Raw genomic sequence first — 57,172 nt, 5'->3', positions numbered from 1 at the left:
CAGCACACCGATGAGGGTGTTGTTCAGGCCCAGCTCCCGCATGGTCGTGAACTGGGCGATGATGATGCCCTCCACGGGCACCAGCATGGCCAGGATGAAGACGACGGTGGCCGCCTTGCGGCCCCGGTAGCGCAGGCGCGCGAGGGCGTAGCCGGCGAGGGTTGCGCCCACGCAGTTGGTCACCACGTTGGCGGCGGCCACCTTCAGGGAGTTGAGCGCGTAGTCCCAGACGGGGATGGTGTCGGCGACCCGCTCGTAGTTGTGGAAGGTCGGGCTGCTCGGCAGGAACTCGGGCGGCGAGCTGAAGATGTTCTCGTGCGGCCCCTTCAGGGATGTGGACAGCTGCCACAGGAAGGGACCGATCATCAACGCAAGTACGGCGAGCAGGAGTCCGTAGCGCAGGACGATCTCCCACACCGGCATCCGGCGGCCGTTCTCGTCGGTGATCCGCCCGCGCTTGCGGGCGCCCGCCTTCCGGACCTTCACCCGGCCCTTCTTCTCCGCCTTCTCCGCCTGCTCGGTCTCGCGCGTGTCCGTCACGGTGCTCACGCGTCCTCCTTCCGGTCCGCGCGCAGCACGAGCAGCATCAGCGCGACGGTGACGACGAAGACGACGACCGAGATGGCCGACGCGTACCCGACGCGGCCGGTCAGGCCGGTGCCGACGCGCTGCACCAGCATCACGAGCGTGGTGTCCTCGCCCGCGGGTCCGCCGTTGGGTCCGGCCATCAGATAGACCTCGGAGAACACCTTGAAGGCGGCGACCGAGGACAGCGCGGCGACCAGGACCATGGTGGAGCGCACGGCGGGCACCGTGACGGTGAAGAAGCGGCGTACGGAGCCCGCGCCGTCCACCGACGCCGCCTCGTGCAGCTCGCGCGGCACGTTGGCGAGCGCGGCCAGGTAAATGATCATGTAGTAGCCGAGGCCCTTCCAGACCGTGACGGTCATGGCACTCAGCAGAAGCAGCCACTGGTCGCTGAGGAAGCCGACCGAGCCGACCCCCACCGCCTCCAGTACCGCGTTGACCAGGCCCCGTTCATCCAGCATCCACACCCAGATCAGGCCCACCACCACGATGGACGCGACCACCGGCGTGTAGAAGGCGGACCGGAAGAAGGTGATGCCGGGGATGTGCTTCTGGACGAGCATCGCGAGCAGCAGCGGCAGCAGCACGAGCGCGGGGACGACCCCCACGATGTACAGCGTCGAGTTGCGGAGCCCGATCCAGAACATGTCGTCGTGCAGCAGCTCGCGGAAGTTGTCCAGGCCGACGTACTCCCCCGGCATCAGGGTCCGCTTGTCGGTGAAGGAGTTGATGAGCGTGCTGACGAACGGATAGAGGATGAAGATGCCGACGATCAGCAGCCCGGGGGCCGCGAACAGCCATGGGCTGGACGGCAGTTGCCGCCTGATGCGCTTGCGTGGACCGTCGGCGGCGCTACGGGGAGCGGTGGCGGCACTGGAGGTTTTCATGGTGGTGGTCCCGTGTCGTCTTCTCAGCTCTGCTGGAGCAGCCGGTCGCAGTTCTTGACAGCGTTGTCAAGCGCTTCCTTCGGACTCTCCTTGCCCTGCAGGGCCTTGCCCACGCTGTTGCGCAGCTCGATCTTCATCTGCTCGCTGAACAGCACGGGCGTGTAATTCACCGCGGTCTTGATGGACTTGGCGGCGGCGATGCGCACGCGCGTGTCGTCCGTCCCGTCCTCCTTGGTGAAGTACGGGTCGTCGAGCGAGCCCTCCGTGCTGGGGAAGATCGCGACCTTCTTGGCGAAGGACATCTGGTGCTGGGCGTCGGTCACGTAGTGGGCGAAGGCCACGGCCGCGGGCGTCTGCTTGGTCCGGGCGTTCACCATCACCCCCATCACGTACATGTTGTCCTTGCCGGTGTTCGTGATCTGCGGGGTGATCCCGATGTTCTTGTAGAGGGAGGGAGCCTCCTTCTTGAACTTGCCGAGGTCCAGGGCGCTTCCGGGGTTCATGGCGACGGCCTCGGTGAGGAACTTCTTGCCCGTCGACTCGGGGGTCGCGTTCAGCGCCTGCCCGTCGAGCGCCTTGGCGTCGTACAACTCCTTGTACTTCTTCAGGAGTTCGACACCCTTGGCGCCGTTGAAGGTGAACTTGGTCCCCTCCTTGTCCATCAGGGGAACGCCGTAGCGGCCGAAGTCCTCGATGGTGGGGATGTTGGCGAGCGTGGCGGTCTTGCCCTTGCTCTTCTTCGACAACTGCAGCGCGTCGTCGAAGAGTTCGTCGTACGTCTTCGGGGGCTTGTCCGCGTCGAGCCCCGCGTCCTTGAAGATCCGCTTGTTGTAGAAGAGCGGGCCGGTGTTCAGGTACCAGGGGAAGGCGTACGTGCCCTCCGTGCCCGGTATCTGGTGGCTCTTCCACGCCCCCGGCAGGTACTCCTTCTCGTACTTGCCCGCGGCCTTGTCGAGGTCCAGGGCGAGTCCGGCCTTGGCGAGCGGGGCCACCAGGTCGGGCGAGACGTTCACGACGTCGGGGAGGGTGCCCGCCGCGGCGTCGGCGCTGATCTTGTCGGCGTAGCCCTCACCGGGCTGGTCGACCCAGTGCACCTTCGTGCCCGGGTACTTCTTCTCGAAGCCGTCGACGACGCCCTCGAAGTACGGCTTGAAGTTCGCCTTCAGGTTCCAGGTCTGGAAGGTGATCTCACCCTCGATCTTGCCCGAAGCGTCCGTCGAACCGCCGCCGTCACCTCCGCCTCCGCAGGCGCTCAGCGGCAGGAGCACGGCGATGGCGGCGGCAGCGGCGGCTGCCCTTCTGGGGATGCGGGGGTGTTGGGAGATGCGCACGGTGAAACGGCTCCTTTGCTCGGCCCAGCGTGAGGCTGACCTTGCATGGAGCCCCGGTAAAAAGTCAATGGATTCGTTGAATAATCCTTGCCGGATCCCGCTCAGGCCCATCAACTATGCAGGTCAGAGAGGTGTGTTCAACTCCTTGCGGGGATCGACTAATGCGCTTTAGAGTGTGCTGGCTCAAGCGCATTAGTTGGAGCGCCACAGGAAAGGGGCAACACCGGTGCAAGGCAAGCGGTCCCCGGCACGCCGGCCGACCATGAAGGACATCGCGCGCCGCGCCGGAGTCTCCGAGAGCGCCGTGTCCTTCGCGCTCAACGACCGGCCGGGCGTCTCCGACATCACCCGCGACCGCGTGCGCAGGGTCGCCGAGCAGCTGGGCTGGCACCCGAGCACGGCGGCGCGCGCGCTGTCCGGTGAGGGCGCGGCGACGGTGGGGCTCGTGGTGGCGAGGCCCGCCGGGACGCTGGGCGTCGACTCGTTCTTCCTCCAGCTGATCTCGGGCATCCAGGAGGTCCTGGCGGAGCGTCAGCTGGGCCTGCTCTTCCAGGTGGCCGAGGACGTGACCGCCGAGTGCGCCGTCTACCAGCGGTGGTGGGCCGAGCGCCGGGTGGACGGCGTCCTGGTCGTGGACCCGCGCACGGACGACCCCCGTCCCGCGCTCCTCGACGAGCTGGGGCTGCCCGCCGTGGTCACGGGCGGGGTGCCGGACCCGGACGCGCACCACCCCGGCCTCTCCACCGTCTGGGCGGACGACGCGGGCGCGATGGCGGCGATCGTGGACCACCTCTACGCCCTCGGCCACCGCCGCATCGTGCACATCGCGGGCCTGCCCGGACTCGCCCACACCGAGCGGCGCATCCGCACGCTGCGCGCCGAGGCCGAGCGGCGCGGCCTGTCCGAGGTGCGCTCGGTGACCACGGACTATTCGGACGCGGAGGGCGCGGCGGTGACCCGGCGCATGCTCTCCGCCGCGTCACCGCCGACGGCTCTCGTCTACGACAACGACGTGATGGCGGTCGCCGGGGTCGCCGCCGCGGCTTCGCTGGGATTCGGCGTGCCGGGAGACGTATCGGTGATCGCCTGGGAGGACTCGGCGCTGTGCCGGATGGTGCACCCGTGGCTGACGGCGCTGTCGCGCGACACGATGTCCTTCGGCCGGACGGCGGCGCGCGAACTCCTGTCGCTCCTGGACGACGGCCCCGCGGGCACGGTCCAAGTACCGCTGCCCACGCTCATCGAGCGCGAGAGCACGGGGCGGGTGGCCGGGGGCTGAGCGGCCCCGACCGGCCCGGAGGCAGGTCTGGTCGTACCCGGCCGTTACGGTGCCGGTATGGCAGACGTATACGAACTCATCGTCGCGCTGGACCTGCGTGACGATCTCTCCGAGGGTGAGGTCGCCGAGCTGCGATGGCATCTCGGCCTCGGCCCCCGGCCGGTGACGCTGACGGTGGTGCGCGAGTTCCCTGTCGTGGTGGAGGACGACTCGGGAGAGCTCGTCACGGAGGACGACCCCGTGCCGCTCCTGGGCTGCCATGACACGGCCCTCAAGGTGGACGGAGTGCTCACCTCCGTGCTGCTCCCGCGCGAGGGCGGCTGGGCGCTGACGGCCCGGCAGGAGATCCACCCGGACGATTTCGACCGCGTGGGGGAACTGCTCGCCTGGCTCGCGACCAAGACCGCGGGCCACCACGAGCGGTTCGACGGGGCCGTCCGCGTCGGCTGGATCAGGTTCTACGAGGTGGACCAGCCCACACCTCTGGTGGTGCGCGACAGCGGGGTCGACTGGCCTTCGTAGGCGCCGGTCAGGCCTTGTCGTACCAGGAGAAGGCCGCGATCCGCCAGCCGTCCGGGGTGCGGACGAACTGGATGGTCTTGGTGCCGCCGCCCTCGAAGGGCTCACCGTCCAAAGTCCCGGATTTGCGGTACTCACCGAACCGCGAGGCGATGTCGCCCTCGATCTCGGTCCGTTCGGAGATCTCCCACTCGGAGAACTCCGTCAACCGGCCCTCGGAAAGCAGCCGTTGGCGGGGCTCGATGAACTCGTCCACCGTATAGACCGTGAACTGCGGCCCGGTCAGGACGATCACCCCGCCGGGGATGACGAGCCGCCGGATACGGCCCACGTCGGCGGTCTTGCCGCCCACGTTGTCGAAGGCGCCGAAGAACTCGGCGGTGACGGCGTCGATTTCGTTCTTGGACATGGCCGCGACGTTAACACCGCTGCTGACGGTACGACTTCGAAGGGGGCCGCGCTCGTGGTCCCGAGCCCGGCCCCCGCGAAAAGACTCCTACACCCGCGATCGGTACAGGCCGAACTCCGCCAGACGCACCACCCCGCGCGACCCCGTCACCCGCACCCGCCACTCCCGTGCTCGAAGCGGGGTGGCCAGCGTCAGGACACGACTCGCTCCCACCGTGTCCACTTCCGTCACGAGGGACCACCCGGACCCGCCGGACACCCGCGCCTCGATCACCGCGTGCTCCAGCTGCTGGCCGCTCCGGATGTCCTCGCCGAGCCGGATACGGTCGACCTCGCGAGTCTTGCCCAGGTCGACCGTGAGAGTCCCGCGAGAGGGCGCGGGGCAGGCCCACGCCGTGTCCGGGTCGCCGTCGACCGCGTACGACGGGCGGCGGCCGTCGCCGCGGGCCCGCGCACCCCGCGCCAGGTCCTCGGGCAGTTCCCGCCCGATCCGCTCCCGGAACTCCCGCAGCCGCGCGACGTCCGCCGCCGGGAGAAGTCCCTGCTTGTCCGGCGGGATGTTCAGGAGCAGCACGGAGTTCCGGCCCACCGAGCGGAACCAGATGTCCGTCAACTGCTCGACGGACTTGGGCTGTTCGTCCTCGTGGTAGAACCAGCCGGGCCTGATCGATACGTCGCACTCCGCCGGCCACCACTGCACGTACTGGGCAACGGACCTCGCCTCGGCAAGCGCATCGCGGCTGCCCTGGTCGGGCGCGTCGTACTTCAGGGCGTAGTCGATGCTGCCGTTCCCCGAGTCCTTGACGGGGACGACGCTCCACTCGTCCTCGCGCGCGAGCCCGCCCTCGTTGCCGACCCACCGGACGTCGGGACCGCGCACGGCGACCGTCGCGTCCGGCGCCAGCGCGCGGATGACCGCGTACCAGCTGTCCCAGTCGTACGTCTCCACCTTCTCCGGCGGGATGCGCCCCTGGGCCCCGTCGAACCACACCTCGTCGACGGGCCCGTACTCGGTGAGCACCTCGTAGAGCTGGTTGAGCATGTGGGCGCCGTAGTCGGTCGCGTCGAGCGTGAACGACCGCGCGGCTGCGGCATCCGCCCGGTCGTCGCCCTCCACCGGCGTGGGGACGGTCCGCGGCGAGCGCGCGCTGCCGTTGGCGTAGACGCCGTGCAGGTACTGGTTCTCGTCGGCGGGCGAGATGTAGACGCCCACCTTGATGCCGTGGCGGCGCAGCGAGTCGGCGAACGAGCGCAGTACGTCGCCCTTGCCGCCCTGCCAACTGCTGCTGATCACGCTGTGCTTGGTGTAGCGCGAGGGGTAGAGCACGAAGCCGTCGTGGTGCTTGACGGTGAGGATGGCGAGCTTGAAGCCGCCGTCGCGCAGGGCTCGCGCCCACTGGTCGGTGTCGAGTCCTGACGGCTGGAAAACGTCGGGGTCCTCGTCTCCCGTTCCCCATTCGAGGCCGGTGAAGGTGTTGACGCCGAAGTGCAGGAACGCGGTCCGCTCAAGGCGCTGCCAGGCGATCTGCCGTTCTGTGGGCCGTACTTGCCTGGCCTTGGCGACGACCTGGTCCGCCGAGTCCTCGGGGCCGATCGGGATGCGGTAGGGCGGTTCCGAGGCGGCGGAGGCGGCCGTGCCCGCGGGGGCGGGTGCCGCGAGCGCGAGGGAACTGCTCGACGCGGCGACCGCCGTGGTGACGGCGGCGGTCACGAAGAGGCGTCTGCTGACAGTCATGGGTGTGCGGGTCTCCCTGTCGGATCTCGGGGGCGGATCTCTGGGGGCGGATCTCGGGGCGATGGAATCAGCGGGGCCGTGCGGCCAGTCAGACGGTGGTCAACGTCCAGCTCGCCGGGGGCTTTTGATCCGCCGGGTACTGCTGGAGGCGCCCGTCTTCGGTGACGTACACGCACATCTGGGTGATCGCGTTCGTCAGCCGGTAGCCGTCATCCGCTTTCAGCAGCTGCCACCGCTGCAGGGTGTTCGCCGCGTCGCATGCTTCCTGCGTGACCGAACTGCCGGGCTCCAGCGGCACGTTGAGCGTGATCTTTCCGCTCCGGGTCTCCAGGCAGGTGCCGTCCTTCGCCGACTTCAGCGTGACGTAGCCGTCGGCGGTGCGCTTGATCTCGTACGCGGCGGGCTTCGCCTGCCCCTTGGTGTCCCGCAGGGTGTACGTCCCGTCGGCGACCGGCGACTTCGTGAGGTCCCGCCAACCCGGCGCGTGTCCGACCGAATCGGCGCGCGCGGTGAAGTCGGCGTACGTCGGGTCCGGCCGCGCGGACCCCCAGGTGACCTGGGCGACATGGCTGAGCGGCATCGCCATGGAGGCCGCGACCTCGTTCTCGGTCTCGCCCTTGCCGTTGTCCGGCCACAGGCTGATCTTCGCGCCGGTGATGCCGTCCCGCGACGCGAGCGTCTCGCCCTCGAACTGCCGCGGGTCCCACGCCTTGTCGTACAGCGCCTTGGTGTCGGTGTGGAAGCCGCCGCGTACGAGGTAGAGGGAGTAGGCGGCGTTCTGCAACGGGTAGCCCCGCGCGATGAGTTCGCTGGGCTTGGTCTGCACGTCGAGCCAGTGCTCCACGCTCGTCCCCGCCGCGACCGGCACCGTGTTCGCGCCGGTCAGGCCGTCGTTCCAGATGCGCAGCTGCTTGCCCTTGCCCGTCGCGTACGCGTGCACGCGGTTGATGAAGTCGACGAAGGCGTCCTGCGGGGTGGCCTTCTCGCCGTACTTCTTCTGCGCGTATTCGAGGATGTGGGGGTACTTGGCGAAGTCGGAGCCGAGCATGTACTCGTCGGCGCCCATGTGCCAGGACTTCGCGGGAAAGACTTCGGCGTACTCGTCGATGAGGCTCGTGTAGTACGCGAAGGCCTCGTCCTTGGTGACGTCGAGGCGGGAGGGCTGCGGCTTGCCGTCGGAGTCGGTGAGCTGGAGGTCGGTGCGCTTCTCCAGCCAGGGGTCCATGTGGCCGGGCGAGTTGATCTCCGGGATGATCGTGACGTGGTACTTCTCGCCGAGTGCGACCAGGCGGCGTATCTCGCTCTTGGTGTAGTAGCCCCAGCTGTTGGCCCCGGGGTGCTTGTCGCTCTTCACCTTGAGTTCGAGGAGCAGCTGGTTCTGCTTGTTGTACGCCATGTCGCGTACGAGGTTCTCCAGCCAGGGCGTCGAGACGTGGATGTAGCAGGCGCAGACACCGACCCCGCGCTCCTTGTACCCGGGCACGTCGACCGTGCGTCCGGCCGGGACGCGGTCGCCCCGGGCGAGGAGCTGGAGCAGGGTGCGGCTGCCGTAGAAGGCGCCCGTTTCGGTCGCGCCGGTGATCTCCAGGCGTTTGCCCGCGCGGAGGTCGTATCCCTCGGCGCCGAGTGTCCTGCGCGCGGGGGCGACGTCGATCACGATGTCGCCGTCGCGCGGGGAGCCGCCGGTGACCGGCACCCGGCCCTCGCCCGCGGCGCGCAGATCGTCGGCGAGGGTGCGGGCGACCTCGCGGGCCGCCTTGCCGTGCGCGACGAGCCGGGCGCCGGGGCCGAAGGCGTAGCTGCCCTTGGCCGGTGTCCAGTCGGCGAGCGCGGGGACGGTGCGGGGCGGGTCCGCGGCGGGCTGCGGGGCCCCGGCGGCCCGAGCGGCCGGGACCGGCGCCGCGAGCAGCAGCAGGGCCACCGCGGCGCCGCTCAGCCGACGGAGTCGCCCTGGCCGCGCACGGGGCGCGAGCATCATGCGCATGTCAGTCATGACATCCGATGATTCAAGCGCCCCATGTGGGTGTCAATGTATTGTCCGCGACGGGGACTTGGACATTTGCACTGTCCTGTATCGACCCATCGGATGAATCTCAGCGTATGAAGCTCCGACGATGCATCTCAGCCCGGCCAGGTGCCCGTCAACCGGCGGGTGGCGACAGCGCCCCCGCGGTCGACGGCCGCCTTGACCACGGCGAAGATCGCGCCCTGCAGGGTGGCCGCCAGCAGGATCTCGCCCCAGCTGCGGTCCTCGTCGGTGGCGTCGGGCGCGTCCTCGTCGTGCCCGGCCACCTTCCACGCCTGCTTGAACAACCCGCCGGCGGCGACACCGGCGAGTGCGCCGAGTGCCATGCCGACCGGCTTGTACGCGATCTTCGACGCCTTCACAGCGCGCTCCCGTGCTTCCGCTTGCGCCGCACCAGGACGTACACGGCCGCCAGCGCCGCGCCTGAGGCGATGAAGGCGGTACGGCGGTTGCGGACCTGCTCGGGTGCCTTGTCCTGCCACACCTCCGTGGCCTGCCCCGCCGCGGCCTTCACCTGCCCGGTGGCAGCCGCCGCCTTGTCCTTGACCTGGTCGGGCACCTTGTCCTGGAGCACATGGGCGGCCTCGGTGGCCTTGGCCACCGCCTGCCCGCTCAGCTCCGCGGCCTTCGTGGCCGTCTGGCCCTTGATCGCGACGGCCTTCTCCTGCGCGCGCGCCTTGACGTCGGCCTTGGCCGCCAGCGCCTCGACCGTCTCGCCCAGGTCCTGGCGGGTCTGCTCGACCTTGGCCCGCAGCTCCCCGGAACCGGCAGTGTGCTTGTCGTGGGACTCGGTCATCGCTGTGCACTCTCCTTGATCTCTGCGACATCGGCCTTCACGCCGCCGATGGCCTGTTCGGGGATCGGCGGAGCGGCCCGGCCGACTTCCTTCTTGCCGGTCATCGCCAGGACCGCGGCGATCAGACCGAGGACGGCGGTGACGATCAGCGCCGCGGCCCACACCGGGAGCGGCACCGCAAGGGCCGCGATCGCGGTGGCGACGAGGGCCTGCAGGGTCAGGAAGCCGACGAGACCGGCCCCTCCGAACAACCCGCTGCCCTTGCCGTAGCGCCTGGTCTTCTCCTTCATCTCGGCTTGCGCCAGCCGCATCTCGCCGCGCACCAGCTCCGTCAGCTGCTGTGACGCGCGCTGTACGAGGTCGCCCACCGGCTCACTGCCGGTGGCACTCTGTCCGCTGCCGGCACGGCCGGTGGTGTGCGCATCTGTCTGGGCCATCGTCATCAACCTCCTGTCTGTTCGCGGCCGGGTACCCCGATCTCCGCGATCGGCACATGGCAGGGGGCCGCGATCACTCCGGACGGCGTCACTCCTCCATGCGCCGGTGGTCCTCCTCGTCCCACGCGCGCGTGTCGCGGGGCGGTACGTAGGGCTCCTCCTCGGGGGGAAGACCACCGGCGATGGCCCGCTGCCGGGACAGCTCCGCGTCGAACTCCAGGCCGAGCAGGATCGCGATGTTGCTGAGCCACAGCCACACGAGGAAAATGATCACTCCGGCCAGCGCGCCGTAGGTCTTGTTGTAGGAGCCGAAGTTGCTCACGTAGAAGGCGAATCCGCCCGAGGCGACCAGCCAGACCACCAGGGCGATCACGCTGCCGGGGCTGACCCACCGGAAACCGCGGCCCTTCACGTTCGGTGTCGCCCAGAACAGCAGCGCGACCATGAAGGTCACCAGGGCGACGAGTACCGGCCACTTCGCGATCGACCACACGGTCAGCGCCGCGTCACCGAACCCGAGCGCCGAACCCACGGTGTGGGCGAGGCCGCCGGTGAACACCACGATGAGCGCACTGACGACCGCAAGGATCAGCAGCACCACCGTCACGCCCACCCGCACGGGAAGCACCTTCCACACGGGCCGCCCCTCGGGCATGTCGTACACGGCGTTGGCGGTGCGGATGAACGCCCCCACGTACCCGGAGGACGCCCAGACCGCCAGGACGATGCCGACCACCGCCATGAGGGAGCCGAAGCCGCCCTGGCCGCGCAACTGCTCCACGGCGTCGCTGATGATGTCCCTCGCCGACCCCGGCGCGAGCTTCTCGAGGTTCTCCAGGAGCCAGTCGATGGCCGACTCCCCCACGACTCCGAGGAGGGAGACAAGCACCAAGATGGTCGGGAACAGCGAGAGGACCCCGTAGTAGGTCAGCGCCGCGGCCCGGTCGGCCAGCTCGTCGTCCTGGAACTCGCGCACCACGCCGGTGACGACCGCGCGCCAGGACCGCTTCGACAACTGTGTGGGTTCGACCAGTGCGCGATCCGCGCTGTTCTCGGCATCCGATGTTCCGCTCATACGTTCCGGAGTAACCCGCATTCGCCCGGCCATGCACGCGGCCCGTTGCGGGACCCGCACACGCCGCGTGCCCCCTGCCGGGGTCAGAAGTCCTGAAACCGGCAGGGGGCACGCGGCGAAGCGGAGGGATCAGTCGATACCGGGGAGGATGTGCGGCTCCGCGAGGTCGTCCTCGTAGCCGGCGAGACGGATCGGGGCCGCTTTGGCCCACGAGTCCAGGTTGCTGAGCTTGCGTGGCCTGCCGGCCCGCTCGCCGCCGCGTTTCGCCGGTCGCTTTTCCTGCTTCGTCAGATCAGGTGTCACCGCGCACTCCTCTGTGTCGCGTAACGGAAGGACAAGGGCAGTCCGGTCGCGGTGGCGCCGTCATTCGGGCGGGATCGCGGCCACGGTTGCAAGCCTGTCCCAGGGCGGCAGAGGGGTGCTTGTGGTCCCCTGGAGGCCGTCCGTTGGCATCAGATTAACCAAATGAGCGGGCTCGCGCTCTATAGGTTCGGCCGAAGAGGTGGATTTAAGACACTTCGTGACGGTGTGGGGGTGGCCTTCGGGCCGGGAACTTCCCAAAGTGTTGACCCCATAGGCCTTTCCGTATCTCCATGGGACCGTACGTGGATGACTTCTGCGCAGGCCCGGGAGGGCGCGGTGGCACTGGTGACCGGTGCATCGCGGGGCATCGGGCTCGCCGTCGCGCGGGCCCTCGCGGCGTCCGGACATCGCCTTGTGGTGACCGCCCGCGAACCGGACGCCCTGAAGGCGGCGGTGGCCGCACTGCGCGCCGAGGGGGCACAGGCCGTCGGATGCGCGGGCGGCGTGGCCGATTCCGGTCGGGTGGAGGCCTGCGTGGCCCTCGCGATGCGCGAGTTCGGACGGCTCGACGTCCTGGTGAACAACGCCGCGACGAACGCCCCTTACGGCCCGCTGATGGACGTCGATCTCACCCGGTGGCGCAACGCCTTCACCGTGAACGTCGAGGCCGCGCTGCACCTGACGCAGCTCGCCTGGCGCGCCTGGATGGGCGAGCGGGGAGGCGCGGTGGTGAACATCTGCACCGAGGGCGCGTCCCATGTGGGCCCGAACGTGGGTGCGTACGGCACAAGCAAGGCGGCGCTCCTGCACCTGACGGCCCAACTCGCGGGCGAACTGGCGCCCTCGGTACGGGTCAACTCCGTGTCGCCCGGGCTCATCCGCACCGAGATGGCCCGCTTCGTGTGGGACGGCGCCGAGGAACAGCTCGCGGCGAGCCTGCCGCTGGGCCGCGTCGGCGAGCCGGAGGACGTGGCGCGGGCCGTGACATGGCTGGTCTCCGATGCGGCCGAATGGGTGACCGGCGCGGATGTCCTGGTGGACGGCGGGACCAGAGTGCGGGCAGCCGCCGGTACGACCGCCCCGTACGCCGTGCACGAGCGGCTGCGCGCGGCGGCGACGGGCGAGGCCTGACACGGCGGACGGCCGGTCACGGTCAGCGACGGGAAACGGCCCGACGCTGACCGCCTGCTACCACTTGCCGGGTGCGTAGTCCTTGAGGAAGACGCCGAACACGTCTTCGCCCGCCTCGCCGCGCACGACCGGGTCGTAGACCCGCGCGGCGCCGTCGATCAGGTCCAGCGGGGCGTGGAAGCCCTCGTCGGCCAGGCGCAGCTTGTCGTAGTGCGGGCGCTCGTCGGTGATCCAGCCGGTGTCGATCGACGTCATGAGGATGCCGTCGGTCTGGAACATCTCCTGGGCGCTGGTCCGCGTCACCATGTTCATCGCGGCCTTCGCGGCGTTCGTGTTCGGGTGTCCCGCGCCCTTGTAGCCGCGGCCGAAGACGCCCTCCATCGCCGAGACGTTGACGACGTAGGAGCGGCCGCTCGACGCCTTCTTCGCGGCGTCGGACATCGCCGGGCGCAGCGCGCTGATCAGGATGAACGGCGAGGTGTAGTTGCACAGCTGGGTCTCGAGGAGCTCCACCGGGGAGATCTGCTCGATGGTCTGCACCCAGGTGTTGCTCTCGACGACGTCCGGGACCAGGCCGCCCGCGTCGATGGCGGTGCCGTCCAGGTGCCGGGCGACGCTGGCATTGCCCGCGACGAGGGCGAGGTCGGCGACCTGCTGCGCGTCCAGGCCACTGGTGCCCACGGGCAGCGCGGCCAGGCCGTCGACCGCTCCGGAGTTGAAGGCGCCGATGACGGAGTGGGCGGGCAGCTCCCCCGCGGGCAGCGGCGCGCCCTCGCCGTCGACCAGGGCGGCGTACGCGGAGGGCAGGCGGCGCACGGTCTGCGTGGCGTTGTTGATCAGGACGTCGAGCGGTCCGGCGGCGGCGACCCGCTCGGCGAGCGCGACGGCCTGGGCCGGGTCGCGCAGGTCGATGCCGACGACCTCCAGACGGTGCAGCCACTCCGCCGAGTCGTCCATCGCCTTGAAGCGGCGGATGGCGTCCTTGGGGAACCGCGTCGTGATGGTGGTGTGGGCGCCGTCACGCAGGAGGCGCAGCGCGATGTACATGCCGATCTTGGCACGGCCGCCGGTGAGCAGGGCGCGCTTGCCGGTGAGGTCGGTGCGGGCGTCGCGCTTGGACCGGTTCAGGCGGGCGCAGTCCTGACACAGCTGGTGGTAGAAGTAGTCGACTTCCACGAACCGGGTCTTGCAGGTGTAGCAGGAGCGCGGGCGCTGGAGTATCCCCGCGATCCGGCCCTCCTCGGTCTGCGAGGAGGGCAGCAGGCCCTCGGTCTCGTCGTCGATCCGCTCGGCGGAGCCGGTGGCGGTGGCCTCGGTGACGGCCTTGTCGTGCGCGGTCTTGGCGGCCCGGCGATCCTGGCGGCGGCGCTGCTTCACGGTCCGGTAGATCCCGGCCGTGGCGCGGCGCACCGTGATCGCGTCGGGGTGGTCGACGTCCAGCTTGTCGAGCTCGTCGAGCACGCTGAGACAGACGGCGAGCCGGTCGGGGTCGATGCCGGGGCCGAAATCGACGGCCTCTCGGTCCGGACCGGCAGCCCCCGGGCTGTCCTCTGTCACCGTCATCGCCGCTGTCCTCGCGTCACTCATGCCGCGGCTCGTCTGAGTGACCGCGGAAGCTCCAAAGAAGAGAACTTTACGTAGCGACCGGCCCCACTATCAAACTCGGGCGCTCTACGCACGCTTCGACGAGCCCCGCGAGCTCCTCCCGCACACTGCGCGCGAGAACATCCAGGTCGGGCACGGCGGCCGCGTCCGCGACCAGACCGAAGTGCACCCGGCCCCGGTAGGTCGACACCGCGACGGCAAGCGCCTGCCCCCGGGCAAGGGGCGCGAAGGGGTACACCGCGGCGAGCGGGCAGCCGCCGAGTTTCAGGCCCAGGCTGGGCAGCGGGACGCTGGTGACCAGGATGTCGAAGAGCAGCCGGGCGGCCTGTGCGACGACGGGACCGCCGATGCGGTGGCCGAGCGGCGGCACGTGATCGGCGAGCAGGGCGACCGCGCCGGCGCCGCGGTGGGGTCCCGCGTCCTTGTTGCGGTCCATGGCGGCCCGCACCGTCCGCAGCCGTGCGACCGGGTCCGGCTCTCCAACGGGCAGCCGCACCAGATATCCGGAGAGCCGGTTGCCCTGCGGCTGTGCGCCGCGCGGCCTGCGCCGGGAGACCGGGACCAGGGCGCGCGGCTCCACGCCCTCGCTGCCGTCACCGCGCTCGTCGAGCCAGCGGCGCAGGGCTCCGGCGACCACGGCGATCAGTACGTCGTTGACGGTGCCGCCCACGGTCTTGCGCACGCGGTGCACGTCGTCCAGGTCGAGCAGCACGCCCGCGGTGCGCCGGGTGCCGGTGGCCTCGGACGTGAGGGCGGCCGACGACCGAACGCCCAGGGTCGCGCGGGCCACGGACGAGCCGATGTCCAGGGCCTGCCCCACGTCGGTGACGGTGTCGCGGACCAGACCCGGCAGCTTGCGCGGGTCCGGCAGCCACGACCAGCGGGAGGCCTCGGGCGCCGCGGGCTCCGGGCGCGCGGCGGGCAGGTCCACGGGGTCCATGACCGCGGCGGCGAGCATCAGGGCGCGAAGTCCGTCCGCGAGGGCGTGGTGGAACTTGAAGAGCACGGCGAAGGTGGTCCCGTCGTCCCCCGGCAGCACGTGCGCCTCCCACGGCGGCCTGCCTCGCTCCAGGGGCCGCTGCATGAGCGCGCCCGCCACGGCGTGGAAGTCCCCGGTGGGCTCGGCGAGCCGGACGTGGTCCAGCGGGTCGAAGGCGGGCGCGGGCGCCCGGACGGCCGCGCCGACCGGCAGCAGGATCGACCGGATCCGCAGCCGCAGTCCTGGCACGCCGGCCGCGCGGGAGGCGAGAAGCCCGGCCGCGCGCTCGGCCGCGTCCGGCGAGTCGGCGTCGAAGACGCCGAGCGCCCCCAGGTGCATGGGGTGCTCCGCGGACTCGATGTTCCAGAAGGCCAGGTCGAGAGGTGCGAGCAGGTCGGAGGGCTCAGCAGTCAGAGTGTTCAACGGGCTGCTCTCGCGTCGAGGACGATGCGGGGGATGGCATGAAAGTGCAGTCAATCGCCGTTGCCTGACTACGGTCAAGTACGATCAAGCTACGCACAGTTAACAACAGATTAAGGCCCGCCTCTCTGAGAGAGGCGGGCCTTGTGGTGCACAAGTGACGTATGTCCTACGTCACTTCAGTACGTCATTTCGATACGACACGTCAGTACGTCACTTCAGAGCGGGCGGCGCCGCGCTCGTCGACGTACCCCAGTCCGAGGGCTTGTCGCCCACCGTGAAGGAGAGCTCGCGGGTGTCGCGGATGTCGTCCGTCGTCAGGTACGTCTTCGCGTAGTCGGCGCCGTCCGCGCGCGCCGACTGGATGTACCGGTCGGTGTCCGAGGTGCCCGGCGCCTTCACCGTGAGGCGGCCCTTCGGGTAGTAGCGGCGGTCGAGGGTGAGGTCGACTCGCTCGAAGACGGGCGTCGACAGACCCCACGTGTCCGTACCGGGCTGGACCGGGAAGACGCCGATCGATGACAGTACGTTCCAGGCGGACATGGTGCCCAGGTCGTCGTTTCCTGTCATGCCGGTCGGGGTGTCCGTGAAGAGGGTGAGCGCGGCGTGCACCACGTCGGTGGTCTTCCACGGCTGACCCGTCGACAGGTAGGTGTACGGGGCGATGAGGTCCGGCTCGTTCTGCGGGTTGTACTTGTCCGCGTTGTAGTAGTCGTAGGGGCCGTTGACCCACACCTCGCGCGCCGTCTTCGCCGGGTCCTTCAGCAGCTCCTCGTAGGCGAAGAAGGAGTCGAGGCGTTCATTGGCGGCCTGCTTGCCGCCGATGAGGTCGACCATGCCGGGCAGGTCCTGCGGGACGAGCCACTGGTACTGCCAGGACGTGCCCTCGTGGAAGCCCTCGCTCTTGGCCGGGTCGGCGGGCCCGGTGAAGGCACCGGCCTTGTCCCGCGCACGGAAGAACCCGGTCGATTCGTCGAAGATCTTCCGGTAGTTCTGCGCACGCTCCGTATACCGCTTGGCGTCGGCCTTGTGCCCCAGCTCCCCGGCCATCTGCCCGAGCATCGCGTCCGAGAGTGCGTACTCCAGGGTCGCCGAGGCGCCGTGGTCGTAGTCGGAGTCGCCGGGCTTGGCGTGCGGGCGGCCCTTGATGTACGGCGCGAATCCGTCGCTCAGGTACTCCTTGTTGGCCTCGCGGCCCACGGGAGCGGAGTCGGCGGGCGGCACACCGTCCGCGTTCTTCTTCAGCGCGCGGTACGCCTCCTCCTCGTGCCCCTTCAGCAGACCCTGCTGGTAGGCGTTGGTGAGGAACGGCGTGACCGGGTCGCCGGTCATGATGTTCGTCTCGACCGTGCCGTAGCCCCACTTGGGCAGCCAGCCGCTCTCCTCGTCGATCTTCAGGACGGAGAGCGCCATGTCGCGGGACTCGTGCGGCGCGAGCAGGGAGAGCAGCTGCGCCTGGGTGCGGTAGGTGTCCCACAGGGACCAGTTCTGGTAGTACGTGAAGCCCTTGGCGCGGTGCGTCTTCTGGTCCCAGCCCGTGTACCGGCCGTCGACGTCGCTGCCGATGTTCGGCGCGAGGAACGAACGGTAGAGGGACGAGTAGAAGGTGCGGCGGACGGTCTCGCTGCCGCCCTTGGCCCGCACGTCGTCGAGCCGGTCCTCCCAGGCGGCCTGAGCGGACTTCGCGACACGGTCGTACGAACGCCCGCCCTCCGCACGGAGGTTGAGCGCGGCCCCCTTGGCGTCGACGTACGAGAGAGCGGTGGTCGCCTCAACGGTGCGGTCCTTGGAGGTGTCGAACCGGACGTAGGCGCCGTTGCGCTCCTCGCCCGCCGACGACGACTTGGAGCCCGCGGTGACGGTGTCGCCCTTCCAGGTGCCCGACGTGGTGAAGGGGCGGTCGAAGCGGGTGATCGTGTAGACCGTGTACGGCTTGGTGTCCTGGCAGAAGCCGCTGCCGGTGATCGCCGTGCGGACCGTGCGGCTGTCGAGGATCTCGACCTTGGTGCTGCCCGTCTTGTGCAGCGACTGGCCCGCGTTGAGCAGGACGTTGGCCTTGTCGGTGGCGGGGAAGGTGTAGCGCTGCACGCCGGTGCGCTTGGTGGCGGTCAGCTCGGCGTCGATGCCGGACTTGAGGCCCACCTTGTACGAGCCGGGGCTCGCCTTCTCGTCGTCGTGGCTGAACTCCGCCGCGTACTTCGCGTAGTCCGTCTCCTTGACGTCACCCGTGGTGGGCAGCACCGGCAGGTCGCCGCCCAACCCGCAGCCCACGCCCGAGAGATGGACGGTCGAGAAGCCGCGAATGTGGGTGTCGGAGTGGTCGTAGCCGGTGTTGTGGCCGGTGTCGGGCGAGAACTGGACCATGCCGAAGGGCACGGCCGCGCCGGGGTAGGTGTTGCCTTCGTTCTCGGTCCCGATGAACGGGTTGACCAGGTCGGTAAGGCGGCCGTCCGCTGCCGGGGCGGCCTGCGCCGCCGGTATGGCGATGGCTCCCCCGAGGAGAGCGGCCGCGGCCGCCACCACCCCGGTGCCGCGTAGCCGTTGGGTCCATCTCATGGGTGGGAACGCCTCCTTGGACAACGTTGTCAGAGAGCGGAACGCGATCATTCTTCGGGGGTCGCGTCGTGTGCGTCAAGGGGTGGGAGAGAGGGAGAGGAGGCGGTACGGCTCTCAGGCGGTGTGCAGCCAGATCCGCAGCGGTCCGACCGGGGTGAAGCCCTGCCGGACGGCGGCTTCGAGGCTGTCGCCGCTCTCGTATCCGACGACGGGGAGGCCGGGCCAGAGCCGGGCGACCTCGGTGAGGCAGCCGGCCCAGGCGGACTCCTCGTCCGCCGAGGCGAACAAGTTGGAGACACCGACCACCGACGCGCCGCGGCTCGCGACGGCTCCCGCCACGATCCGGCCTTCGGCGCGCGCGGCGAGGAACGTCGCGTGCCCGTCAAGGAGTTCGGGCCGGAACAGGCCGCCGCCCTTCTCGCCGTCGTTCCAGGCGCTCTCCCACGCGGGCAGCGATGCGGCGTTCGTGAGCGGCTCCCAGGTGACGTCCGGCGCGGAGGACTCGGGAGCAGGCTTGTCCGCCGGACGGTGGATCCACTGCGCGTCGAAGAGCACCTCGAAGCCCATCGGCTCCAGATCGAGGCAGGCGAAGCTGTCCTTGACCGAGCAGCCCGGTGACTCCGTGTCGATCCGGGCCACCAGGTCAGCCGCAGACGTCTCCGGGGAGAGGGAGACGGCGTCCGGATACAGCAGCGGCGTCCGCCGGGTACTGCTCCAGACCCCTGCGCCGAACTCCCCCGCCAGACCGTGCGCACGGCAGACCGCGTCGCACCACTCGGCATTGTTGCGGACCGCGGCCCGCACCCGGGCGCTGTTCTCTTCATCCATGATCACGGGCTGATGGTGCACGGGGAACGGCCCCGCGTCCACGGGACAAGCGCTCCGGACCGCCGACCGGTCCGGAGCGCCCCGTGCCCGGGTCAGGAACCCGAGCACCCCGCCGGGTCGGGCCGCGACGCGTCGCTGATCAAGGCCTCATGTGCTGCCTTGAGCCGCTTCACGTCGGGCTTGACGACCCTGCGGTCGTAGGTGAGCAGACCGTTCAACTCGCCTTCCACATCCGAGATCTGGGTGTAGACGGCGCCGTTGCCACCCTTGCAGGCGAGCTTGTGCACCTCGTCGAGCTTGGTGAGGTAGTCGTCGGTGTACGTCGCCGGGTCAACGTCGACGTAGCTCTGCTGCACGGACCACGCGTGGCCGGGCACCGCGAGTCCGAGACCGCCGTACTCGCCGTTGATCTGCGCCCGCACGCCGTCGGGCTTGGGCGGCAGGGCCGGGCTCGGATAGCCGTGCTCGTCCATGAGGTCGCCGGTGCCGCCGTCGCGCCCGAGGTTGAGGCCCGACATGCCGTTGACCAGGCGGGTCGGGTCCCAGGCCTTGGCCTGGGTGGCGATGCGGCCCTCGTCGTACTGGCCCCAGCCCTCGTTGAAGGTGACCCACATGACGATCGACGGGTGGTTCGAGTGCTCGTCGATCATCTGCTTCATCTCGGACTCGTACTGGGCACGGGCCGCCGTGCCCGGGTTACGGCCCGCCGCCATCGACGGCATGTCCTGCCAGACCATCAGGCCCAGCTTGTCCGCCCAGTAGAACCAGCGGTCGGGCTCCACCTTGATGTGCTTGCGCACGGAGTTGAAGCCCATCTCCTTGTGCATCTTGAGGTCGTACGCAAGCGCCTCGTCGGTCGGCGCCGTGTGCAGTCCGTCCGGCCAGAAGCCCTGGTCGAGCGTGGCCATCAGGAACTGGGGCTTGCCGTTGAGCATGGTGCGCGGGGTGCCGTCGACCTTCTCCACGGAGACGGAGCGCATCCCGAAGTAGCTCTTGACCTGGTCCCGGCCGACGGTGACCTTCAGGTCGTAGAGGAACGGGTCGTCGGGCGACCAGAGGTGCGGCTTGGCGATCTTCAGCTTGAGCGGGGTGCCCGTGCGTCCGCTCGCCTCCGCGACCTTCTTCTTGCCCGCGTACGCGACTGCCTTGACCGGCACTCCGTCGCGCACGCCCTTGGGCTCGACGGTGACCTGCTTGGTGGCCACGTCGGGCGTGATCTTGAGCGAGTCGGCGTGGTCGGCCGCGACCGGCTCCATCCACACCGTCTGCCAGATGCCGGAGGAGGGGGTGTACCAGATGCCGCTCGGGTCCAGGCGCTGCTTGCCGACCGGCGGGTTCTCGCCGTTCTCGCCGTCGGTCGGGTCGTAGACGCCGACGATCAGTTCCTGGGTCTTGCCCGGCTTCAGGGCGTCGGTGATGTCGGCGCTGAACTTGTCGTAGCCGCCCTTGTGTTCGGCGACCTTCTTGCCGTTGACGAACACCTCGGACTGCCAGTCGACCGCACCGAAGTTGAGCTTGAGGCGCTTGCCGTCGCCGACCTTCCAGCCCTGCGGGACGGTGAAGGTCCTGCGGTACCACATGCGGTCCTCGTGCCGTTCCACGCCGGAGAGCTGGGACTCCACGGGGTAGGGGACGAGGATCTTCTCGGCGAGCTTCTTGCCGACCGGGGGCTTCTCGCCGGCCTTGGCCGACGCGAACTGCCAGGAGCCGTTGAGGTTGCGCCAGGAGTCACGGGTGAGCTGCGGGCGCGGGTACTCCGGCAGCGCGTTGTCCGGGCTCACGTCATCGGCGAACTTGGTGCGCAGCTGGTGCTCGGAGTGGTTGGGGCCGCTGCTCCAGAACTGGGCGACAGCCTTGCCGTCGTCGCCGCTCAGGCCGCCCTTGCCGTCGTAACGCAGGTCGGCGGTGCCCTTCGCGTTGCCCTTCTTGTTGCCGACCACGGGCTCCTTGAGGTCCACGAGCAGCGCGCGCTGGTCGTTCGGGTCGGCCTTGACCGCGCCGATCGGCCACTTGGCGCCGCCGATGACCGCCTCGATGTGGTCCCCGAGGCCGCTGGGGGGCGCGGCGAGCTTCTGGGCGAAGTCGAGCTTGAGGGTCCGGCCGTCCTTGAGGACCGTGGCGGCGGTGGCGCCGTCGTAGTCGAAGCCGTCGGGGAGGCGGAAGGCGGACTGCGGGATCGCCACCTTGCTGCCGCCGGGCTCTGTCCAGCGCAGGTGGAGGTTGGAGCCGCCGTAGTGCTCGAAGTACTCGACCTTGATGTCGTAGGCCTTACCGGCGGTCAACTCGACCGGCTGCGCGGTCTGTTCCTTGTCCCAGTCGTCGACCCAGTGGTCGATGGAGAGCTTGCCGTCGACCCAGAGACGGAAGCCGTTGTCACCGATCATGGAGAAGGTGTGGGCGCCGGTCTTCTCCGGGACGACCTTGCCGGTCCAGCGGACGGTGGCGTCGTCGGCCTTGCCGGTGGCGAAGCTCAGGCGGGGGTCGAGGTTGTCGAAGTCGATCTTCTGGTCGAAGCCGGTGGCCTTGAGCTCGTGGAAGTCGAAGGCGCCGGGGGCGGACTGGGTGTAGTACTCGCCCTTGAGGCCGTGGACTTCGGGGGGTTCGTCCGCGGCTGTCGCGGCCGGCACGGCGGTCAGTCCGGCGAAGGTGAGGGCGACGGTGAGCAGCAGTATCAGTCGCTGCCTGACTCGTCTGTGTCGGGTGGGGCGCACGGATCCTCCATTGCTTGAAGCAGTGCTTGAAGGCTGTGGAAGGGGGTGGCGGCTCGCCGCCTCAGTCTGTACAACGGCTCTGTACAACGTTGGAAGGAACGGCAGTTGGCATGACAGCACGCTCCCCGGCGTGCTGTCCAGGGCCATGACAAACACCCCGGGTCAGGGGTGCACCTCGACGCAGGGAGCTGCACGTGCGGGTTAGCCTCAAAGACGTCGCAGAGCGCGCGGGCGTCTCCATCAAGACCGTTTCGAACGTGGTGAACAAATATCAGCACGTCACCCCGGCGATGCGGGCGCGCGTCCAGGAGGCCATCGACGAGCTGGGCTACCGACCGAACCTGACAGCCCGTCACCTGCGGAAAGGCCGTACGGGGATCATCGCGCTCGCCGTTCCCGAGCTGGGAAACCCGTACTTCGCCGAGCTCGCGGGCGCGGTCATCGACGCGGCGGCCGAGCACGACTTCACCGTCCTGCTCGACCACACCCGCGGCGATCGCGAGCAGGAGGTCCTGGTCAGCCAGGGGTTCCGGGCGCGGGTGATCGACGGCCTGATCCTGAGCCCCCTGGAGCTTGAGGCGGACGACCTCTTCGGCCGCGAGGACGACGTGCCGCTCGTGCTGCTCGGCGAGCGCCAGTACAACCTGCCCTACGACCACATCGCGATCGACAACGTGGCGGCGGCCCGCACGGCCGTGCGCCACCTCATCAGCCGCGGCCGCAGCCGCATCGCGTATCTCGGCGCCCGCACGGACTCCGCGAACCGCCCCGCCAACCTGCGACTCCAGGGCTGGCGCGAGGAGTTGACGCAGGCGGGGATCGCCGCGCCGGACAGCCTGGTGGGCCCGGTCGGCGGCTGGAACCGCTGGGACGGCGCGAAGGCGATGGCGCGGATGCTGGACGCGGGGGTGCGCCCGGACGCGGTGTTCGCCTACAACGACCTGGTGGCGATCGGTGCCATGCGCGTCCTGCACGAACGCGGTCTGCGCGTGCCGTGGGACGTGGCGGTGGTCGGCTTCGACGACATCGCGGAGGGGCAGTTCGGGGCGGTCACGCTGACCACGGTCTCGCCGGACAAGCAGGCCATCGCCCGCCTCGCGGTGGCTTCGCTGCTGCGGAGTCTGGAGGGCGGCGGGGAGCCCGAGGGGCGCGAACTCGCCGCGGAATTCCGCCTCGTGGAGCGCGAAAGCACGCTGGGCCGACGGTGAGCTGCCGCGTCGGCAGCCGGGACCTCTCCGTGCGCGGAGGGTTTACAGCATCCTTCCAACGATGTAAAAAGCTCCCCGTACCGCCGAGTTGACCGCAAGTGCCATCCTCCCGTGAGCGCTCTCAGCGCCGGGGCCGTGCCGTTTTGGGGACTCCATGAAGCCGACCACACGCCTTAGCCGCATCTCAGCCAGGACCCTCCTCGCCACCGGTCTCGCCGCGAGCCTCGCGCTCGCCACCGGGTGCGCCAAGTCCGAGGACGACGGTGACAAGAGCTCCGCATCGCAGGACCAGGGCGACTCGGGTCAGGTCGTCTCGGAACCCAGCGAGGGCAGCGGCCCGACGTGCGCGATAGACGCCTACGGCGGCAAGAAGCTCGACCTGAAGAGCGCCACCGTCGGCTTCTCCCAGTCGGAGAAGGAGGCCAACCCCTTCCGCATCGCGGAGACGGCGTCCATCAAGGCCGAGGCGAAGAAGCGCGGCGTCAAGCTGCTCACCGCCAACGCCCAGTCGCAGTTCTCCAAGCAGATCAGCGACGTCCAGGACCTCATCGCCAAGGGCGCCGACCTCCTGGTCATCGCCCCGCTGAACTCCGACGGCTGGGAGCCCGTCCTCCGCTCGGCCTCCGCCAAGCACATCCCGATCATCACGATCGACCGCAAGATCAACGCCAAGGCCTGCAAGGACTACGTGAGCTTCATCGGCTCCGACTTCGTCGAGCAGGGCAAGCGTGCGGCCGACGCGATGATCGAGTCGACGGGCGGCAAGGGCAAGGTCGCGATCCTGCTCGGCGCGGCGGGCAACAACGTCACCACCGAACGCACCAAGGGCTTCGAGGACCGCATCAAGGAGAAGGCCCCCGATCTGAAGGTCGTCTTCAAGCAGACCGGTGAGTTCGCCCGCGAGAAGGGCCAGCAGGTCACCGAGCAGCTCATCCAGTCGAAGCCGGACATCGACGGGATTTATGCCGAGAACGACGAGATGGGCCTCGGCGCCGTCAACGCGCTCAAGGGAGCCGGCAAGAAGGCCGGCGACGTGAAGATCGTGACGGTCGACGGCACGCGCAACGCCGTGCAGGGCATCGTCGACGGCTGGATCTCCGGTGTCATCGAGTCCAACCCGCGCTTCGGCCCGCTCGCCTTCCAGACCCTGGACACCTTCACCAAGGGCACCAAGGTCCCGCAGGACATCGTCATCAAGGACAGCGCGTACACGAAGGACAACGCCAAGGCGGACCTCGGCAAGGCGTACTGAGATGTCGGACGTCCTCTCGGTCACCCACCTCAGCAAGACGTTCCCGGGCGTACGCGCCCTGGACGGGGTCGACTTCACCGCTCGCGCCGGCGAGGTGCACGCCCTGATCGGCGAGAACGGCGCGGGCAAGTCGACCCTGATCAAAGTACTGACGGGCGTGTACGCACCGGACGGGGGCGAGCTGACCTACAAGAACGAGCAGGTCAGCTTCGCCACCCCGCTCGACGCGCAGCACGCGGGCATCTCCACGATCTACCAGGAGGTCAACCTCGTCCCCCTGATGAGCGTGGCCCGCAATCTCTTCCTCGGCCGCGAGCCACGCGGCCGGCTCGGCCTCATCGACTTCCGCAGGATGCACCGCGAGGCGGACGAGGCCCTGCAGCGGCTCGGTGTACGTGTCGACGTACGCCGTCCGCTGCGGGAACTGGGCGTGGGTGCCCAGCAGATGGTGGCCCTGGCCCGCGCGGTCTCGGTCGACGCGCAGGTCGTCATCATGGACGAGCCGACGTCGTCGCTCGAACCGCGCGAGGTCCAGACCCTGTTCGGCGTGATCCGGATGCTGCGGGACCGCGGCATCGCGGTGATCTACGTCAGCCACCGCCTGGAAGAGCTCTACGAGGTGTGCGACACCGTCACCGTGCTGCGCGACGGCAAGCTGGTGCACACGGGACCGATCGCGGAGCTCGACCGGCTCCGTCTCGTCTCCCTGATGCTGGGCCGCGAGGTGGGTGAGGTCCGCGAGGAGGGCGTCACCAAATTCTCCGGGGAACACGCGCCGGAGACCCAACCCGTGCTCCAGGCACAGGATCTGTCGATGCGTCACTACCTGCACGGCGTGTCCGTCGACATCCGCCCCGGCGAGGTCGTGGGCCTGGGCGGTCTGCTGGGCTCGGGTCGCAGCGAGACGGCAAAGGCGATCGCGGGCGCGCTGCCGACCGACTCGGGCAGCGTACTGATCGCCGGGGCCCCGGTGCGGGCCGGCTCACCGCCCGCCGCCATCCGCGCCGGAATCAGCCTCCTGCCCGAGGACCGCAAGGCCGAGGGCATCGTCCCCGGCCTCTCGGTCCGCGAGAACATCGCACTGGCCGCACTCCCCCGCCTGTCCCGCTTCGGCCTGGTGGACGAGTCGGCGATCGACAAGATCGTGGACACCTTCATGAAGCGCCTGCGCATCAAGGCGTCGGGCCCCCACCAGAAGGTGGGCGAACTGTCGGGCGGCAACCAGCAGAAGGTCCTGCTTGCCCGCTGGCTGGCGATGAACCCCAAGGTCCTCCTCCTGGACGAGCCGACCCGGGGCATCGACATCGGCGCCAAGGCCGAAGTCCAGAAGCTGATCGACGAACTGGCCAACGACGGCCTCGCCGTGCTCCTCATCTCCTCCGACATGGAGGAACTGATCGAGGGCTCCGACCGGGTCATCGTCCTCAAGGACGGCACGGTGATCGAGGAACTGACCGGCTCCAAGGTCACGGAGGACGCCCTCATGCGAGCAATAGCCACCACCGGGGGTTCCCATGACTGACCTGGCCCTGGGAGGCAAAGCCCCCGCCGACCGCGAGCGCGTCCTGCGCTACCTCCAGGACTACGGCGTCTACCTGGGCGTAGCCGTCCTGCTGATCCTCAACATCTTCCTCACCCCGCACTTCCTCTCCGCCGAGAACTTCCGCACCCAGGCCGTCCAGGTCGCCCCCGTCCTCATCGTCGCCCTCGGTATGGCCCTGGCCATCGGCAGCGAGGGCGTGGACCTCTCCGTCGGCTCGGTCATGGCGCTCTCCACGTCCCTGCTCTCCCTCTACCTGGGTTACGGGACCTGGATCGCGCTCATCGTGGCGATCATCGGCGGCGCGGCCATCGGCATCGCGAACGGCTCCCTCATCGCGTTCATCGGCGTCCAGCCCATCGTCGCGACGCTGGCGTTGATGGTCGCGGGCCGCGGACTCGCCCTTGTGCTGCTCCCCCAGCTCAAGGACGTCCGCGACCCGACGATGGCATCGCTCGGCTCCGGCGACTTCCTCGGCATCCCCTATCTCGTCCTGATCGCCGCGGCTCTCGCACTTCTCGTGGCCTTCGTCGTCCGGCGCACCACCTTCGGCCGCCAGCTCCTGGCCATCGGCGACAGCCGCCCGGCCGCGCGCCTCGCGGGACTGCCCGTACGGCGCGTCCTGATCCTCGTGTACGTCTGCTCCGGCGCGCTCGCCGCCATCGCGGGCGTCCTCGCGACGGCACGTCTGACCGCCAGCGATCCCACCTCGCTGGGCAACCTCATGGAACTGTCCGCGATCACCGCGGTCGTGGTCGGCGGCACGCCGCTCAGCGGCGGGCGCGTACGGATCGGCGGCACCGTCGCGGGCGCCGTACTGATCCAGCTGCTCACCGCCACGCTCATCAAGCACGATCTGCCGCCCTCCTGGACACAGATCGCCCAGGCCGTAGTGATCATTCTCGCCGTCTACGCGGCACGGGAGAGGGGCAAGCGGTGACCGGCACCGTCCTATCCGACGCCAAGCCCATGAAGAAGCCAGAGGACGAGGAGACCGGAGCGAGCCGCTCCGAGCGCGTCAGCGCACTCGCCCAGCAGCACGGCGCCCTGGTCACCCTGGTCGTCGCCGTCATCGCGGCGTCGCTCAGCTTCGACACGTTCCTGACCGCCGACAACCTGGAGAATATGGCGGTCTCCTCCGCCTTTCTCGCGGTCGTCGCCCTGGGCATGACCTTCGTGATCATCACCGGCGGCATCGATCTCTCGGTCGGTTCGCTCTTCGCGCTCGGCGGAGTGCTCGCGGCCTGGGGTTCGCAGTACGGGACGGCGGTGGCACTGCTGCTGCCGCTCGCCGTCTGCGGACTCATCGGCCTCGTCAACGGCCTGTTGATCGCCCGCTCACGGCTTGCCCCCTTCATCGTGACGCTGGCCGCGATGCTGGGCGCGCGTGGCATCCTCCTGTCCGTCACGGACGAGGGCTCCAAGACCTACCTCGTCGACAAGGACACGTTCTTCGCGACGCTCGGCCAGGAAAAGCTCATCGGCATCGGGGTCCCGGTCTGGATCACTCTTGCGCTCTTCGTCGCGGGCGCCGTCGTCCTGCGCCGCAGCCGCTTCGGCCAGTACGTGTACGCGGTCGGCGGCAACGAGGACGCGGCGGCGCTCATGGGCGCGCCGGTGGCCCGCACCAAGGTCACCGTCTACACCATCTCCGGTCTCTGCGCGGGCCTCGCGGGCGCGCTCAACGCGGCCTGGCTCGTCTCGGGCGTCAACATCCTCGGCTCGGGCATGGAGCTTGAGGCGATCTCCGCGGTCGTCATCGGCGGCACGCTGCTGACCGGCGGCTTCGGATTCATCAGCGGGTCGCTCGTCGGCGTGCTGCTCCTGAAGGTCATCCAGAACGTCATCAACCAGATCGGCTCGCTCGACTCCGCCTACCAACAGGTGGTCAGCGGCGCCTTCCTGGCACTCGTGGTGATCGCGCAGACCTGGCTGGGCCGCAGACGCCGGGTGCTGTAGGCACCCGGCTCCCGCAGGCAGCCCGCTACATGGGGACGATCTGTCCCTTGCCGAGCGCGATCACGCCGCCCTTCGACACCGTGTACAGCTCTTCGTCCCGCTCGGGGTTGACTCCGATCGTCGCCCCGGGCGGGACGTCCACGTTCTTGTCGAGGACGGCGCCGCGCACCACCGCTCCCCGGCCCACGCGGACGTTGTCGTGAAGGACCGAGCCCTGCACGACCGCCCCGTCCTCGATCACCACACCCGGCGAGAGCACGGAGCGCGTCACCTGCCCCCGGATGACACAGCCGGGGCTGACGATGGACTCGCTCGCGATGCCCGCCGCACAGAACTTGGCGGGCGGCAGACCGCCCGGATGGGTGTAGATGGGCCAGCGCCGGTTGTCCAGGTTGAACACCGGCTGGTCGGAGATCAGGTCCATGTGCGCTTCGTAGTACGAGTCGAGCGTGCCGACGTCACGCCAGTAGCCGTGATCGCGCGGGGTCTCCCCCGGCACGTGGTTGTCGTCGAAGTCGTACACCTGGGCAAGACCCCGCTCGGTGAGCATGGGCAGGATCGAACCGCCCATGTCGTGCTTGGAGTTGTCGTCCTCGGCGTCCTGCTGGATCGCGTCGACGAGGGTCTTCGTGGTGAAGACGTAGTTGCCCATGGAGGCGAACACCTCGTTCGGTGATCCCGGCAGTCCCGGCGGGTCGGCGGGCTTCTCCAGGAAGCTCTCGACGCGTGTGCCGTCCCGCGCGGGCGTGATGATTCCGAAGGACGACGCCTCGGCGCGCGGCACGCGGATGCCCGCCACGGTGACCCCGGCACCGCTCTCGAAGTGCTGGCCCAGCATCTGCCGGGGATCCATGCGGTAGACGTGGTCGGCGCCGAACACCGCTATGTAGTCGGGCTGTTCGTCGTGGACGAGGTTGAGTGACTGCAGGATCGCGTCCGCGCTTCCCAAGTACCAGCGCGGGCCCAGGCGTTGCTGCGCCGGGACCGGGGTGACGTAGTTGCCCAGGAGGCTGGACATCCGCCAGGTGGTGGTGACGTGCCGATCCAGGGAGTGCGACTTGTACTGGGTCAGTACGCAGATCCGCAGGATGTCGCCGTTGACGAGGTTGGAGAGCACGAAGTCGACGAGGCGGTATGTGCCGCCGAACGTGACCGCTGGTTTGGCCCGGTCGGCCGTGAGGGGCTGGAGGCGCTTTCCCTCACCGCCCGCCAGGACTATTCCGAGCACCGAAGGTCCACCGCGCATCGCGCCGCCCCCTTAACTGGGATCACTTGGACTCGAGTAACTCCTCGTACACGCGGGCCGTGCGTCGCGCGACCGCGTCCCAGCCGAACTCCCTGACGGCGCGGTCGCGTCCGGCCGTGCCCATACGGGTCGCGGCGCGCGGATCGTCGACCAGCTCGTTCAGGGCCTGTGCAAGGCGCGCCTCGAAGGCCGCCGGCTCCTTCTCCTCGTACGGGACGAGGAGCCCTGTGCTCTTGTCGGCGACGACCTCGGGGATGCCGCCGACATCCGATGCCACGACCGGGGTGCCGCAGGCCATCGCCTCCAGGTTGACGATGCCGAGCGGCTCGTACACGGAAGGGCAGACGAACACCCGCGCATGCGTGAGGAGTTGGATGACCTGCTCGCGCGGCAGCATTTCCGGGATCCAGTGCACTCCCCCGCGGGCTTGGCTCAGCTCCTCGAAGAGGGTGCGGAACTCGGCGTCGATCTGCGGGGTGTCGGGGGCTCCGGCGCACAGCACGAGCTGGGCGGCCGGGTCCAACTCCTTGGCGGCGCGCAGCAGATGGGGCACGCCCTTCTGCCGGGTGATGCGTCCGACGAACAGGACGTAGGGCCGGCCGGGGTCGATCCCCAGGTGTTCGAGGACGTCCGTGCCGGGGTCGGGGCGGTACAGGCTCGTGTCGATGCCGTTGTACACGACGTGCACCTTCGCCGGGTCGATGGCGGGGTAGCAGCCGAGGATGTCGTCGCGCATGCCGCGCGAGACGGCGATCACGGCGTCCGCGGCCTCGACGGCGGTGCGCTCGGCCCAGCCGGAGAGGGCGTACCCGCCGCTCAGCTGCTCGGCCTTCCAGGGGCGCAGGGGCTCTAGGGAGTGCGAGGTCATGACGTGCGGGATGCCGTGCAGGAGCTTGCCGAAGTGGCCCGCCAGGTTGGCGTACCAGGTGTGGGAGTGGACCAGGTCGCAGCCCGTGAGGGAGGCCGCCATGGACAGGTCCACGGAGAAGGTCCGCAGGGCGTCATTGGCACCGTCCAGGGCGTCCCAGGCCTGGTGGCGCATGAGGCCGTCGGCGGCCCCCTCGCTCCCCCAGCAGTGCACGTCGACGTCGACGAGGGCCCCTAACTCCCGTGCGAGGAACTCGACATGGACTCCGGCTCCGCCGTAGACATCCGGGGGATACTCCCGGGTGAGCAGTCCTACTCGCACGCAGAACCTCCGTCCGTCCACCCCAGCCGCCGGTCGCCCGCCCCCTCATGGTCACCCAGAAGCGCCCCGCGGGGAAGAGCCCCGCACCGACCTCTGCGGGGGCCGGTCGAAGCAGCAGTCCCCGCACACACCCCCGTTCGGGCAGCGGTAGTAGAGGCAGCAGCTGCGCCGGCGGAACGTCGTGGCGCGCAGGGTTCCGGTGCCGCGCAGGTCGGGGTGGTCGAAGAGTTCGACGGCAAGGGCACGGGCGCGCTCCGACACGTCGGTACGTCCGGTGCGGCGGGCCCAGGTGTCCAGCTCGCGGGCCGCTCCGGCGAGTGCGGAGCCCGCGTTGCCCCACAGCAGGCGCGCGGAGATCCGGTACCGGGCGCGCAGGGCGTCGGCCAGGGGCGCCAGATGGCCGTCCTGGACGATGTCCCGGATGCTCGCGGCGTCGGCGGGCCGCGTCGTCACGTCCGTCAGCCACAGGTCGTCGGGGGAGCTGCCGTCCGCGTCCCAGTGCAGCAGCGCCGGGTCGAGGTCGGGCAGCTCGCCGTGCAGCGCCGCCGAGCCGAGCGCCACGGACCACAGCCGTGCCGCGAGCCCCAGCTGTGCCACCGAGACCGCGATGCGCGTGTCGGGCGCCCCGATCCGGTCGGCGACCTTGCCGACGCGGAATGCGAGGGGCCCGTCGTCGCCCGCGTACACCCGCGCCAGGGAGGCCACTTGGGCGCCGCCCGGCGGTGCTCCGGTGCGCAGGGCGAAGAATCCGCCGACGGAGCCGACTTCTGTCAGGTCGAGAGGGGCTTTCACGACGCAGAGCCTAGGCGTCCTTGCGGAGCCTACGCGTCCTGGCGGAGCCTAGGCGTCCTTGCGGAACAGGGCCGTCCACAGGAAGGACTCGCCGAAGTACGCGGAGTCGGCGGGTTCGTCGCGCATACGGCGCAGTTCGACCTCAGTGAGGTCGGAGAAGATCCAGCGCAGGGACTCGGGCGTGTAGGCGAGGCCACCCTTCAGCCCGGACCCGCGGTAGAAGTCCGCGTCGGGCAGGTCGGAGCCGGAACCCTCCTCTCCGGCGGCGAAGGCGGTGAGGGCGAGGTGGCCGCCGGGGGCGAGGGCGCGCTCAAGGAGGGCGAGGTAGCTGACGCGGCGGTGGGGCGGCAGGTGGTGGAAGCAGCCCGAGTCGGCGATCAGGTCGTACGGGCCGCTCAGTTCGGCCTGCGTGAGCGCGAACGCGTCGCCGCAGCGGAACCTGATGTCCGCCCCGGCCTCGCGGGCCCGCTCCCCGGCCCAGGCGACGGCCGCCGGGGAGAGGTCGACGGCGTCCACCTCGAATCCCCGGGCGGCCAGATACAGCGCGTTTCGGCCGGGTCCGCAGCCCAGATCGAGGGCCCTGCCGGGGGTGAGCGGGCCCCGCTCGACGTACGAGGCAAGGCTCTCGTCCGGTTTGGCCACGAAGAACGGCACCGGCCGGTCCCGGTCGGCGTAGAAGCCGTCCCACCAGTCCCCCGCGCCGGCGGTCCAGCGATCGGCTTCCGGCGCGAACAAGCCGTCCATGAGCTTCAGGACGTCGTCGACCGTGCGTATGTTCCGGTTCATCCGGACCCCTTTCCACGAGGGCCAACAATACGGTCGGACATCGCAAAAGCCCAGGTCAAACGGTGTACGCGAGCGTCCATAGGTCGGCGTTCGAGGGCCCGGGAGCGGGGCGGCGGGGCAGGGGCCCGGCGGAGGTGTACCGGCGCGCCCACACGCCTCCCGGTGGCCGGGACGGGGCTGTTCCGAGGGGCGCTCACGCAAGAATTTCCGAGACTCTGGATGATCCACCGAACCGCTGCGTAACCCACCCGGGGGAGGACATCTCCCGGCTAGTACTCCATCGGCAGTAGGACCCAATGCCTGCTGAGGTACGACGACGTGGAGCGAAATCCGCGAGATCGTAGTGAGTATGGAAGCCGACCGTTCGCCGCACCGGACGCCCCGGGCCCACCAAGGGGCGCATCGCAAGCCGTGGAGCACCTCATGAGTGCCCTCACGCTCGCCGTGGTGCTCTCCCTCGTATCCGCCGTCGCGTACGCGGGCGGGGCCATTCTCCAGGAGCGGGTCGCCGTCAGCACGCCGGAGCGGCGGTACGCACCGCTGCGCCGCGGTGCCTGGTGGGTCGCCATCGCCCTCAACGGCCTCGGTGCGCTGCTGCATGTGGTAGCGCTCGCGTACGGGCCGCTGAGCCTCGTACAGCCGCTCGGCGCCCTGACCATCGTCTTCGCCCTGCCGATGGCCGCGCTCTTCGTGCGCCGCAAGGCCGGGGCCACCGCGTGGCGCGGCGCGATCATGGCGACGGTGGGCCTCGCGGGACTGCTCTCGCTGACGCAGTCGGCCGACGCGCAGTCCCTGGACGACACCGAGCGGGTCATGGTGGCCCTGGTGACCGCGGGCGTCGTGGTGGCGCTCATGGTCGTGGCGCACGCGGTGCACCGGCATCCGGTGGTGCGCAGCGTGCTCCTGGCCAGCGCGGCGGGCGTCGCCTTCGGTATCGCCTCGGTGTTCACCAAGACGGTGGCGGTGGACCTGGACGCGAGCGTATCCCTCACGCAGCAGGTGCCCGCCCTCGCCGTGATCGCGGTTCTCGCGTCGGCCGGTGTGCTGATCTCGCAGGCCTCGTACCGCGGCGCGGGCCTGGCGGCGCCGCTGTCGACGGTGACGGTCGTGAACCCGGTCGTGGCGGCCGCGGTGGGCCTCACGCTCTTCGGCGAATCGTTCCGCTACGGCTCCGCGGGTACGGCCGTCGCCCTGGGCTTCGGCGTCGTCGCGGCGGGCGGTCTGATCCTGCTGACCACCGAGCGGATCGGCGCACAGCAGGGCACGGCGGCATCGAAGGCGCCGGTGGCCAAGGGCGGCCCCGTGGCGGCGGACGCCGTGGCCCCCGAGCCGCCCGCCGACGGACTGAGCGCCGACGAGCTGCGGGCCGGTGAACTGCGGGCCGGTGAACTGCGCTCGGTACCCACGCAGCCCGCGACCGGATCGCACCGGCGGGTGCTGTTCCGCCACGGCCGCGAGCACGTCGGCTCCTGAAGCCGCACATCGCACATTCCGAAGCCCCCGGGGAATCCGGGGGCTTCGGTCTTGCAAGACCCGGTCCTCTGAATGCTTCGGGCCCTGTGCTGTGCGTCAGATCCGGACGCCCCGGGCCCGCAGATACGCGAGCGGGTCGACGTCGGAGCCGAAACCGGGCCCCGTCCGCACCTCGAAGTGCAGATGCGGGCCCGTGCTGTTGCCCGTGGACCCCGAGCGCGCGATGCGCTGCCCCGCGCCCACCTTCTGGCCGGACTTCACGGTGAGCGCCGAGAGATGGCCGTACTGGGAGTACTTGCCGTCGCCGTGCCGGATCACCACTTCGTAGCCGTACGAGCCGCCCCAGCCGGCCGACACCACCGTGCCCGCGGCGACGGACTTCACCGAAGTGCCGGTGGCCACGGGGAAGTCGACGCCCGTGTGGTAGCCCTTTGACCAGGAGCCGCCCGCCGCGCGGTACGGAGTGCTCGGCGAGGCCGCCACGGGTGCGGAGAATCCTTGCGCGGCCTGCGCGGACTTCGCCTTCTTCTGTTCTGGCTTCTTCTGCTCGGCCTTTTTCGGCTCGGCCTTTGGCTTCGGCCTGGCCTGCTGCTTGGGTTCCGCCCGCTGCTTGGGCGCGGCCTCTGCCTTCCCCGACTTCTTCTGCGAGGCCTGCAGCGCGAGCCGCTGACCCGGCGTGATCATGTCGGGGTCGCCGCCGATCGTCCGGCGGTTCGCCTCGTACAACTGCTGCCAGCCGCCGCTGACCTTCCGTTCGTCGGCGATCCCGGAGAGCGTGTCGCCCCGTACGACCGTGTACATCTGGCCGCGGCCCGCGGCGGACTGCGGGGTCACTTCCGGCTTGACGTCCTTGACCTCGCGCTTGGGGGTCTTGGCCGCCGCCTTGGTGGCACCCATCGGCGTGATGTCCGGTGCGTCGCCGCCCCGCGTCAGGCCAGCCCGCTCCGAGCAGACCGGCCAGGCCCGGGGGCCCTGCGCCTTGAGGACTTTCTCGGCGACGGCTATCTGCTGGTCCTTGGAGGCCCGGTCGGCACGCGGGGCGTAGGCGGTGCCGCCGTACGCCTCCCAGGTGGACTGCTTGAACTGGAGGCCGCCGTAGAAGCCGTTGCCGGTGTTGATGCTCCAGTTGCTGGTGGACTCGCAGGCGGCGACCTTGTTCCACGTGTCGACATCGGCCGCCTCTGCCGTGCCGGTGCCGATCAGCGGGAGCGCCATCCCGGCGCCGCCCGCGGTGACGGTCAGCGACGCACGGTTGATCCGGTTCGGCTGATACCGGCGGTGACGACCGCGTACGGCCATGGGAGCCCCCTCAGTCACACACATCTCAGTCACGTCAGACACACGACAAGGCGGCAAGTTAGCCGGTTCTGCCGTTCCGTGACAAGGGTGCGTCGCCGAGGGGGCACCCGTCCGGTCAACTCTTCAAGTGCTCCGGAATCCAGCGGAGTTGAACACTCTGCTGGTAGGGTCCACCGCCCTCATGATCGTTGAAGGAGTACACCTCCATCGAACGCTCGGATCCCGTATAGGAGTTGTGGGCCGCGAACACGGTGGACGGCGGGCACGTCATGTCTTCGAGCGCCGCCGAGAAGAGTGCGGGCGCCGTGCCGCGCGCCGCGAAGTGCACGCCGTCGAAGTACGAGAGCGTACGGAAGACACGCTCCTCGGCGCCGCGCTTGGCCTTCATGTAGAGCGCGATCTCCCGGTACGGCGGCCGCTCGGTGAGGGTCGTGGCGCGCGGGAAGTCGCACAGGAACGGCACGTCGGCCGCGATCGCCGCCAGATCGGGGACCAGGCCCCCGACGGCCAGCGTGATCCCGCCGCCCTGGCTGCCGCCGACCGCGGCGACGCGCGAGGAGTCCACCAGGGGGTGCGTCCGGGCCGCCTCGACGGCCCGGACGGCGTCGGTGAAGACGCGCCGGTAGTAGTACTCGTGGGGGTCCTCGATGCCGCGCGTCATATAGCCGGGGTAGGCGGGCCCGCTGCCGACCGGGTCGGGGGTGTCGCCCGCCGAGCCGCCGCTGCCCTGCCCCCGGGTGTCCATGACGAAGTGCGCGAAGCCCGCGGCCGACCACAGCAGCCGCTCGTGCGGGAGGCCGCGGCCGCCGCCGTATCCGATGTACTCGACGACGGCGGGCAGCGGCTCGGTCGTTCCGGCGGGCAGTATCAGCCAACCTTTGACCGGGTGGCCGCCGAACCCGGCGAACGTCACGTCGAAGACGTCGACCGTGCTCAGGTGCGCGTCGACGGGGACGAAGCGCGCGTCGATGTCGTGCTCACGTGCGGCCGAAAGGGTCTTCTCCCAGAACGCGTCGAAATCCTCGGGTTCGCTCATGTCGGGTCGGTAGCGGCGCAGTTCGTCGAGCGGCATGTCGAAATGGGGCACGGGCGGCTCCTCCGTCGGACACAGTGTCGGGATGTCACGCTACGCCGCGGGGCAATACTGGCGAACACCACCGGCACTTCCACTCCCAGGAGCCACGGCATGAGCAGCACGTCAGCCCAGATCGGTGTCACGGGCCTCGCGGTCATGGGGCGCAATCTGGCCCGCAACTTCGCCCGCAACGGCTACACCGTCGCCCTGCACAACCGCACGGCGGCCAAGACGCACGCGTTGGTCGAGGAGTTCGGCGACGAGGGCGACTTCATCGCCACCGAGACCGCCGAGGAGTTCGTGGCGGCCCTGGAGCGCCCGCGCCGCCTCGTCATCATGGTCAAGGCCGGCGATCCCACGGACGCCGTCATCAAGGAGTTCGCCCCGCTCATGGAGCCGGGCGACATGATCATCGACGGCGGCAACGCGCACTTCGCGGACACCCGGCGCCGCGAGCGCGAACTGCGCGAGCAGGACATCCACTTCGTCGGCACGGGCGTCTCGGGCGGCGAGGAGGGCGCGCTGCTCGGCCCGAGCATCATGCCGGGCGGCTCCCCCGAGTCGTACACATCGCTCGGCCCGATGCTGGAGAAGATCTCGGCGAAGGCGAAGGACGGCTCCCCGTGCGTCACGCACGTCGGTCCGGACGGCGCGGGGCACTTCGTGAAGATGGTGCACAACGGCATCGAGTACGCGGACATGCAGCTGATCGCCGAGGCGTATCAGCTGCTTCGCGAGGTGGCGGGCTACTCCCCCGCGCAGATCGCGGACATCTTCCGCACCTGGAACACCGGCCGCCTCGACTCCTATCTGATCGAGATCACGGCGGAGGTCCTCAAGCACGTGGACGCCGCGACGGGCAAGCCGTTCGTGGACGTCGTCCAGGACCAGGCCGAGCAGAAGGGCACGGGCCGCTGGACCGTGCAGATCGCCCTCGACCTGGGTGTCCCGGTGTCGGGCATCGCGGAGGCGGTCTTCGCCCGCTCGCTCTCGGGCCACTCCGAACTGCGCGAGGCGTCAAAGGACTTGCCGGGCCCGAAGGCGCAGCAGCTGAACGAGGCCGAGGCCGGGGCGTTCGCCGACCAGGTCGAGCAGGCGCTGTACGCCTCGAAGATCGTGTCGTACACGCAGGGCTTCCACGAGGTCGCCGCGGGCAGCGAGCAGTACGGCTGGGACATCGACCCCGGCGCGGTCGCCGCCATCTGGCGGGGCGGCTGCATCATCCGCGCCGCCTTCCTGGACCGCATCCGCGCCGCGTACGACGCGAACGCGGAGCTGCCGAGCCTGCTCTCGGACAAGACGTTCGCGCAGGAGATCGGCGCGGCCCAGGACGACTGGCGTGCGGTTCTGGTCGCCGCCACCCGGCAGGGTGTCCCCACGCCGGGCTTCTCGGCGGCCCTCGCGTACTACGACGCGCTGCGTGCGGACCGCCTGCCGGCCGCGCTCACCCAGGGACAGCGGGACTTCTTCGGTGCGCACACCTATCGGCGTACGGACCAAGAGGGTTCGTTCCACACCCTGTGGGGCGGGGACCGCTCCGAGGTCGAGGCCTAGGCGGGCCCGGCGGCCGAGCCCGCCGTCAGACCGGCTTCGGCTCGGTCTCGGGCTCCGGTCCCGGCGGCGGGAGCGGGGTCGGCGGCGGGCCCGGCGACGGCCGCGGCACGGGGCCGGGGCCCGGTGTGGGGCGCTCGGGGTCCGGCACCGGACTCGGCCCGTTCGGGTCGGGGATCGGGCTCGGCGGCGCGGGGTCGGGATACGGGACGGTCATGTCTCCTCCATCGACGTCGGAGATCGGTCGTGTCCACTCTCTCCCGCCTCGCGTGCCCACGCCCGGCGAGTCCACGCGTCCCCGCGTCGTCCGATCTCGGTCCTAGGTGCGCGTGAGCCGCATGACGGGGATGTCGCGATCCGTCTTGGCCTGATAGTCCGCGTAGGGGGCGAAGAGCTCGACGAGGCCCGGCCAGACCCGCACCTTCTCCTCGGCCGACAGCGTCTCGGCGCGGGCGTCGAACCGCTCCTCGGTGCCCACACGGAGCCGTACGTTCGGCTCCGCGACGAGATTGAGGTACCACAGGGGGTGCTCGTCGGCTCCGCCGTTGGAGGCCACGATGAGGTAGTCGTCGCCGTCGCGGCCGTAGATCAGTACGGTGCGGCGCAACTGTCCCGTGCGCCGACCGCGGTAGTCGAGCAGCAGGCAGGTGACGCCCTGCACGCCGGTGCCCGTGAGGCCGCCCGACTCCTCGTACTGCCGGGCCTGCTTGGCCACCCAGCCGGTGGGGCTGATCACGACCTCTTCGTCCTGCTGCGCCATGTCCGCTCCTGTGAATGAAGTCGAAGGTGTACGCGGGAGGTGAGTGACTGCTCACCTCCCGCGTGCAGCCTACGACTTGACGCCCTCACCACACCGGAGAACAGCCGCGCGCAGGCCGGGGCGCGGGCTGGAAACGACCGGTACGGGCAGGGTGGCGCGGTCCGCCGCCGGGGCCATGGACGCCTGGGCGAGGACGACGGAGTCGACGCCTTCCAGGGCATCGACGGCGTCCGCGATCAGGCGTGCGTGGCCTTCCCCGTCACCGGCCTCGAAGCGCTCCCAGGCCCCTTCCACCAGGACCGTCGTGACGTCGACGGGCCGCCCGGCGCGGGCGGCCTCCTCCTCGACGAGGGCGCGGGTGGGCCCCAGGGTGCTCTCCAGGGTGGCGACGACGGCCACGGACCGCCCCGCGGCCACCGCCTCGGCGGCCATGGGCCGGTCGACCCGCACCAGGGGCACGCCGAGGGCCGCGGCGCGGGCCTCGGTGACGGCGCCGATCGTCGAGCAGGTGCAGAGCACGACGTCCGCGCCTTCGGCGACGGCCCGCTCCAGCAACCCCTGGACGTCGTCGGCCACCGCGTCCGGCCCCTCCACCCGGGCCCGCGCGAGCAGGTCCTCGTGGACGAGATGCCGCAGGGCGAACCCCGGATGGTCCTGGTCGCGCAGCCCCTCGAAGACGGGGACGTGCACGGGCGAGGTGTGCAGGAGGGCAAGCGCCGGCGTCACCACGTGGTCGGGTCCGCCTTCTGCTTGGCCCGGGCGGCAGCGGCCAGCTCTTGCGAGGGGACGGGCGCCTCGTCGGGATGCCGCTCGGCCCACTTCGTGACGTACGGGCACAGGGGCGCGACGGCGATACCTTCCCGCGCCGCCATCGCGTACAGCTCCCTGGCCAGCGAGCCCGCGATGCCCTTGCCCTCGTGCGCGGGCTCCACTCCGGTGTGCACCGGCACCAGGGCGGACTCGGGGGCGTCCAGGGTGAAGTAGACGATCTTCCCGACCACTTCACCGTCCGCACGCGCTTCGAGGACGCCGCGCGCCCGGTCGTCGCGGATCTCGATCCCACTGCTGCTCATCGGCTCTCCTGGAGGGCGGGCGCGGCCTGCGGGCTGCGCGCCATGTCTTGGGCACCCGGCACCGGCGCGGCCGCGTCGGCACCGAGGGCCACGATCCGGTTGTTCTCGCCCTCGACGTGCACGACCTTGGGCCGCAAGGTGCGGGCCTCGGCGTCGTCGACCTGGGCGTAGCTGATGATGATCACCTTATCGCCGGGGTGCACGAGGTGTGCCGCGGCGCCGTTGATCCCGATGACGCCGCTGCCGCGCTCGCCCTCGATGGCGTACGTCTCCAGGCGGGCGCCGTTGGTGATGTCGACGATGTGCACGAGCTCGCCGGGCAGCAGGTCGGCGGCGTCGAGGAGGTCGGCGTCGATGGTGACGGAGCCTACGTAGTGCAGGTCGGCCTGGGTCACCGTGGCGCGGTGGATCTTGGACTTGAACATGGTGCGCAGCATGTGGACTCCTGAAAGACGGCTCCCTGCCAGCTTTCTGCAGGTCAGGGGCGCCCTTCACTCTACAACGGTACGTCTTCGACTCGAAGACATTCCATAACATCGTGCGCTGCGGCGAGCAAGCTTCTCACCTACGCAATCGGGGCTAGTCAAGCTGCCGTGAAGCCGTCGACGAGGAGCAGGCACGAAAGACTGCCCCGGTCTAGCCTGATGACTCATCAGCAATTGAGCGAACAAGGAGCCTGCGCACGCTGTATCTGGGGTCGGTTGCGAGCAACGTAGCCACGGCACTGCTGCGAAGATCAGTCCGTTCCGCTACTTCGGTGGCCAGAGTGCGCCGCACTCGTACGTCGGGGTCACGAACCAGCGATGAGCCCAGCTGGACGGGCACCTCCGCATGACGTGCCCACAAGATGGCGCTCAGCGATCGAACAGCCCAGTGCGGGTGCGTGGCGAGCAGCAGGGTATGGGGTGCGACGACCTTCTGCGGCAGCAGTTGGAGAGCCTGTGCCAAGCGATAGCTGGCGTCGTCAGCGGGGGCTGGCAGGGCAAGAAGGATTCGCTCACGAACTTGTTCGGCATGCTCTGCGGACCGGGCGACGCATGCCGCCAGCAGGAGCCAGTGGGCCCTGATTTCTGTTGATGCCAGGTTTAGGCGGAAGCCGCTGAGTTGGTGGTTCATACCTCCCATCGCCAGGTCGGCAGCATTAGGGCCGCTGTCGTGGTCGGCGGCCTCCAAAGCGGTCTCGCAGAGGCCACCGCATGGGGCGTCTTGGGTGAGGCTGGTAGCGATCGAGGCGGCTGCATCGATGCAGTCTGCTCGGTCGAATGAGGCTTCGGGACCTTTACCCCGGTCGATCAGAGCCTGGATCGCCATGATGCGATCGAGCTCGGGCAGCACGCGGATCTGTGCGGCGTCCCGGCCGACCGCCTCTCCGATACCGAAGTCGATCCGGCCGGGAGTGTACGCCCGCGAGGCTGTGAGACGAGCCAGTGCCTGTCTGGCCTGTGTGACTCTCTCCTCGCTCGGCGGACGGCCATCCGATGCGGTGTCGGCCAGGTATGTGAGGGCGTCAGCCGCAGTCCAGGATCCGTCACCGGCCAGCACGGACAGCTGCTCGATACGTCCCTGCCCGTACCGGTGCAACAGCTCGCTGGCACGGCGCAGCGCCTTCGTGTTGCCGAGATCTCCGGTGAGCATCGCCAGGATCTGGTCCAGCGCTCTGTCACGAAGTTCCGGATGGATTGTCGCGACCTCGGCAAGGAAAGTTGCCTGCGCAAGATCCGTCAGGTAGTAAGTGCCCTTCGGTCGGGGTGCCACAGGAGCCAGAGCGCTGAGGTGTCGCGCAGCACGAGGCAGATCGAGGCGACCCGCAAGAGCGGCGAGCAGATCATGCGCCGCGAGACGAGGAGAAGGGTTGCCCGCTGGGAAGCGAGTCTCGCTAACGTCCTCGGAGGTGGCGGCCAGAGCCGCGTCTGCGACCTCGTTGACGAGTGCGTCCGGGAGCAGATCGGCCTGTTCCCCCAGGAGCCGGAATACGGTCGCTTTCTCCCAGTACGGCGCGGAGCCGAGCCGGTGGGTGACATCCACGAAATACTCTGAGGCGGCAATGGCTACATTCTTGGCGATCTTGGTCTCGCCGATCGCAACAGCGTGGTCGGCTGCCCGGTCGAACTCCTCGGCCTCTAGGAGTACTTCGGCCAGCCGACGCCGGGCGATGTGCTCGTCAAACCAGCGTCCTGAAGCGGCACTGAGGCGGACCTGCTGACGCAAGGCCAAGGCAGCAGCCCGCAAGTTCTTATCGTGCAATGCGCCGACGCCTTTGGTCAGCAGATCCCCGGCAGCCAACAGCCGAGATCGACCTGGACGCGCCAGAAGCGCTTTGGCGAGGTCGAGATCGTCGATCCCGTGCATGGCCATAGGGACCGTTCGCTGGTGCAGAAGCCGCCGCGCATGCACCCACTCGCCCGCGTCGGCGTTGTGGCCGTCCAGGCAGGCTTGTTCCACCGCCTCTTTCCAGAGCTCGGCAGCATCCGGCGAGCCTTCGGTGATGGCCAGGTGGCGTGCGTACCGAGCGAGGATGAGTGCACACAGGATCCGCCGATGCCGCCGTCGGTAAGCGGCGTCGACAAGGTCGGTCCACTGGCCGGTCGCGTCAGCCACGATGAGGCGCAGCCGCACGGCGAGCAGATCATCGGCGTCCGTCATCGCGTCGGCGAGTTGCATCAAGCGCTCAGCATCTTCGGTGATCCAGCCCCTCTCCCTGTCGACGAGGGCGGAGGTTTCGCTAGCCAGCACCGCAAGGCGGGCCAACGAGGACTCCAGTCCGTCCGGGTTCTGCCGGAGAGGGGCGGGGGCCGCCGACTTAGGGAACGGATGCGTCAGCAAGTTCTGGGCGCAGTCCATGACGTTGAAGAGCCGCCTTGCAGTGCTGTGAACGGCCGTGTCCACGGCTGGGTGCTCGGCGGCAGCAGAGCGCAGTGCCTCGCCCAGCCGGTGACTGAGGCTGCGGACTCCGTCAGCGTCGCCAGCGTCGGCGCGCTGCCAGAAGGCATCACTCAGCAAGGAGGCGGCTTCGTCCAGGTCTCCTGCCTTGATCAGCGCGTCGGCTCGACGACGGGCTACGGACGCGGCATGACCGTCGAACCCCGATCGGACGAGCAAAGCCTCCGCCTCCGCAAACTTGCCGACTGCGGCACGGTGGTCGTTTGCCTGGGCGAACCGCGCAGCATCCGCCAGCAGACCACCCACGCCGAGTGCCTCGGCTGGCGAACGGCGGGCCGCATCGGCAAGATCGGCCCTGTCCAGCCCAGGTGCTGCGATGACCGGCGGGGCGGGCACGGGCAAGCAGAAACGCTCGGCCGTCTGCTGGCCGAAGAACTGAGTGACGATATCGGGACGGTTGCGAAGTCTGTCGCCCAGATCGTCCGGCCCCAGCAGGGCGATACTGAGATCTGGAAAAGATCCGCTCAGTTTCCGCAGTTTGACGGTGACTTGGCGGGTGACGTCACAAGGCACACACACCACAAGTCCCTCGACAGGAAACTCGCCACTCCCACGCAGCGTATGGTCTTCTACTGTGGTCTGTAGATCGGCAGGGCCGTAGGTTCTGTACCGCTTGCCCTGCCAGCCATGCCAGGTTCCATCTGCAGCACGGCCCACAACGTCCAGACCGTCGTCCTTCTGCCCGTGGGTACCGAATAGACGGACATCTCGCAAACCCTCAACTTCCACGAGGATCCGCGCCAGGAGGCGCTCAAAATCCGCAGGAAGCATCTCGAGGAAGGGCAGACGTCCCAGTTTCGGATCCAACAGCACCGCCGTCACCTGAGTCGGTGCCGCATACACGGGATCGTCGAGCGGGATGAGTTTCAAGCTCCCACCCTGCTCAACCGAACCTACGCACCCACTGCCTTCACTCATGGACGAAGCGTAACCACAACCACCGACACCATCCGGTAGCTCGCTAGACCTGGCAATAGCAGGATTTGGCGACTGCTCTTAGGGAGGAGCGATAGCCAAGCGGCGCCGCCCGCCCGACCGCCCCAGGCCCGCCGGAGGAATACGTGGTCCGTTTCGATGACCTGCGGGCTGGGTGAGGAGACTGATGCTCCAGCCCGTTGGTTGACACTCTCAACAGCAACCTGGTGCCGAGGGTGGCGTCACTCGCCTTCAACCCACCTCGCCATGCCCTCGAAGGCGTCGAGCGTCCGGATGCTACTCGGCCCGTACCAGTCGCTGCAGTCCCGGCCGAGCCGGTCGTACAGTTCGGCGGCGCCGCGCACGTCGCCGCTTCGGCCTGTGAGGTCGGCCAGGTCCATCCGGGCGGTGACGACGAGGGGATGGTCACGGCCGTGCTCCCGGGCCAGCCTCCGGACCTGCAGGTCGGCAGCGCCGAGCTTGCCGGCGACACCGCTGTCGAGCCGGGACACCCTAGGGGGTGAGTCCGTGCTGGCACGTCGTTCCTCCGTGGCCCTATCGAGGTGGCGCTCTACCTCCGCAATGGCGTGCACGACCGTGCGCGCGTTCTCTGGGCGCTGTCGCGGATCCTTGGCGAGCAGCGCCAAGATCAGTTCGTCGAGGCGCGCGGGCACACCAGCCGCCTGCAGACGTGGGGGGTTGGGCGTCTTGTCCTGGTGTGCCAGGGCGAGGGCGACCGGATCGGCGCGGTCGTCGCCGAATGGCGGCCAGCCGGTGACCATCTCGTACATCACACAGCCCAGCGAGTAGAGGTCGCTGCGCTCGTCGCCCGGCTCGGCGCGGCACCGTTCCGGCGACATGTATAGGGGGGTGCCAGCATGACTGCGTGTTTCGGTGGCGTCGACGAAACGTGACAGGCCAAAGTCGACGATACGTACGTCACTTTCGGCCTCTCGGACAAGTATGTTGCCGGGTTTGATGTCACGGTGCACGACATCCTTGTCGTGGGCAGCGGCAAGTCCCTGGGCTATCTGGCCGCTCCAGCGGCAAGTCCGAGCCAGTGGAAGCGGCTTGGGGCCCACGCAGTCAGTCAGCGGCTGCCCATCGACGTACTCCATGACAAGGAACGGGTCGGCGCCGCTCATGTAGCAGTCGTAGATCCTGGCGACGTACGGGCTGTCGACCTTGGCGGCGATCAGGCTCTCGCGTTCGAACCCACCTCGCACGCTCGCAATGCGTGCAGGATTCGGCCGCGGTCCAACCAGTTTGGACAACGCTAGGAATTTCAAAGCGACTTCGCGGGCTAGAACACTGTCACGTGCCAGCCACACGTGCCCGAATCCGCCACTACCCAGGTGTCGATCCAGCTCGAAGCGATCATTGGGGCCGACGAATTGGCGGCCGCCGGGTGGTCCGTTCACTCGTGTGTTCCCTCCCGGCCGGGGCCCTCGCACGCACCTTTCTCAAGCGCACCCGCCTCGCCGCGCCACGCCCGCTCGCCCCAGGCCTCCAGCCCCTGCGCAGCGTCGAGGCTCTCGCGCCAGGCCTTGAAGAACACGGCGTGCTGGCCCAGGGCCCGGCTTAGGGCGGTGGTGCCAGAGCGAACGTTGGCGCGGCCCTCGCGGCTCAGCTCCTGCTTGCGTACGGGCACCCGCCGCCACTCGGCGACCACCCAAGCGGCGGCGGCGACCCCCAGGAGGATCATGGTCACACGCGGTGTACCCCGCGGCACGAGGAACATCGTGACCATACTCGCCAGCGACACGGCCGCCGCTGTAATCAGTCGCCCTCGATTGAGCCGCACCGACTCGACCTGCCTGCGCGTACTCTCCTCGATTAGTCCACGCAACTCGTTCACCAGTGCCTTCTTCGGCACCGGCACGTTCGGGTCGGCAGGCAGGGGGCGTCGCCATTCACCCCACGTGACGTCGATCTCCTGGGGCAGAAGCGACCGGGAGTGTTCGACGTAAGCGTGGGCCGCGCTCAGTACCTGCGGCCACACCGCGCGCAGCGCCAGCAGGCGCGCCTCCTCTCCCAGACGTACCGCTTCCGGCACGAACACAGCGTTCACCAACAAGGTGCGCAGATCCACCGGCTTGGCGGCGGCCTGTTGCACCGCGTGCTCCTCACGCGCCGCCTTCTCGTCGCCACCGTACTCGACGACGAGTTCCAGATAGCGGATGCGCGACGCAAGGGCGGCCTCGTCGGCATCATGCCGGTCGATGAGGGCGTCGAGGGCGCTGGCCGCGTGCCCAGCCGGTTCCTCGTCGTGCTCCCCTGGGAATGCACGGTGCAGATGGGCGAGCGTCGCCTCGGGAATCGTCGCCCATTCCCATCCGCGATGCAGTTCGTCCCAGCCTTCAGCACACACCCGACTCAGCTCATCGAAGCGCTTCTCGGGCAGCTTCTTCCCCAACTCACCCATATGGTGCGCCACTTTATTGGTGAGTGTCGACGCCTGGGCTAGGCCGACACGGTCCAACCAACGCTCCATAGCCTGCCGAGTGTAGGCGTGGGCCTGCGCACCCAACTCGTTACAGGCCACAGCGTCGAGGACAACATGGAAGTCCTCGTCGAGGGCGTAAGGATCGAGCGACTGCAGATAGCGATCTATCCATCGGGCAGCCTCGTGCAATTCGCCCAGGCGCGTACAGGTGAGGGTGAAGAAGAGATTGGAGCGGGCTTGGTCGAGGGAGTAAGCCTGAGCCCGCGCCCGGCGCATCTGCGGCGCCTTGTCCAGGTGCCGAGCAGCGAGGGACACCATGGCCGGACCAAGCCAGAAGTCCGGCTCCATGATCATGCGTTCCTGGGCGCAGGCGGCCACCAAGTCCTTGTCCACGACGTCCCGCTCTAAGGCGTCCTTGGTCAACGCGTGCACGAGGCCGTGCGCCAGGGCCCGGGTCTTGCGACGCTGCTCAAAACGAGCGTGCCAGTCGATGGTGAGCCGCGTCAGCTCAGCCTCCGCCAGCGTCCGCGTCTGGTCCTTGGCGTACTGTTCGGTGAACTCGTCGAACCTCCGCGCTAGTTGGCGCACAGAGCCCTCGACCTGGTCGACCGTGTGCGCGACACCACTCAACTCGGCGGCGACGATCCTGAACTGGCTGCTTAGCGCGACGACCTCGTCATGCACCACCTCGACCCGTTCCCCCACTGTGTCGACAGCGCGGTCCACCTGCCGCAAGGAGGCTTCCAGGCTGTCGAAGCCGGCATCCATGTCCCCCTGGTCGCTCACATCGCCCCCCGAACAGGTCAGCGCCCCGTATGCCGCGCCCTCGCCCGACACCATTTCGAACTCGCATCTGTGTCTCATTATCCGTACGCCGCCGTCCTCCGTACCTCGAAGAGCTAATCTGGCCGCACTGGTTCACGCGGAGCGCGCGACGGCGACATCCGCAGGGGGAGGCATCGATATTGTGAATCAACTGCAGCGTCCCGTACGCGACTTGTTCTTCGGGCGGGATGATGCGGAGCACGACTTCGCCGACGGCCTGCTGAAGCGGGGGTTCCAGCACACCCTCGCCTACGAGGCGGCGCTCGATGGCCGCAAATCCCTGATCATTGGCCGCAAGGGTTCGGGTAAAAGTGCCATCTGCGCACAGCTCGCCCACGGCGGGGTGTACCCCGGCCCCACGGCAGAGATCGTGCCAGACAACGCGGCAGGTGATGAGATCCGCCGCTTTGATCTGCAAGGCTTGACTTCGGACACAGCCAAGTCCCTCATCTGGCGCTACTTGTTCGCCCTAGAAGCTGCCCGCCACGTGGTCGACCACTCCGCCGCCAGGCACGGCCGGTCCCTGCGCCGGCCCGCGCCGGTGCGCGCCCTGCGTGACTTCCTCCGGACCAACGGGGAGGAGGCGAATGCACGTCTGCCGGACCGGCTCCGGCGCGGTGCGAGCCGTCTGCAGTCGGCAACGCTGTCGGTGAAGATGTTCGGGGTCGAGGCCAGCATGCAAACCGGCGAGGGCATGACTGAGTCCGGATCCGAGGGCGCTCGTGCCATGCGTCAACTCGACGCACTGGAAAGCGGCGTCCGGGAGGCTCTCGACGCTTTGGACTGCGCTGCCGCCGGTCATCCGCCGCTGCTCGTACTTGTCGACCAGCTAGAGCTAGTATGGCAGGCTGATCCGGACAGCCATGCCTTGGTGACTGGGCTGCTTGTGGCCGCCAAACACATCGCCAGAACCTACGGCAAGGGCGTGCGCTGTGTGCTATTCATCCGCTCCGACATTTACGACACCCTCAACTTCGCGGACGGCGACAAGTTCCGCAGCGACGAAATTCACATCACCTGGACTCCGGGGGCCCTGCAGGACCTGGCGCTCGCTCGCGCTTCGCTCTCCCTCGGGCGAGACCTGACTCACTCTCAGCTGTGGGGCGACATCTTCCCTAGCGCAGTCGGCGGCGAGCCGACCGCGGACTATCTCGTCCACCGTTCACTGCCCCGCCCGCGCGATGCCATCCAGTTCCTCACGCGCTGCCGTGACGTCGCCTGGGAGCGGGGCCATTCCACGGTCCGCGGGTCGGACATATTGGCCGCGACCAAGCGCTTCTCCCAGTGGAAACTGGAGGACCTCGCAAGGGAATACAACGTCGGGTTCCCTTTCCTGCGAGAAGTGTTCGCGCTGTTCGAGCATGGCGAGCACCGGATCAGCCGCGACACCTTCGAAGAACGGTTCGCCGCGATCCACGCGAACCTCCACGAGACGTACTCCGCCTACACCGACCATCTGAACGCGCAGGCTGTGGTGGAGGCTCTCTTCGCCATCGGGTTTCTTGGTGTACGGCGCGGTGAAGGTGTCGCGTACGCGGGCTCGACGGCCTTGCCCGTCCAACCGTACGAGGACGAACTCCACGTCCATCCCTGCTTCCGCTCCGCACTGCACTGCGAGGAGATCGCCACGCCGCATCGTGTAGGCGGCTCCCCCGCCCTGCCGACGCATACGTCACGCCAGGCGCACACAAGCTTTCTGCGCAGTATCACTGTCACGGACGCAGGATTTACCGTCAACCGGGAGGTGCGTCTCCTAGGCGAGGTAGAACTCGCCGCCCAGCGGCTGCTGCGCCATCTCGGGCGATCGGGTCTGCCCGCACACATACGGGAAGAAACAACACGTGAGCTGACGGAAGGCCTCGCCCAAGCCCGTCGGCCCGCGCGAGGCGATGAAAGCGTCGACACACGGGTGCGCACCACGATTGCGATTCTGGAGATTCTCGCCGACCGCCTCTCCGCTAACGGCTATGGCCGAGAGCCAGTTACGCTGCGTCTGGCCGACGAGGCGCGCTCACTCGAGCGTGTGCTGGGGGGGCTGGCTGGAGGCGGCGGCTCCGACTCGTCGGGGTGATCGCGCAGGCACCTGCCGGTACCTCTGTGAGATTCGTTCGGCACCTCGAGAGCCTGCGAAGCCAAAGTTGTTTGACACCGGCGTTCGAAACCGAAGCGAGGGACTGTTACAGGTGCTGCTGCTGGGGTGTTTAAACCGCGGCGGTCAAGAACATCGTCAGGCACCCGAACCGCTGGCCTGCAGATCAGCCTTACTTGAGGATACAGGCGAAACAAAAATCAGCGAGTCAGTGTTCGGGTCGCGCACCGGCACTGCGCGCCGAGCCCCAGCACAGACTCTTTATGAATGGTTCGTCAAGGTCGATTTACGGAGCCGCTGAAGGCGCCCTGCGTGCGGCATATCGTTAGTCAGCCAAATCCGACGCGGCAGCTCTTGCCAACAACATCGTTCACCTATTACCAGCAGTCAGAATCGCGACCATGTAAGTCAGTCCCGCCCCACGACCGACAGACCCCCTGTCTGCGCTATTGCAGGTCAAAGGCCGCCTTCTAACCCTACAGCGAGCCGCGTGTGCGGGGAGGGCTCTTCCAGATCCTCCCGTTCGCCTCGTCCCAGCAGATCTCGGCGGGCCGGGCCGCGATTTCCCGCAGCAGGTTCATCACCGCCCGGGCCCGGGCGGTCTGGGCCACGCCTCCCATGGAGACGATCTTGACTTCGAGCGGGGGGCCGCCGTCCCGCAGCCGCAGCTGCGCGACCTCGCCGCCGCCGTAGGTCTGGCTGGTCGCCGGGCGTTGGTTGAGTACGGAATAGCCGAGTCCGCGCGCCACCAGTGAGCGCACGGTCTCGTAGCTGCGGGTGCGGTAGCGGACGTCGGGTGCGGTGCCCGTGGCGGCCACCAGGGCGTGGAAGTAGTCGCGGCTGTGCGGGAGGTCGAGCAGGACCAGGGGGTCGGCGGACAGTTCGGCCAGCTCCACGCTGCCCTGTCCGGCAAGGGGGTGGTCGGCCGCGACGATGACGTAGGCCGGAGCACGGGCGATCGTCTCGCTGTGCAGTTCCGGCTCGGACGACAGACCGAGGCCGTAGGTGAGGGCGAAGTCGATGCGTCCCGCTGCCAGGGCCTGGACGAGCTCGTCCGTCTCGGCCTCCACCACATCGATCTCTATGCCGGGGTGACGCCGGGTGAACTCGCTGAACAGGGGCGGCAGATAGTACGGCGCCAGGGTCACGAAGCAGCCGATGGCCACCGGGCCGGAGAGGGTCTCTCCGTCGCCCCTGGCCTCCCGCTGGACTTCGCGGGCACGCGCAAGCAGGTCCCGCGCCTGCTGCTGGAGCCGCTCCCCGGCGGGGGTCAGGGTCAGGCCCCGGCCTCGCCGCCGGATGAAGAGCTGCACCTGGAGGTCCTGCTCCAGGCTGTGGACCGCGGCGGACACGGCCGACTGGGCGATGTGCAGTTCGGCCGACGCCTCGGTCATGGAGCCACGCTCGGCGGCCACCAGGAAGTAGCGCAGCTGAACGAGGGTGAAACCCAGCGGTGACGTCATGCGAGACCTTCGTGCCCGGTGAACGGTGTCCGCACCGACCCTATGCGGCGGTATGCGGCGGCGACGCCTCCACCCGCTCGGCAGGCGTGTGGGTCGCGTGGGGCGCATGGGAGACGTCCTCGGGGCGCAACAGCGTCGTACCGACGGTCTCCTTCAGGGTCAGGGCGGCGATCAGGCCGCCGACGGCGAAGACCATCAGGTACGGGCCCGGCACCAGGGTGCTGCCCGTCGCGGAGATGAGCACGGTCATGAGGTAGGGCACGGTCCCGGCGAACAGCGCCGCGGTGATGTTGTACGCGACGGAAAGACCGCTCTGCCGTGTGCGGGTGGGGAAGATCTCCGCCGACCACACCGCGTAGGTACCGAGGATCGCCGCCAGGATCACGCCGAGCAGCAGGCCGGCGATCCAGGTGCCCACGAGCCCGGTCCGCATCAGGAGGAAGGCCGGCGTGGACAGGACGAGCAGGGCAAGCGTCGCCCCGATGAACACCGGCTTGCGTCCCACCCGGTCGGAGAGCGCGCCGAACAGCGGCACGAGCGCGAGGCCCATCAGCGAGATGGCGGTGGACAGCAGGGCCGCGTTGCCGTCCGAGTGGCCCAGGTGGTCGGTCTCGTAGGTGACGAGGTAGGTCAGCACGGCGTAGAAGGGCACGTGCATGGCCGCCATCAGGCCCGCCGCCTGGAGCAGTTCCTTCTTGTGGGAGCGGAGCAGTTCGCGGGCGGGGCTGGTCGGCACGGTGTCATTGGCTTCGAGCGCCCGGTACTCCGGGGTGTCCTCGATCTTGCTGCGGATGATGAAGCCGATGACGCCGAGGGGAGCGGCGATCAGGAAGGGGATGCGCCAGCCCCAGGCGGTGAGTTGGCTCTCGTCGAGTGCGGTGGACAGGAGGAGGAAGACGAACGAACCGGCGAGGAAGCCCAGCAGCGAGCCGACCTCCAGCCAGCTCACGCCGAATCCGCGCCGCCGCCGTGGTGCGCTCTCGGCGAGGAAGCTGGCCGCGCTGCCGAACTCGCCGCCCGCGGCGAAGCCCTGGATCAGGCGAAGGACCACCAGGAGGACGGGGGCCGCGATGCCTATCGAGTCGTAGCCGGGAAGCAGGCCGATGGTCAGGGTCGCGCCGGACATCATGAAGATGACCAGTGACAGGGTGCGCTTGCGGCCGATCCGGTCGCCGAGCGGCCCGAAGACCAGGGCGCCGATGGGCCGGATGCCGAACGAGACGGCGAAGACGCCGAACACGGCGAGCAGTCCGGTCGTGGCGTCACCGGCGGGGAAGAACACGGTCGCGACGGTGCCGGCGAGATAGGCGTAGGCAGCCCAGTCGAACCAGTGCACGAACACGCCTACGGCTCCCGCGGCGACGCTCCTGCGCAGGGCGACCACATCGGTGGCCGGCTCGGCCGCGGTCGTGGTGGCACTGCTGTCACGCGTGGGCATACGCGCCTCCTTGGGGAAAAGGGGTTCCGAAGCTGGAGCTGTGCGGGTGCCGCCGGTGTCTTTTCGTCAGGGTCGGGGAGGTGGGGCCGTGCTCCGGTCCACGCCGGTCCGGTCCACGCCGGTCCGGTCCACGCCGGTCCAGGCCAGCGCGACCGCGCCGTCGAGCAGGGCACGCTCGGCGGTCCCGCCCACGCAGTACGCGGCGAACTCGTGCTGGTGGTTGGTGGCGGGCAGGGAGCCGATGCCGATGTACGGGTGGATCGCCGGGACGACCTGCGACACGTTGCCCATGTCGGTGGAGGCGCGGTTCATGCGGGACGCCTGGCCGGGTGGCGCGAACTCCCTGCCCAGGGCGAGAGCGTTGGTCCGGTACTGCCCGAGAGCGGTCTCGTCCGTGCGGAACTCCGCGTAGGGCTTGCTCTCCGGTTCGATCTCCAGGTCGCAGCCGGTGGCGAGGGCGCCCGCCTCGAAGGCCCGCATGACGCGCGGTTCGAGCTCGGCCAGTTCGGCGAGCGTCTCGGCACGGACGTACCAGCGTCCGCTCGACCGTTCCGGGATGGCGTTCGGGGCGTCCCCGGCGTGCGTCACCACGCCGTGCACGCGCGCCGACGACGGCAGTTGCTGGCGCAGCAGCCCGATGGCGACCTGGGCCACGGTGAAGGCGTCGGCCGCGTTGATCCCGGCCTCCGGGTAGGCGGCGGCGTGCGCGGACTTCCCGGTGTAGGAGACCTTGGAGTGGCTGACCGCGAACGGGCGGGCCTCGGCGACGTCGACCGGCGCCGGGTGCACCATCATCGCGAGATCGACATCGGTGAAGGCGCCCCGGTCGAGCATCTCGATCTTGCCGCCGCCGCCCTCCTCTGCCGGGGTGCCGTAGACCTCCACGGTGAGTCCGGCATCGTCGGCGACGGCGGCGAGGCCGAGCGCGGCGCCGACCGAACTCGCCGCGATCAGGTTGTGGCCGCACGCATGTCCCAGGCCGGGCAGCGCGTCGTACTCGGCGCACAGCGCGATCCGCACCGGCCCGCTGCCGAACCGGGCGTGGAAGGCGGTGTCCAGGCCGAGGTAGGACGAGGTGACGTCGAACCCGGCGCGGTCGAGGAGTTCCGGTACCGCGGCTGCGGCCCGGTGTTCCTGCCAGGCGGTCTCCGGATCGGCGTGCAGCCGCTCGGAGAGGGCGATCAGCTCCTCGGCGTGCCGGTCGACCGCGTGCCGTGCCGCCTCCTTCACCGTCCCCATCACAGGCTTCGTCCCCATCACTCGTCTCCCGGGACGCCGTACGAAGGAGACGTGGCGGGGTCGAGTCCGCGCCGCACGTAGTCGTCCCGCTGCGGCAGCCAGACGCCGAGCAGGTCACCGAGCCGGTCCAGGGGGTCATCGGCCCAGTCCACCCGCAGGTCGGTGACCCGCCAGCCGACGTCCGCGACGACCGCCATCCCGGCGGAGTACACCGGACCCTCCTCGCCGCCGGCCGCGACGGCGGCCTTCATCGCGGCGAGCAGTCGTTCTTCCAACTCCCCCGTGGCGGCGGCGTACGCGTCGAGGAGTACGCCGGGGATGTGCTCGCCGGACAGCATGTTGCCGGCCGCGACCGCGCCGTCGGCGGTGGCGGAGGCGAAGGTGCCCAGGGTGCGCGGGCCGCTGAAGGCGAAGCCCGGTCCTGACCCGCCGAGGACGGTCAACTGCCGGTAGTCGATGGTGTCCTTGTTCGCTGCCGCGCCGGTGACGTCGGCCAGTGCGCGTTCGGCGTCACCGTGCTCCGAGAGGCCGTCGAGGAGGCCGGTGCCGAGCATGGGGTCGGTGATGTTCTGTGACGTCGCCGCGCCGATGCCGGGCCGCAGATGGACGACGCGGGCGGCGACCGCCGGGCTCGACGAGCTGGCGGCGATACCGAACCGCTCGCCGTCCCGGACCACCAGAGAGAACGTCATGCCTGCTCCCCCTCGGGAAGTGCGGCGCCTTCAGGAAGTGCGGCGTCTCCAGGAAGTACGGCGATCGCGTCGATCTCGCACAGCCACTCCGGCCGGGCCAACGCGGACACCACGATGCCGGTGGAGATCGGGTGGGCGCCCTTGGTCCAGCGGCCCACCGTGCGGTACACCGCCTCGCGGTAGCGCGGGTCGACCAGATAGATGGTCAGTTTGACCAGGTGCTCGATGCGGCCGCCCGCCTCTTCGAGCAGCATCTTGATGTTCGCCATGGCCTGCTCGGCCTGCGCCCCGACGTCGCCGATGCCCACGGACTCGCTGGTGTCGAGGTCCTGGCCGATCTGACCCCGCACGTACACCGTGTTGCCGGCGACGACGGCCTGGCAGAGGTCGTTGTCGAGGTTCTGCTCGGGATAGGTGTCGCGGGTGTTGAACGGACGGATCCTCGTGTGCCCGCCGACGACGATCGGAGCCTTGGCCCGAGAGCCCTGGTTCGTGTTCGTGTTCGTGTTCGTGGAAGCCATCGTCTGCTCCTCAGGTGGTGGGGGTGGCCGAGGCGGTACCGGGCCGGTCGGTGCTGCCGTACGCGAGGTAGCCCCGCCGGGTCGCGATGTGGTCGGCGACGTAGCGGGCGTCGTGCCAGACACCCCAGATGAAGCTGGAGCCGCGGCGGGAGAGCCAGGGCAGGCCCAGGAAGTAGACGCCGGGCTCGGAGGAGATTCCGCGTCGCTGTTGCGGGCGGCCCTTCTCGTCGAAGGCGTCGACGTCGAGCCAGCCGTAGTCGGTCGCGAAGCCCGTCGCCCAGACGATCGAGGTGACGCCGGCCTCGGCCAGGTCAAGCTCCGACCGGGGGTCGGTCACGCACTGCGGATCCGGCCCGAGGACGTGGGCCTGCGGCTCCTCGGGGAGGTCGAGGCCGTTGCGCTCGACGTACTCGTCGGCCGCCCGCAGCAGTCCCAGGTACTTCTCGTCGCCGAGCGCGATGTTCGTGGCGAGGTCGGGCGCGAAGCTCAGGACGCCGTCGTCGCAGGACGCGGTCATCCCGAGCAGTTCGATGCCGTCGGCGGCCAGGGCGCGGAAGTCCACGGTGTGGCCGCCGCGCGCGCCGCTGACCGCGATGGTCACGTGCTCGGCGCCCTGGGGAGGCGTCTCCGCGTCCCAGAGTCCGAGCACGCCGAGCCACCAGCAGAAGTCGCGCCCGCGGTACTCGCGCGGAGGACGGTCGTGCGGACCGACCGAGAGGAAGACCCGGCGGCCGGACCGGCGCAGCTCGTCGGCTATCTGCACGCCCGATGAGCCGGCCCCGACCACCAGGACCGAGCCCTCGGGCAGCTGCTCCGGGTTGCGGTATCCGCTGGAGTGGATCTGTACGGGGACGGTGCCGTCCGGAACGATGGGCGGGAAGACCGGTCGCTGGAACGCCCCGGTCGCCACCACGACGAAGCGCGCGTCGATCGAGCCCTGCGAGGTCTCCACCCGGAAACCCGGCCGCCCGGTGTGCCGGTGCACGTCGGTCACCTCGACGCCGCAGCGGACCGGGGCGCCGATCTTCTCGGCGTACGCGGCGAAGTACTCCGCGACCTGCTCCTTCGAGGCGAAACCGTCGGGGTCGACGTCGGTGAACTCCAGGCCGGGGAAACGGTCGTGCCACGCGGGCCCGTTCGCCACCAGGGAGTCCCATCGCTCCGAGCGCCAGCGCTCGGCTATGCGGTGCCGTTCCAGGACGACGTGCGGCACGCCGTGAGCCCCCAGGTGCTCACTGGCCGCCACGCCCGCCTGGCCGGCTCCGACGACGACTACTTCGGTTTCTTCGCTCGGCACTTCATCCTCCGCTCAGACGGCAGTTCATCCCGGTGTCGCGTTGACTGGCTGCCGTACGGGACATCCTTGAACGCACCGCGAATTCCTGTCCAACAGATGTTTCCGTTGCAGGCCATCGGATTTTCAGATGCGACCTTCGAAACAATGTCTTTGGACATACCTATGGGCGTAGAGGTACTCTCCCGGCATGCCCGATTCCAGCGCGTCCGCTCAGGACCTCGACCGTGTGGCCTCCGAGCTCGCGGCGAGCCTGCCCGCGCTGAACCGCGCCCTGGACCGGCACGTCGGACAGAACTTCGCGCGCCCCAAGCCCCCGGAGGCCCAGCTCGCACTGCTGCGCCTGGTGGCGCAGGAGCAGGGCACCACTGTCCGTGAGGCCGCCGACGCGCTGCTGATGCGGCCCAACAACGTCAGCGCCCTGGTCTCCCAGCTCACCGAGCAGGGCCTGCTCGAACGGCGGCAGGACCCGGACGACAAGCGGATCGCGCATCTGCATCTGACCTCCCGCGCCCGGCGGGAGCTGGCCGAGGTCCGGCGCCTCGAAGGCGAACACCTCGCGCGCGCCCTGCAGTTCCTCACCCAAGGCGAGCGCGATGCCCTGGGCTCGGCCGTCGGCGCGCTCGCCTCGCTGACGCGGCAGCTGCGCGTAGCGCCTCCGGCGGAATAGACCCGCCTCCCCGCCACGGGGACGCTTCCGGTCACGCCCCGGCCACCGCACTCAGCTCTCCCTGCGCTCCGGCTGCGGCCCGGCGCTGCTCTGGCGCCGCCCGCTCCCAAGCGGTCTTCCCGTAACTCCCCATACAGACAAGGCACGTTCATGCCGTCCACCACCGTGGATCCCTCTCCCCTGCCCGCACACTCCCCGCCGGAGGCGCCCGTGCCCACGGGCCGGCGCGCGAACCCCTGGCTGACGCTGATCGCCGTCGCCTTCGGGCTCTTCATGGTCCAGCTCGACGCCTCCGTCGTCGCCATCGCCAACCCGGAGATCGGCCGCGCCCTCAAGGCGTCCACCGCGGACCTCCAGTGGGTCACCAACGCCTACCTGCTCGCGCTCGCGGGCTCGCTCATCCTGGGCGGCAAGCTCGGCGACCGCTTCGGGCGGCGCACCTTCTACATCGCCGGCGTCATCGGGTTCACACTCGCCTCGGTCGCCATCGGCCTCTCGGGCTCGGTCGTGGGCGTCGTCGCCTTCCGGGCGGTGCAGGGCTTCTTCGGCGGTCTGCTGATGCCCAACACCCTGGGCCTGCTGCGCACCGCCTTCCCTCCGCGCAAGTTCGGTATGGCGGTGGGCATTTGGGCCATGGTGTCGGCGGTGTCGACCGCACTCGGGCCGATCGTGGGCGGACTGCTCCTGGAGAACGTCTCCTGGGAGTCGGTCTTCTACATCAACGCCCCCATCGGCCTGCTCGCCCTGCTGGTCAGCGCCGCAGTGCTGCCGCAGAGCAGGAGCAAGAGCGCCGAGGAGCCGCAGCGTTTCGACGTACTCGGAGTCGCCCTCCTCGCCGTCGCGCTGCTGTGCGTGGTCTTCGGCGTGGTCAAGGGCGAGACGTGGGGCTGGGCCTCGGCGGGCACCCTGGGGTCCGTCGTTGTCGGTCTGCTGCTCCTCGGCGTCTTCGGCCGGTACGAGACCCGCGTGGCGCATCCGCTGCTTCCGATGCGGCTCTTCCGCAGCCGGGCGCTGACCACCGGCACGGTCATCACCGCGCTGAACTTCTTCGTCATGCTCGGCGTGATCTTCTTCGTGATGCTGTACCTGCAGAACGTGCGCGGCTTCTCGCCGGTCGAGGCCGGTGTGCGGACCCTGCCGCTGAGCCTGGCCTCCCTGGTGGCGTCCCCGCTGGGCGCGGCGCTCACCGCACGCTTCGGGCCGCGTCTGACTATGCCGCTGGGCATGCTGCTCCAAGCCGCCGCCGCGTTCGGCATGCTCACCTGGGACACCGGCTCGTCGTACGCCACGATGTGGCCGCCCTTCGTCGCGCTCGGCCTGGGCGTCGGCATGGTCCTTGCCGCGTCCTCCGACGCCATCGTCGGTCAGGCTCCCGTGCGGGACGCGGGCGTGGCCGGCGGGCTGCAGGCCACCTCGCTGCAGATCGGCGGCGCTCTGGGCACCTCCGTCCTCGTCTCGCTCATCAGCAGCCGGGTCGGCTCGACGCTGACCGGTGAACTGACCGGCGCCGGCGTCCCCGCGCCCGTGGCGGCCGGGCTCCAGGAGGCGAAGGACGCGGTGGCGATGGGCGCGGCCCCCGTGTCGCCCGACATGTCCGCGCAGGTGAAGGCAGCGGTCGTGGAGGGCAGCGGTCAGGCGTTCATGAACGGCGTGCATACGGCCGTGACCGTGACCGGCGTGCTCTGTCTGCTCGGCGCCGCCGGTGCGGCGGCCGGTCTGCGGCGCACCTCGGCCGCGCAGCACCAGGAAACGCGGCACTAGGAAGCGCGGCACTAGGAAGCGCGTACAGAACGCGCCGGACCGGCCGGGGAACAACTCCGGCC

At 69.4% G+C, this 57,172-nt stretch carries 49 protein-coding genes (1 of these 49 cut by a window edge); 13 read left to right on the top strand and 36 right to left on the bottom strand.

The features are described 5' to 3' along the window. The 3 genes in view from ACWFR3_RS33035 to ACWFR3_RS33025 are tightly spaced (at most 59 nt apart) and all read right to left on the bottom strand, a layout consistent with a single transcriptional unit that may run on beyond the window. Positions 1-486 carry the 5' portion of a carbohydrate ABC transporter permease gene (locus tag ACWFR3_RS33035; RefSeq protein WP_453738358.1) on the bottom strand. It extends 399 nt beyond the left edge of the window, so 486 of the gene's 885 nt are visible here — the first part of the coding sequence; its start codon is at positions 484-486; its stop codon lies beyond the left edge, outside the window. Positions 487-545: 59 nt separating this feature from the next. After that, positions 546-1,475, bottom strand: a complete 930-nt coding sequence (locus ACWFR3_RS33030; RefSeq protein WP_453738354.1) for a carbohydrate ABC transporter permease — start codon at positions 1,473-1,475, stop codon at positions 546-548. 23 nt (positions 1,476-1,498) lie between these two features. After that, on the bottom strand, positions 1,499-2,806 hold the full coding sequence (locus ACWFR3_RS33025; RefSeq protein WP_453738353.1) for an extracellular solute-binding protein: 1,308 nt from the start codon (positions 2,804-2,806) through the stop codon (positions 1,499-1,501). A gap of 262 nt (positions 2,807-3,068) precedes the next feature. On the opposite strand from ACWFR3_RS33025, the gene ACWFR3_RS33020 reads away from it, so the two are divergent. Together ACWFR3_RS33020 and ACWFR3_RS33015 are read left to right on the top strand one after the other, a co-directional pair. Further along, entirely contained in the window at positions 3,069-4,085 is a 1,017-nt protein-coding gene (locus tag ACWFR3_RS33020) for a LacI family DNA-binding transcriptional regulator (protein WP_453738352.1), read from the top strand. A 57-nt stretch (positions 4,086-4,142) separates the two neighbouring features. Beyond that, the gene (locus ACWFR3_RS33015; protein WP_453738351.1) at positions 4,143-4,607 is read left to right on the top strand and encodes a hypothetical protein; all 465 of its coding nucleotides are present in this window, start codon (positions 4,143-4,145) and stop codon (positions 4,605-4,607) included. Positions 4,608-4,614: 7 nt separating this feature from the next. Here ACWFR3_RS33015 and ACWFR3_RS33010 read toward each other — a convergent pair whose 3' ends face one another. From ACWFR3_RS33010 to ACWFR3_RS32975, 8 genes are all read right to left on the bottom strand, one after another. Beyond that, complete coding sequence (locus ACWFR3_RS33010; RefSeq protein ID WP_453738350.1) at positions 4,615-5,013, bottom strand: DUF4440 domain-containing protein; 399 nt, start codon at positions 5,011-5,013, stop codon at positions 4,615-4,617. 87 nt (positions 5,014-5,100) lie between these two features. Further along, a complete protein-coding gene (locus ACWFR3_RS33005) occupies positions 5,101-6,747 on the bottom strand; it encodes an alpha-L-fucosidase (protein WP_453738349.1) in 1,647 nt (548 codons plus the stop codon). Positions 6,748-6,835: 88 nt separating this feature from the next. After that, entirely contained in the window at positions 6,836-8,740 is a 1,905-nt protein-coding gene (locus ACWFR3_RS33000) for a family 20 glycosylhydrolase (protein WP_453738348.1), read from the bottom strand. A gap of 128 nt (positions 8,741-8,868) precedes the next feature. After that, complete coding sequence (locus tag ACWFR3_RS32995; RefSeq protein WP_361040947.1) at positions 8,869-9,135, bottom strand: DUF4235 domain-containing protein; 267 nt, start codon at positions 9,133-9,135, stop codon at positions 8,869-8,871. Beyond that, the gene (locus ACWFR3_RS32990) at positions 9,132-9,569 is read right to left on the bottom strand and encodes a DUF3618 domain-containing protein (RefSeq protein WP_453738347.1); all 438 of its coding nucleotides are present in this window, start codon (positions 9,567-9,569) and stop codon (positions 9,132-9,134) included. The genes ACWFR3_RS32995 and ACWFR3_RS32990 overlap by 4 nt, the downstream gene beginning before the upstream one ends. After that, positions 9,566-10,006 (bottom strand): phage holin family protein, encoded by a 441-nt coding sequence (locus ACWFR3_RS32985; RefSeq protein WP_453738346.1) that lies wholly within the window; start codon positions 10,004-10,006, stop codon positions 9,566-9,568. Before ACWFR3_RS32985 ends, ACWFR3_RS32990 begins: the two co-directional genes overlap by 4 nt. Before the next feature lie 88 nt (positions 10,007-10,094). After that, the gene (locus ACWFR3_RS32980) at positions 10,095-11,081 is read right to left on the bottom strand and encodes a YihY/virulence factor BrkB family protein (RefSeq protein ID WP_453738345.1); all 987 of its coding nucleotides are present in this window, start codon (positions 11,079-11,081) and stop codon (positions 10,095-10,097) included. 129 nt (positions 11,082-11,210) lie between these two features. After that, entirely contained in the window at positions 11,211-11,384 is a 174-nt protein-coding gene (locus ACWFR3_RS32975) for a hypothetical protein (RefSeq protein ID WP_453738344.1), read from the bottom strand. 306 nt (positions 11,385-11,690) lie between these two features. Here ACWFR3_RS32975 and ACWFR3_RS32970 point away from each other — a divergent pair, with 306 nt between their 5' ends. Then, positions 11,691-12,515: an SDR family oxidoreductase gene (locus ACWFR3_RS32970; protein WP_453738343.1), complete on the top strand. Its 825-nt coding sequence runs from the start codon at positions 11,691-11,693 to the stop codon at positions 12,513-12,515. Positions 12,516-12,572: 57 nt separating this feature from the next. Here ACWFR3_RS32970 and ACWFR3_RS32965 read toward each other — a convergent pair whose 3' ends face one another. The 5 genes from ACWFR3_RS32965 to ACWFR3_RS32945 all read right to left on the bottom strand — a co-directional run bounded on the left by ACWFR3_RS32965 (position 12,573) and on the right by ACWFR3_RS32945 (position 21,614). Beyond that, positions 12,573-14,078, bottom strand: coding sequence for an SDR family NAD(P)-dependent oxidoreductase (locus tag ACWFR3_RS32965; RefSeq protein ID WP_453738342.1), 1,506 nt, complete (start codon positions 14,076-14,078; stop codon positions 12,573-12,575). A gap of 70 nt (positions 14,079-14,148) precedes the next feature. Next, complete coding sequence (locus ACWFR3_RS32960; protein WP_453738357.1) at positions 14,149-15,513, bottom strand: wax ester/triacylglycerol synthase family O-acyltransferase; 1,365 nt, start codon at positions 15,511-15,513, stop codon at positions 14,149-14,151. 219 nt (positions 15,514-15,732) lie between these two features. Next, the gene (locus tag ACWFR3_RS32955) at positions 15,733-18,075 is read right to left on the bottom strand and encodes a GH92 family glycosyl hydrolase (RefSeq protein WP_453738341.1); all 2,343 of its coding nucleotides are present in this window, start codon (positions 18,073-18,075) and stop codon (positions 15,733-15,735) included. Positions 18,076-18,189: 114 nt separating this feature from the next. Continuing rightward, positions 18,190-18,903 carry a hypothetical protein gene (locus ACWFR3_RS32950; protein WP_453738356.1) on the bottom strand — a complete coding sequence of 238 codons (714 nt, stop codon included), beginning with the start codon at positions 18,901-18,903 and terminating at the stop codon, positions 18,190-18,192. Positions 18,904-18,995: 92 nt separating this feature from the next. Then, entirely contained in the window at positions 18,996-21,614 is a 2,619-nt protein-coding gene (locus tag ACWFR3_RS32945) for a PA14 domain-containing protein (RefSeq protein WP_453738340.1), read from the bottom strand. Positions 21,615-21,808: 194 nt separating this feature from the next. Between ACWFR3_RS32945 and ACWFR3_RS32940 the strand changes: the two genes are divergently transcribed. The 5 genes from ACWFR3_RS32940 to ACWFR3_RS32920 all read left to right on the top strand — a co-directional run bounded on the left by ACWFR3_RS32940 (position 21,809) and on the right by ACWFR3_RS32920 (position 27,573). After that, the gene (locus ACWFR3_RS32940; protein WP_453738339.1) at positions 21,809-22,822 is read left to right on the top strand and encodes a LacI family DNA-binding transcriptional regulator; all 1,014 of its coding nucleotides are present in this window, start codon (positions 21,809-21,811) and stop codon (positions 22,820-22,822) included. A 154-nt stretch (positions 22,823-22,976) separates the two neighbouring features. Further along, on the top strand, positions 22,977-24,074 hold the full coding sequence (locus tag ACWFR3_RS32935) for an ABC transporter substrate-binding protein (protein WP_453738338.1): 1,098 nt from the start codon (positions 22,977-22,979) through the stop codon (positions 24,072-24,074). A gap of 1 nt (position 24,075) precedes the next feature. After that, positions 24,076-25,596 carry a sugar ABC transporter ATP-binding protein gene (locus ACWFR3_RS32930; RefSeq protein WP_453738337.1) on the top strand — a complete coding sequence of 507 codons (1,521 nt, stop codon included), beginning with the start codon at positions 24,076-24,078 and terminating at the stop codon, positions 25,594-25,596. Further along, positions 25,589-26,554: an ABC transporter permease gene (locus ACWFR3_RS32925; RefSeq protein ID WP_453738336.1), complete on the top strand. Its 966-nt coding sequence runs from the start codon at positions 25,589-25,591 to the stop codon at positions 26,552-26,554. Before ACWFR3_RS32930 ends, ACWFR3_RS32925 begins: the two co-directional genes overlap by 8 nt. Positions 26,555-26,583: 29 nt before the next feature. Further along, complete coding sequence (locus tag ACWFR3_RS32920; protein WP_453738335.1) at positions 26,584-27,573, top strand: ABC transporter permease; 990 nt, start codon at positions 26,584-26,586, stop codon at positions 27,571-27,573. Between the two features lie 25 nt (positions 27,574-27,598). Here ACWFR3_RS32920 and glgC read toward each other — a convergent pair whose 3' ends face one another. Genes glgC through ACWFR3_RS32900 form a run of 4 tightly spaced genes read right to left on the bottom strand, consistent with a single transcriptional unit; the run spans position 27,599 to position 31,586 of the window. Beyond that, on the bottom strand, positions 27,599-28,819 hold the full coding sequence (gene glgC / locus ACWFR3_RS32915) for a glucose-1-phosphate adenylyltransferase (protein WP_453738334.1): 1,221 nt from the start codon (positions 28,817-28,819) through the stop codon (positions 27,599-27,601). Between the two features lie 22 nt (positions 28,820-28,841). Continuing rightward, complete coding sequence (gene glgA / locus ACWFR3_RS32910; RefSeq protein WP_453738333.1) at positions 28,842-30,008, bottom strand: glycogen synthase; 1,167 nt, start codon at positions 30,006-30,008, stop codon at positions 28,842-28,844. 51 nt (positions 30,009-30,059) lie between these two features. After that, the gene (locus tag ACWFR3_RS32905) at positions 30,060-30,800 is read right to left on the bottom strand and encodes an IucA/IucC family C-terminal-domain containing protein (protein ID WP_453738332.1); all 741 of its coding nucleotides are present in this window, start codon (positions 30,798-30,800) and stop codon (positions 30,060-30,062) included. 48 nt (positions 30,801-30,848) lie between these two features. Then, the gene (locus tag ACWFR3_RS32900) at positions 30,849-31,586 is read right to left on the bottom strand and encodes a class I SAM-dependent methyltransferase (protein WP_453738331.1); all 738 of its coding nucleotides are present in this window, start codon (positions 31,584-31,586) and stop codon (positions 30,849-30,851) included. A gap of 423 nt (positions 31,587-32,009) precedes the next feature. Here ACWFR3_RS32900 and ACWFR3_RS32895 point away from each other — a divergent pair, with 423 nt between their 5' ends. Beyond that, positions 32,010-33,059, top strand: a complete 1,050-nt coding sequence (locus ACWFR3_RS32895; protein WP_453738330.1) for a DMT family transporter — start codon at positions 32,010-32,012, stop codon at positions 33,057-33,059. A 96-nt stretch (positions 33,060-33,155) separates the two neighbouring features. On the opposite strand, the gene ACWFR3_RS32890 is transcribed toward ACWFR3_RS32895, so the two are convergent. Further along, on the bottom strand, positions 33,156-34,358 hold the full coding sequence (locus ACWFR3_RS32890) for a transglycosylase family protein (protein WP_453738329.1): 1,203 nt from the start codon (positions 34,356-34,358) through the stop codon (positions 33,156-33,158). A gap of 115 nt (positions 34,359-34,473) precedes the next feature. Continuing rightward, on the bottom strand, positions 34,474-35,445 hold the full coding sequence (locus ACWFR3_RS32885; RefSeq protein ID WP_453738328.1) for an acetylxylan esterase: 972 nt from the start codon (positions 35,443-35,445) through the stop codon (positions 34,474-34,476). A gap of 99 nt (positions 35,446-35,544) precedes the next feature. Between ACWFR3_RS32885 and gndA the strand changes: the two genes are divergently transcribed. Then, positions 35,545-36,987, top strand: coding sequence for an NADP-dependent phosphogluconate dehydrogenase (gene gndA, locus ACWFR3_RS32880; protein ID WP_453738327.1), 1,443 nt, complete (start codon positions 35,545-35,547; stop codon positions 36,985-36,987). A gap of 25 nt (positions 36,988-37,012) precedes the next feature. Here the strand turns inward: gndA and ACWFR3_RS32875 are convergent, their stop codons facing one another. From ACWFR3_RS32875 to ACWFR3_RS32840, 8 genes are all read right to left on the bottom strand, one after another. Continuing rightward, positions 37,013-37,201, bottom strand: coding sequence for a hypothetical protein (locus ACWFR3_RS32875; RefSeq protein ID WP_453738326.1), 189 nt, complete (start codon positions 37,199-37,201; stop codon positions 37,013-37,015). A 102-nt stretch (positions 37,202-37,303) separates the two neighbouring features. Continuing rightward, positions 37,304-37,744, bottom strand: a complete 441-nt coding sequence (locus ACWFR3_RS32870; protein ID WP_453738325.1) for a nitroreductase family deazaflavin-dependent oxidoreductase — start codon at positions 37,742-37,744, stop codon at positions 37,304-37,306. A gap of 69 nt (positions 37,745-37,813) precedes the next feature. Next, positions 37,814-38,473: an aspartate/glutamate racemase family protein gene (locus ACWFR3_RS32865; RefSeq protein ID WP_453738324.1), complete on the bottom strand. Its 660-nt coding sequence runs from the start codon at positions 38,471-38,473 to the stop codon at positions 37,814-37,816. Then, positions 38,467-38,817 (bottom strand): GNAT family N-acetyltransferase, encoded by a 351-nt coding sequence (locus tag ACWFR3_RS32860; RefSeq protein WP_453738323.1) that lies wholly within the window; start codon positions 38,815-38,817, stop codon positions 38,467-38,469. The genes ACWFR3_RS32865 and ACWFR3_RS32860 overlap by 7 nt, the downstream gene beginning before the upstream one ends. Then, a complete protein-coding gene (gene panD / locus ACWFR3_RS32855; RefSeq protein WP_453738322.1) occupies positions 38,814-39,254 on the bottom strand; it encodes an aspartate 1-decarboxylase in 441 nt (146 codons plus the stop codon). The genes ACWFR3_RS32860 and panD overlap by 4 nt, the downstream gene beginning before the upstream one ends. A 199-nt stretch (positions 39,255-39,453) precedes the next feature. Continuing rightward, positions 39,454-42,675: a hypothetical protein gene (locus tag ACWFR3_RS32850; RefSeq protein ID WP_453738321.1), complete on the bottom strand. Its 3,222-nt coding sequence runs from the start codon at positions 42,673-42,675 to the stop codon at positions 39,454-39,456. Positions 42,676-42,914: 239 nt separating this feature from the next. Next, positions 42,915-44,093, bottom strand: a complete 1,179-nt coding sequence (locus ACWFR3_RS32845) for a serine/threonine-protein kinase (RefSeq protein ID WP_453738320.1) — start codon at positions 44,091-44,093, stop codon at positions 42,915-42,917. Further along, the gene (locus tag ACWFR3_RS32840) at positions 44,090-45,958 is read right to left on the bottom strand and encodes a hypothetical protein (protein ID WP_453738319.1); all 1,869 of its coding nucleotides are present in this window, start codon (positions 45,956-45,958) and stop codon (positions 44,090-44,092) included. The genes ACWFR3_RS32845 and ACWFR3_RS32840 overlap by 4 nt, the downstream gene beginning before the upstream one ends. A 127-nt stretch (positions 45,959-46,085) precedes the next feature. On the opposite strand from ACWFR3_RS32840, the gene ACWFR3_RS32835 reads away from it, so the two are divergent. Further along, positions 46,086-48,014: a P-loop ATPase, Sll1717 family gene (locus ACWFR3_RS32835; protein ID WP_453738318.1), complete on the top strand. Its 1,929-nt coding sequence runs from the start codon at positions 46,086-46,088 to the stop codon at positions 48,012-48,014. A gap of 494 nt (positions 48,015-48,508) precedes the next feature. On the opposite strand, the gene ACWFR3_RS32830 is transcribed toward ACWFR3_RS32835, so the two are convergent. The 6 genes from ACWFR3_RS32830 to ACWFR3_RS32805 all read right to left on the bottom strand — a co-directional run bounded on the left by ACWFR3_RS32830 (position 48,509) and on the right by ACWFR3_RS32805 (position 54,682). Further along, positions 48,509-49,495 carry a LysR substrate-binding domain-containing protein gene (locus ACWFR3_RS32830; RefSeq protein ID WP_453738317.1) on the bottom strand — a complete coding sequence of 329 codons (987 nt, stop codon included), beginning with the start codon at positions 49,493-49,495 and terminating at the stop codon, positions 48,509-48,511. A 40-nt stretch (positions 49,496-49,535) separates the two neighbouring features. Then, on the bottom strand, positions 49,536-50,933 hold the full coding sequence (locus tag ACWFR3_RS32825) for an MFS transporter (protein WP_453738316.1): 1,398 nt from the start codon (positions 50,931-50,933) through the stop codon (positions 49,536-49,538). A 66-nt stretch (positions 50,934-50,999) separates the two neighbouring features. Further along, positions 51,000-52,190: a M20 family metallopeptidase gene (locus ACWFR3_RS32820; RefSeq protein ID WP_453738315.1), complete on the bottom strand. Its 1,191-nt coding sequence runs from the start codon at positions 52,188-52,190 to the stop codon at positions 51,000-51,002. Beyond that, a complete protein-coding gene (locus ACWFR3_RS32815) occupies positions 52,190-52,864 on the bottom strand; it encodes a DUF1028 domain-containing protein (RefSeq protein WP_453738314.1) in 675 nt (224 codons plus the stop codon). The genes ACWFR3_RS32820 and ACWFR3_RS32815 overlap by 1 nt, the downstream gene beginning before the upstream one ends. After that, positions 52,861-53,385 (bottom strand): RidA family protein, encoded by a 525-nt coding sequence (locus ACWFR3_RS32810; RefSeq protein WP_453738313.1) that lies wholly within the window; start codon positions 53,383-53,385, stop codon positions 52,861-52,863. The genes ACWFR3_RS32815 and ACWFR3_RS32810 overlap by 4 nt, the downstream gene beginning before the upstream one ends. 10 nt (positions 53,386-53,395) lie before the next feature. Continuing rightward, positions 53,396-54,682, bottom strand: coding sequence for a flavin-containing monooxygenase (locus ACWFR3_RS32805; RefSeq protein ID WP_453738312.1), 1,287 nt, complete (start codon positions 54,680-54,682; stop codon positions 53,396-53,398). A gap of 187 nt (positions 54,683-54,869) precedes the next feature. On the opposite strand from ACWFR3_RS32805, the gene ACWFR3_RS32800 reads away from it, so the two are divergent. Both ACWFR3_RS32800 and ACWFR3_RS32795 read left to right on the top strand, forming a co-directional pair. Further along, positions 54,870-55,349, top strand: coding sequence for a MarR family winged helix-turn-helix transcriptional regulator (locus ACWFR3_RS32800; protein ID WP_453738311.1), 480 nt, complete (start codon positions 54,870-54,872; stop codon positions 55,347-55,349). Between the two features lie 150 nt (positions 55,350-55,499). After that, a complete protein-coding gene (locus tag ACWFR3_RS32795) occupies positions 55,500-57,110 on the top strand; it encodes an MFS transporter (RefSeq protein WP_453738310.1) in 1,611 nt (536 codons plus the stop codon). The last annotated feature ends 62 nt before the right edge of the window (positions 57,111-57,172 follow it).

The organism is Streptomyces sp. NPDC055189 (assembly GCF_053606765.1).
This window is presented reverse-complemented; position numbering and strand designations above follow the sequence as displayed.

Bases quoted from the DNA above. Each gene is read 5' to 3' on its own strand.
- ACWFR3_RS33030 (WP_453738354.1), bottom strand. From the start codon at position 1,475: ATGAAAACCTCCAGTGCCGCCACCGCTCCCCGTAGCGCCGCCGACGGT.
- ACWFR3_RS33020 (WP_453738352.1), top strand. From the start codon at position 3,069: ATGAAGGACATCGCGCGCCGCGCCGGAGTCTCCGAGAGCGCCGTGTCC.
- ACWFR3_RS33015 (WP_453738351.1), top strand. From the start codon at position 4,143: ATGGCAGACGTATACGAACTCATCGTCGCGCTGGACCTGCGTGACGAT.
- ACWFR3_RS33010 (WP_453738350.1), bottom strand. From the start codon at position 5,013: ATGTCCAAGAACGAAATCGACGCCGTCACCGCCGAGTTCTTCGGCGCC.
- ACWFR3_RS33005 (WP_453738349.1), bottom strand. From the start codon at position 6,747: ATGACTGTCAGCAGACGCCTCTTCGTGACCGCCGCCGTCACCACGGCG.
- ACWFR3_RS33000 (WP_453738348.1), bottom strand. From the start codon at position 8,740: ATGACTGACATGCGCATGATGCTCGCGCCCCGTGCGCGGCCAGGGCGA.
- ACWFR3_RS32990 (WP_453738347.1), bottom strand. From the start codon at position 9,569: ATGACCGAGTCCCACGACAAGCACACTGCCGGTTCCGGGGAGCTGCGG.
- ACWFR3_RS32985 (WP_453738346.1), bottom strand. From the start codon at position 10,006: ATGGCCCAGACAGATGCGCACACCACCGGCCGTGCCGGCAGCGGACAG.
- ACWFR3_RS32980 (WP_453738345.1), bottom strand. From the start codon at position 11,081: ATGAGCGGAACATCGGATGCCGAGAACAGCGCGGATCGCGCACTGGTC.
- ACWFR3_RS32970 (WP_453738343.1), top strand. From the start codon at position 11,691: ATGACTTCTGCGCAGGCCCGGGAGGGCGCGGTGGCACTGGTGACCGGT.
- ACWFR3_RS32965 (WP_453738342.1), bottom strand. From the start codon at position 14,078: ATGACGGTGACAGAGGACAGCCCGGGGGCTGCCGGTCCGGACCGAGAG.
- ACWFR3_RS32955 (WP_453738341.1), bottom strand. From the start codon at position 18,075: ATGAGATGGACCCAACGGCTACGCGGCACCGGGGTGGTGGCGGCCGCG.
- ACWFR3_RS32950 (WP_453738356.1), bottom strand. From the start codon at position 18,903: ATGGATGAAGAGAACAGCGCCCGGGTGCGGGCCGCGGTCCGCAACAAT.
- ACWFR3_RS32935 (WP_453738338.1), top strand. From the start codon at position 22,977: ATGAAGCCGACCACACGCCTTAGCCGCATCTCAGCCAGGACCCTCCTC.
- ACWFR3_RS32930 (WP_453738337.1), top strand. From the start codon at position 24,076: ATGTCGGACGTCCTCTCGGTCACCCACCTCAGCAAGACGTTCCCGGGC.
- ACWFR3_RS32925 (WP_453738336.1), top strand. From the start codon at position 25,589: ATGACTGACCTGGCCCTGGGAGGCAAAGCCCCCGCCGACCGCGAGCGC.
- ACWFR3_RS32920 (WP_453738335.1), top strand. From the start codon at position 26,584: ATGAAGAAGCCAGAGGACGAGGAGACCGGAGCGAGCCGCTCCGAGCGC.
- glgC (WP_453738334.1), bottom strand. From the start codon at position 28,819: ATGCGCGGTGGACCTTCGGTGCTCGGAATAGTCCTGGCGGGCGGTGAG.
- ACWFR3_RS32900 (WP_453738331.1), bottom strand. From the start codon at position 31,586: ATGAACCGGAACATACGCACGGTCGACGACGTCCTGAAGCTCATGGAC.
- ACWFR3_RS32895 (WP_453738330.1), top strand. From the start codon at position 32,010: ATGAGTGCCCTCACGCTCGCCGTGGTGCTCTCCCTCGTATCCGCCGTC.
- ACWFR3_RS32890 (WP_453738329.1), bottom strand. From the start codon at position 34,358: ATGGCCGTACGCGGTCGTCACCGCCGGTATCAGCCGAACCGGATCAAC.
- gndA (WP_453738327.1), top strand. From the start codon at position 35,545: ATGAGCAGCACGTCAGCCCAGATCGGTGTCACGGGCCTCGCGGTCATG.
- ACWFR3_RS32875 (WP_453738326.1), bottom strand. From the start codon at position 37,201: ATGACCGTCCCGTATCCCGACCCCGCGCCGCCGAGCCCGATCCCCGAC.
- ACWFR3_RS32870 (WP_453738325.1), bottom strand. From the start codon at position 37,744: ATGGCGCAGCAGGACGAAGAGGTCGTGATCAGCCCCACCGGCTGGGTG.
- ACWFR3_RS32860 (WP_453738323.1), bottom strand. From the start codon at position 38,817: ATGAGCAGCAGTGGGATCGAGATCCGCGACGACCGGGCGCGCGGCGTC.
- panD (WP_453738322.1), bottom strand. From the start codon at position 39,254: ATGCTGCGCACCATGTTCAAGTCCAAGATCCACCGCGCCACGGTGACC.
- ACWFR3_RS32850 (WP_453738321.1), bottom strand. From the start codon at position 42,675: ATGAGTGAAGGCAGTGGGTGCGTAGGTTCGGTTGAGCAGGGTGGGAGC.
- ACWFR3_RS32840 (WP_453738319.1), bottom strand. From the start codon at position 45,958: ATGGTGTCGGGCGAGGGCGCGGCATACGGGGCGCTGACCTGTTCGGGG.
- ACWFR3_RS32830 (WP_453738317.1), bottom strand. From the start codon at position 49,495: ATGACGTCACCGCTGGGTTTCACCCTCGTTCAGCTGCGCTACTTCCTG.
- ACWFR3_RS32825 (WP_453738316.1), bottom strand. From the start codon at position 50,933: ATGCCCACGCGTGACAGCAGTGCCACCACGACCGCGGCCGAGCCGGCC.
- ACWFR3_RS32820 (WP_453738315.1), bottom strand. From the start codon at position 52,190: ATGGGGACGAAGCCTGTGATGGGGACGGTGAAGGAGGCGGCACGGCAC.
- ACWFR3_RS32815 (WP_453738314.1), bottom strand. From the start codon at position 52,864: ATGACGTTCTCTCTGGTGGTCCGGGACGGCGAGCGGTTCGGTATCGCC.
- ACWFR3_RS32810 (WP_453738313.1), bottom strand. From the start codon at position 53,385: ATGGCTTCCACGAACACGAACACGAACACGAACCAGGGCTCTCGGGCC.
- ACWFR3_RS32800 (WP_453738311.1), top strand. From the start codon at position 54,870: ATGCCCGATTCCAGCGCGTCCGCTCAGGACCTCGACCGTGTGGCCTCC.
- ACWFR3_RS32795 (WP_453738310.1), top strand. From the start codon at position 55,500: ATGCCGTCCACCACCGTGGATCCCTCTCCCCTGCCCGCACACTCCCCG.